A 57,671-nucleotide genomic window follows, 5' to 3' on the forward strand; every position below is an offset into this window, starting at 1 on the left:
ATTTCAGTGATGTAAGAATAGGATGATTTTGTTTAATCAACGTGGAGATAAAGCTTCGGATGGTCGCAAAGAAGCCCGGGGTCGTTTCCGAACGAAAACAGCCGGATATTTTCCGCTTAACGGCAATCATGCGAAGATCACGTTCGGCTTGGTTATTATCAAAGGGAATATTGGCATCTCGAAGATACCCCAAGATACTTTCCTTGTGGTCACGGAATCGTGCCCAAAGATTTGCGGCCTTACTCTTACGCGGTTTTCCCCTGCGCCCTGATTGGAGCAGGGGCTCCTTTTCGAGCTCGACCTTTCCCATCTCTAGAATCATCTCATACCGTCGTTCGTAGTTGCCGATGGCTGTTTCGGTAAGTGGCCTACCTAATTTTCTGGTCTTGCGGGTGATGGACCAGCTTGTATGCAGCAGTGTGAGCATAGCGCTGGCCCATCGATGCCCGTCATATTCCTCAATCCCTTTGCACTCCCGAGATAAATGGGCATTGCATAAGGCATGTTTGAAGGTAAAGTCTTTATCCTGTTTAAAATACGGCCCATAAAAGTCGTGGATCACTGTACCCGTATAGGAAGGCAGTACGTTTAGCGACTTCATCCCCGCGGTTCCGCGGCTAGAATGGACACCAAGCAAGGTCCAGTTCTTCGTACTGTTCACATGAACCCAGTGTCCCTCTTTGTCTACATGCACGCCCGTTTCATCGGCATGGATTACGGGACTGGCAAGGAGATTATGACGAATGACCTCTTCGTAGGGAAGTAAGCTTTCAGCCATTTTACGGATACTTGAAAGAAGTGTTGCCTGACTTGGCCGACACCCCGTCAACACATGAAGAAGATCGGTTGTGCGAGCAAGCGGGAGCATTTGGTGCGTATGCAAATAAGCGGCTACAGCAGTGAACCGCTCACCGTATTGGGCACGTGCATGGACGCCTTTAGGGAAGATGCCTTTCTGCAAGGTGTGGCAACATGGGCACTTTTTCTTCTCGGCTCGGTGCTCCGTCACCTCCATGACAGGAACAGGGATGTCAAAAACCTGTCGACGCTCATACCCTAGACATGCGACGTCCTCAAGTGAGACCGCACAGTTCTCACAGACTAAAACCGGATGAATAATGGTTGTAGTGGGATCGTCTATGCAAGAAAGGGTATGCCCTTTATGGCCGACAGGTCCTCCCTTTTTTCCGCCGGACTTCCGGTGATTCTTAGGTTCACGCTTCAGGTCACTAGACGGCGGCCAGTTGCTGTTTTGCGAGTTTTGGCCAAGTTGCCGCTTAAGCTCCTTATTTTCGTTTTCGAGGTGCTCAACCTTGGCAACCAGAGACAGGATGAGTGACTTAATGGATGCCAAGTCACTGAGCATAATCCGATCAATTTCTTCTATATTCATGATGCCTCTCACCTCGTTCACTCTAAAGTATTGGTTACTATCTATTAAACCAAATTTTAGAATTTGAATAAGGTGCTGAGTAGTAACCGAAAATGCAGGCTTTTTCGATCAAATCGTCTGAAAACAATGAAAGCCTGCGATTATGCAGGCTTTTTTGATTTTTTCATCCTGAAATCGCAAAAAGTTCTCTAAAAACTGCATAATCGCAGGCTTTTTGCGTTTTTTCCAGTTCCCAAGACCAAAAGGATGCATAATCGCAGGAATTATGCCAATTGCGAAATATACGGACCAAAGGTAATCGAGTCGAGGTGTCCCAAGAACTCTGCCTCGCAGCTTACCCCAAATAAGTCAAGAGAAAGGGGCTTTCCCTTGCCCAAGAGTACTTCGAGACAGCCTCTATTAATTCTGGAAAATACAATTACAGTCTATCGCTATATTGACAATTATCCAATTATACCCTTCACATAACAGACACAGGGACATAAGAATTAGCGCCATTATCATTGATAATCATTATCATCAAGTGTATGATAATGATTATCAATCGCAAAGAGGTGTTCACATGTCATTCGTAAAAGTAAAAGATCGTGGAGAGGTTTTAACTTTACAGTTCTCCGAACTTCGTAATTATCATGGAAAATTAGCTTTGATGGCTATCGGTGTTGGTTTTCGTGCAGTTCAGGCGGCATTAGCCGAATTATATGGAGATGAAGCTCCGGAACGAAGCACTTTATCAGTCATTTCAGGTCATGCTGGCCCTGGTTTTCGTGATGCATTCGAATATACGACTCGGGCAGTGTCACGAGGAGCTTACACGGTGGATGTTCATTATCCTGTAGCCCAATATGATCCGCACCGTCCTCAATCTTATGCCTATGTTATTTCGGATTCACAAGGGGCGTCAGTGGAGATTGCTTTGAAAGCAGATTTCTTGCCTGCTGTGTTTTATGATTATTTGAAAAAAGGTCGAGAAGGAACGATGACGGCAGAAGATACAGCGGCAAATGAACAACTCAAAGCTGCTTTGTGTGAGAAGGCATTGTCACTTCCGCAATCTGAGCTATTGGAGGTTAAAAGACTTTCATGAGCAGGATTGCCGCAGCTGACTTCCTATTGTTGGATTCAGGAGCTATTTTTAGCGAGCAAACTGTTCCTGATGGCCAAAGTGATCCCAATATGAAGGTGCTTGATCAATATGACTTTGCTTCGTATGATTTGCTCGAAGCAGGGCATAAGTTTCTAATTATGGATGAGTTTATTGACCAGGAATTAATGTTCGATCAGAAAGATCGCATTAAGGCATTTTTGGATCAAGGCAATATCTTGTTTTTTGGCGGACAATTGTTTCGTCATTGGATTCCGGGCGCATCGTTATTTATGCCAAAAACGATTCATAGTTATCTCGATTATCAAGTTACCGTGCTTGATCATCCGATTTTTGATGGCGTGCTGTCAGATGATATTACGTTCAACAAAGGGGTAGCCGGTTTCTTCAGCCGTGGACATCACCCGCTTCCAGAAGGTGCTGAAGTGCTGCTGAGGCTGGCAGGGGAAGAACCCATTACTTATATCGATCGTCAAAGCAGCCAAGGCACGATTGTTGTGCATGCTGGGCGCAATTTACTGAATTATCGTCATTCATCAAATAGTGCAGGACGGATCGGAGCGCAGTTTCATAGATTTCTTTATGAAGAATATCAATCGCTGCAGCGTAGGAGGGCACAAGTATGAGAAAGATAGCGGTTCTTTATTCAGGCAGCTCCCATCAGCACCGTTCTTTTACAGAACCCAAATACAAACCTTATATTGCTGAATTGCTGTATTTGCCAAAGCTTGCACAAACGGATTTGAATCAGTTTGATGTGCTAATCGTCCCTTCGCAAATACACCAAGAGCAGGTTACACGCCATATGGAGCAAATTCATGCTTTTCTGAACAGTGGGAAAACGGTCGTTGCTTTAGGCGCTCAGCATCATAGTTGGTTTCCGAATCATCGCTGGGAATCTCGTCCTACTAATTTCTGGTGGTGGCTTGAACCTGGCGCCCAAAGCGGGTTAGTACTGACAATGCCCGAACATGATTTATTCCGGTACATAACGCTTGAAGACGCAACATGGCATTATCATGGCGTATTTTTTCCTGAGCATGAAGCCCAATCGCTTATTGAGATTAAGAACGACGGTTCAATTCTGTATGTAGACAAGCAAAGCACGCAGGGGACACTTATTTTAACGACGCTTGATCCTGAATATCATTATGGTTCTTATTTTATGCCGGCTACTGAACGATTCTTGGACGGGTTTCTGCCATGGCTGGCAAATGGGCGGATATAGCGTGCAAATTCATCTAATATTGAGAATGATTTTCATAAGGGGAGACAAGAAGAAATGTTTAAGAAGACATATAAGCCATTCGCTTTATTAACGTTGAGTTTTACTTTACTGCTTGCAGGATGTAGTGGGGGAAATAACGCTAACAGCACGAATGAGTCCCAGCCTAAAAGCACACAAACTGCGGCTTCTGTGGCAACTACGGTTCCAACCGTAGATATGTTGAAAATTGCCGGCAGCAATAACGGTTATCCATCTCCATTTGCTTTTAGCTCGTCGGGTCCTTTTGGGTATTTGAGAAATTCGTTTATTTTTGACACGTTGACTTGGAAAGACGATAAAGGTGTCATTCCGTGGCTTGCTAAATCCTGGGAAACAAGCAAAGACGGACTGACGTATACGTTTAAGCTCGAAGAGAATGTAAAGTGGCACGACGGTCAGGCCTTTACGGCGGACGATGTTGTATTCAGCTACAATTATTACAAAACGTATCCATATAACTGGAATGGGGACATCAGTCAAATTAAAAGTGTTGAGAAAGTGAACGATTTGACCGTAGCGTTTCATCTGAATAATGCCTATGAGCCATTCCTTAGTGATTTGGTGGGGATTGTACCGATCATTCCTAAGCATGTATGGGAAAAAGTCACCAAACCTGTAGAGTTCCGCGATGCTGCTGCTTTAGTCGGAACAGGTCCTTATAAGCTGAAAAAGTATGATTCGGCTTCTGGACAATATTTATATGAAGCTAACGACAACTTCTTTAAAGGCCAAGTGCTGGTCAAAGAAATTGCCTATATGTCAGCGGCGAATAAGCTGCTTGCTTTGCAAAACGGCGAAATCGATCAAGCGTATACGACAAGTTATGCTGACGTACAATCGGCTGAAAAAGCAGGCCTTAAAACGATTAAAAGCGATCCAACAGGTAGTGTTGTACGTATTTCCTTCAATATGGATCATCCCAAATTAGGGGATAAAAAGTTGCGTCAAGCCATTGCGTATGCGTTGAATCGTGAAGAGATTTCAGCGAAAGTAACAGGTGGCACACCAATGGTCGGCAATGCCGGGGTGGTACCTACGAATTCGCCTTGGTATAACAAGAACGTGAAGCAATACGCTTATGACCCTGCTCAAGCGGAAAAAATATTGGATGAGCTTGGCTATAAGAAAAATGCGAATGGTGTTCGCGAAGATTTAAAATTAAACCTGATGACATCCTCGGCCATGCCGGATGCAACCATGATGAAGGAAATGCTCAAAAAGGTGGGCATCGAATTAAATCTGGTACAACTCGATTCGGCTGCTTTCACGGTTGCCTTAGGTGAGAATAAATATGATATTGCCTTGACCGGTCACATTGGAGCAAGCGGCGATCCCGATTATTTGCGATTGTGGTTCTCCGGAAAAGCGGCAAATACGTACTCCTCACGAGGCAAGAGCCTAAAGTTGGACGAGTTCCATAAGCTTGCTGATAAACAAATGCAAGAAGTTAATGATGCGAAACGTCATGAAATCGTAAACCAGATGCAAGATATTCTTGCTGAAGAGCTGCCTACGCTGGTGCTGTATCACCGCCCATTTTATGAAATTCATAAAGCTGCAACGTTTGATCGCTGGAAGAACACATACGGTGGGATAGCGGATGGTATGCCGCTATGGGAAAACAAGGTGTTCCTAGTCAATGTTAAAAAATAATAAATACGTATCCTACCTGCTCGTGCTGGTATTCGTATTGCTGCTCAACTTCTGGCTTCCTCGGCTTTTGCCGGGGGGGCCCGTTGAATATATTACGGGTGGCGGCGAAGAGGGCGTTGTATTTCTAACCGAAGCACAGAAGGTGGCAATGCTGGAGTACTATCATTTGGATCAATCTGTGGGCGTACAATTTATAGAATATTTAAAAGGAATTTTTACCTTTGATTTCGGTTTGTCGATTAATTATAAAGCACCTGTCTACTCGATAATTATCGAACGTTTGCCATGGACGATATGTATTGTTGGAATCTCAAGCATTTTATCAATTATCATAGGTTTGCTTGCAGGGCTATACTCAGCGTGGCGATATCCAGGTAAAACGGACCGCAGCTTGTTTCTGTCCATGCTTAGCTTGAGTACGATTCCTGAGTTTCTAATCGGGATGATCCTTTTAATTTCCATGTCAGTAAAGCTGAAATGGTTTCCGCTGAGCGGTGCTCAAACAGCATTTCTACGCTCTGATTTATGGATCGATCATGCGCTAGACATCGCTCGCCATGCCGTACTTCCAGCTCTTACGCTTACAATAGGAAGTCTTGCAGGGATCTATTTGCTAATGCGTAATGAAGCAATCCGTGTACGCAATGAACCGTATATTGAATTTGCATCAGCAAAAGGGATTGGCTCACGCGGAATCATCTTCCAGCATATTGCCCGCAACGCTGCATTACCGCTTGTAACGATGATTATTATTCGCATGGGAGCGCTGATGGCCGGTTCCATTCTTGTAGAAACGGTGTTTGCTTATCCAGGTGTGGGCAAGCTGCTTCAAGAGGCGATTCTTGCTCGGGATTATCCGTTATTGCACGGTCTATTTCTCATGATGACCTTGTTTGTGCTTTTTCTTAATTTGATTGCCGATATCCTTTATCCGTATCTGGATCCACGGATTCGGACCGCAGTGAAGAGAGGTGAGCTGGGATGAAGCTAACTTGGTCTCAGCGTGTTGGTATTTTGTTATTCGGTATGTACATATTGGTTGCCATATTTGGGCCTATGGTCAGCATGACATCACCTTATACGATAGATGGAGACCGCTTAATGCCCCCTTCCAAACTATATTGGCTGGGTACGAACGCCATTGGACAGGACATTTATAGTCAGCTTGTATATGGGGCCAGAACGAATCTTTATATTGGGATTATGGTTGCCTTCATCAGTACGATTTTGAGTGCGAACTTGGGTTTGCTTGCGGGCTATTCCAAAAGATTGGATCCGCTGTTGAATGGTTTCGCCAATATGCTGTTAGTTCTTCCTTCTTTGCTGCTTATCCTAATTGTTGCTTCTTTTACAGGAGGCAGCACGTGGCAGCTGATAGTAACGCTTGGTTTGCTAACTTGGCCTGGTTATATGAAGCTGATTCGAGCATCTGTGCTTTCGCTGAAGGAAAGAGAGTTTGTCAGAGCAGCCCAGCTGTATAACGGGAAAACAAGGTATATCTTGCTTCGCCATCTGCTGCCCTTTATTTGGCCGCTTGTGCGGACAAAGTTTATTCTTTCTTTTCGCACGGCAGTTGCGATGGAAGCAAGCTTGTCATTTCTGGGCGTGGGTAATCCAAGTACCGTATCATGGGGGAAAATGCTTCAGGATGCGTTCTCGCGAACACAAACATTTATGTCGGATGCATGGCAGTGGATGATCGTTCCTCCCGCAGTTGCCATACTTTTCGTCACCATTGCACTAGCGCTGATTGGAGAGAGCAAGGTTACAGGAAATCTGTTTGCAGCTAAGCTGAATCGTAGAGAGAGCCGTGTTGTAGAGTTGAAAGACAAGGAACAGCTAACAGATGCTGCCGATGAACAACCACCTGCTATTGTCGTACGAGATTTAAAGGTCATGTATGGTGATAAACATATTGTTTATCCCATTTCATTTGAGGTGAAGCAGGGAAGCATAACATCCCTGGTTGGTGAATCAGGTTCAGGTAAAACGACAATGGCACGCACCATCTATGGTCTTGTGCCGCATGATTCGGTGCAAGGCACCGTGATGATTGGCGGTCAACCTATTTATAGGGATGGAGAGCTGTGTACGATGCAGCGATGGATTGATGCCGCCTATATTTTTCAGGATCCAAGGAACAGCTTTAATCCAATTATGACGATCGGCAGGCAGTTTTATGAAACGATGAAGCTGCAAACAAACATGGAAGAGAAACATGCGGCTGCAATTGCCGCACTGGCAGAGGTACAGCTTAAAGCCGAAGTCATGTCTTTATATCCTCATCAACTAAGCGGAGGAATGCTCAGCAGAGCCTTAATAGCACTCGCACTTGTGAATAAACCCAAGGTGCTGATTGCCGATGAACCTACTGGGGCATTAGATCCGATTGTGAAAAGAGAAGTGTTCGATTTGCTAGTCAAAAAAGTGAAAGAGCATCGAATGACGCTTCTCTTAATCACACACGATATTCCTGCAGCGCTGCATATTTCTGATAGCATTATCGTGCTTCAGGATGGCGCGCAAGTGGAGGGCGAACCGAAGCAGCTGTATTTAAGAAAAGGCAAGCAGCTTTACCATCATTTTGTATAATGAGAAGCTAAGCTGGGAGTGAACGCGTTGTTACGTGTAGAAAAGGTGTCCAAGCATTATGCAAATAGCGTAAAAGGGCAAATAACTAAAGCTGTAGATGACGTATCTCTAACGTTGCGGCAAAATGAAATATTTGCGCTAATCGGTGAGAGCGGTTCAGGAAAATCAACATTAGCCGAGTTGATCGTAGGTTTGCAGCAGCCAACAAGCGGCTCAATTACGTGGGCAGAACACCTTCAAGTACCAATAACGGATAGGCCAGCTTCGTTCATTCAGCTTGTTTTCCAGAACCCTGACCGTTCAATGAATCCTTATTGGCGAGTGAAAGACATTATTTCAGAGCCGCTTCGCTTAAGTAAATATCCTAAGAAAAAAGCGTATAGTAAAGCGGAGGAGCTGCTGGAAAAGGTGATGCTGTCCGCCGATTTCATGGATCGTTATCCTGCGGAATGCTCGGGTGGACAGAAGCAGAGGATTGCGGTGGCCAGAGCGTTATCCATGTCGCCGTCCTTGCTCGTTGCCGATGAAATTACGTCGGCCCTCGATCCGACGATAGAGAATGAGATGCTTCAGCTCCTGTTATCCTTAAAACGGTCTGAGGGAATGTCCATTCTGTATATCACACATCGACTGGATACGATCTCAGGATTTGCTGATCATGTTGCCGTAATGAAAAATGGAGTTATCCAAGAGGCGGGCGACACGAAAACAATGCTTTCTGACCCGAAATCGGATTATACGAAAGCCTTGTTAAGATCGCTCTATTATACATAGTTCGATTTGACCAGAGACCCGTTTGTCATCATGCAAATGGGTTTTTGTTTTGTAGATTAGGAGACAGAAATACACGGATCTAGACGAAATCAGATAATAATGTCATGATTGATCTAGAAGAATCATAAAACAATTTGTTCCATAATGGCACATAGGGAGGACATATCGATGACAATAACGAGAATGAACTGGGAGACAGGAACATGGTTGAATTCACCTCTTTCTGCCAAGATAGAAGGAAGTTTCCTTAAGGTTTCTCCTGAAATAGGAAAAGACTTCTGGAAAAAGACATTATATGGTTTCGAGCACGAGGACGGGCCCGCTTTACTAACAGATTGGAATAACAACACAGCGGTAGAGGTATCGTTTCAACTCGGCTCATTTACAGAACTTTATGATCAGGCAGGCATTCTGCTGTACCATAGTTCCGGGCAATGGATTAAAACGGGGATTGAAATCAATGACGGCATTCCACAACTTTCTGTAGTTGTAACCGATGGCTATTCTGACTGGTCACTCGCGCCTGTACCGGATTGGGCAGGCGAAGAAGTCACACTGCGCGCTTCGATTATGAAGGATGCTGTGATAATTAGGGCACGGACAGAACACCACGGATGGCGCACGGTTCGGGTAGCACGTTTCCCTTACGTAAGCGGGAATCAGGCAGGTCCTTATACTTGCTCGCCAACGCGCGCAGGATTTGAGGTTATCTTCACTCGCTGGAGCTTCACAGAACCAGACCAAGATCTTCATGTCGATCCTCCCATAGAAAAGTGAAGGACGAATGATGATTATGAAGCATCTGAAAATTAAGCATAAGCTTTTTATCTTTATTCTGGCAGGTGTACTTGCCTCAAGCGGGCTGGCCTGGGTATTTGTGAAGCAGTCGCATAAGCTGTATGAGCAAATTATTTATCGGGAGGCTTCCGACAAATTTTATTTGTATTCCGAGCGGATGGAGGAGAAATTGAGGGAAATCGACAAACTGTCGCTAACCATTTTCTCCGATCCGGAAGTGCAAGCAGATCTGGAGACGATGAAGACGTTACCGTCGTCTTACGAGGTCTTTGATGCCGCCAATAAGCTGAAGCGAAAGCTGCTGACTTACCATCAATCGGATTTCTCTGTCTCGTCGATCACAATTCTCGATTCAAGCGGCAACCTTCTTAGCGCTGGGGTGAACGCTGCCAGCATTAACGAAGGCAACAAGGAGCGTTATCGCCGCATTGCCAATGAACGAATCGGGGCTAGTGTCTGGGTCGGCGGGGAAGAGCGGGAGGAAACGTTTTACAGCGTGAGAGACATTCGCGAAATTGCTGATTTGAGTCTGGAGCGGCTCGGCACACTGATGATCGGTGTCGAAGCGCCCAAGGTGGTGTACGCCTCAAGCAAGAAACATGGGGATTACGATTCCGAGTTGATGATTGCATCCGGGGATCGCCTGTTGTTCACAAGCAATCGCGACTTGCCTCTGCCAGTTGTACACAAAGGTGACTCCAACGTCGTTACACTAAATGGAAAAAGCTATCTGGCGGCGCAATTTACACTTGCGTATACCGGGTGGACCTTTGTTAATTTTATTTCCTATGAATCTGTCTTCAGTCACGTGAACACGATGAAAAACGTACTGCTCAGCTTATATGTGCTGCTGGCTGTCGCTCTGTTCTGGGTTGGCATGCGCTTTTCGCTAAGTATGACCCGACCGCTTGAGGCGCTAACCCAGCGCATTTCTTTGGTGGAGAAGGGGAATTTTGAAATTGGCGAACCCATATACCCAGTATACAGGGATGAATTTAATATTTTGAATCGTAATTTTGATAAAATGACGGCAAGGCTTGACGCACTAATTAAAGAGAACTATGTGAAACAAATTCAACTCAAGGAAGCGGAGTATGAAGCCTTAAAGGCCAAGGTGAATCCGCATTTTCTATACAATACACTCGATTCGATTCACTGGATGGCCAAAGGCTACGGGCACAGTGATCTGGCACGTATGGTCAAGGCGCTTGGCGATATGCTGCGCAGTACAATCAGGCAGAAGGAATTCGTGACCTTGCGCGAGGAGCTGGCACAACTCCAGAATTATATCACGATTCAGCAGTTTCGCTTTGAAGAACGGCTGATTTATGCTGCGGACATACCGGAAGAGCTTCTTAATCTTCATCTGCCTTGGTTGATTTTGCAGCCAGTAGTGGAGAATTGCATGAAATATGGCGTTGATGCACAAACAGGGCAATGCGAGATATCCTTGAAAGCGGAGACGATAGCTGACCGTTTGGTAATCCTTGTACAGGACAAAGGACCAGGTATTCCTGCAACACTTGAGCAAGATGAATCGTCGATTGATTCACTATCGGGCAGCACAGGAATAGGATTATCCAATATCCACGATCGGATTCAATTATGGTTTGGCGATGCTTACGGAATCCGGATTGAGCAAGGAGCTCAACAGGGAGCGGTCATCCGTATCGAAGTGCCGCTATTGCTGAATCCGCCGGGAACGAAAGCCGAGGGAAGAAGGAGAAGCAGCCATGCACATCTATAATATTTTACTGGTCGACGACGAAAGGATCATTCGTGAGGCTATTGCCAGAACGGTTGATTGGGAAGGGCTTGGACTAGCGTTGATTGGAACAGCGGCAGATGGGCTTCAGGCATGGGAACAAATCGAAGCGCTGCGCCCGGACATTATTCTAACCGATATCAAAATGCCGCGAATGAGCGGTCTGGAACTTATTCGCCGGACAAAAGAACAATGGCCTGAAACGCGTTTCGCGGTGTTGTCCGGTTACGACGAATTCGATCTCGCCGTTGGGGCTATGAATCACGGCGTCAAACATTATTTGCTCAAGCCCTGCGATGAGCAGGAGATTGAAGGAGCGCTGCGTGAGATTATCCGCGAGCTCGACGAGCTGCGCCGCCGCAACGAATTGCTCGCAGCAGCTCGCCAGGCCAGCGACGGCTGGCTAACGGAGCGCGAGCCGCTGCTAGCGCTGCTGCTGGAGGAGCCCTTGGCGCCGAATAAGGCAGAGCTTCTGCGGCCTGTCAGGCAGCTTGAGTCGAAGCTGCGGCTTATCTTCGTGCAGTGGGAGACGGCCACGGCTTGCCAAGAACTGCGCGTCCGCGAAGTCGCCGCCGCGCAGAGCGGGGCGGGCCGTCCGCTCGGACAAAGCGCCGTAGCCGGGAACCGGCTGCTTGCTTCCGTCGCGGACGCGGGTCTTGCGCCGTCAGTGGCCGCCGCGGAGCGGCTGCGCGATGAGCTGCTGAGCCGCTGCCCAGGCCTGCGGCTCACGCTGGCGGTCAGCGATGCGGGACCGCCGGATGCGCTCGCGCGCTTATATAAGGACGCGCTGGCGTATGCCGCGCGCGCCTTCTATCTCGGAGCGGGCCGCATCGCGACAAGCGAGCTGGCGGAGCCGGCGCTCGCCGCTGCCGCTGCGCCCGAGGCGGCTCGCGGCGAGTTGATCGCCGCCGCCCTCCGCACCGGCGACATCGAGGGAGCGCGGTACGAATTAGCCGCGTTCTTCAGGGCGCTCGCCGCCGCTCGCTGCGACCGACCCACCTCGCTAAGCCTGATCTTGCAGTTGATGACGGCGATGCTCAAAGAAACGCCTCCGGAGGAACTGCTGCGCAAGACAGCCCAGCTGCTTAGTCTGCCGACGCTCGGTGACATCGAATCGTATATCGCTGCGGAGTTGGAAAGCGAGGGACGGCGATTCGAGGCATCCACCATGCATAAAGGTACAGCGGTGGTCCTGCGGATGAAACGGTTGATCGCTTATTATTTGACGCATGAAGAATTATCGCTGCAATGGCTCGGCCAGCACCATCTGTTCATGAACGCGGAATATTTGGGACGCTTGTTTCGCAAAGAGACGAACGAAAAGTTCTCGCTGTATTTGACGCGCTTGCGCATCGAACGGGCGAAGGAATTAATTGCTATAGAGACCGAAAGCAAAATATATGAGATCGCTGAACGCTCCGGTTTTGGCGGAGATCAGCAATATTTTGGCAATGTGTTCAAGAAGTATACCGGTTATTCGCCACTCGAATACAGGAAAAGCCTTGCCGGACAACAGCGCTGAGGGCCTGCGGGCTCTCTCGGATTTTCACAAAAAACGTATCGGTTTTTTCTATGTCGGTTTGGATGAATCCGGTATATACTCGATTTAATTCCTAGTATTCACATGTGTTTATAAGTGGAGGGCAGTAAGAGATGACTAAGAACGTTGGGTTTGACTTGTTTATTCGTAACGAGCGAGAGGCTGAGATTGCTGAACGCTCGGACCGCTTGGCTGCTCGCTTCGCTGAGCGTTCCGCACAACATGATACAGAGGGAAGCTTCCCGTTCGACAATTTCGCTGATCTTCGTGAAGCCGGTTACTTGCTGTTGACGGTGCCGCGCGCTTACGGGGGAGAAGAAGCGTCGCTGTACGAAATGGTGCTTGCCCAAGAACGTCTTGCACGAGGCGATGGCTCTACGGCACTTGCTGTGGGCTGGCATGTTGGCCTGCTGCATCAGCTGCGCTATACGAATGCTTGGCCGGCTTCGTTGTACGAACGATTCTGCCAGGAATCAGTGGAAACGGGGGCGCTCGTTAATCATTTGGCATCTGAGCGGGCAACCGGCAGCCCAAGTCGGGGAGGAAGACCGGAAACGAAGGCTGTTGCTGCAGAGGGGGGCTGGCTGCTGAGCGGACGCAAAACCTACAGCACGCTGAGTCCGATCCTCACTTGCTTTACCGTTTCGGCGGCGATTGAAGGCACAGAGGAGACTGGGGAGTTTTTCGTTCGTGTCGGAACTGGAGTTCGTGTGGAAGAAACGTGGAATACCCTTGGCATGCGAGCGACGGGGAGCCATGACGTAGTGCTTGAGAATGTGTTCGTACCGGATGACCAGGTGGTTCATCTCTCAGGGGCACCTCGCCAGGAACGAACACCTGACGACGGGGGTTGGCTATTGCATATTCCCGCTTGTTACATCGGGATTGCGTATGCGGCCAGGAGCTTTGCAATTCAATTTGCGTCGCAGTATCGACCGAACAGCTTGACCACGCCGATCGCTGAACTGCCGAATATTCGTCGACAAATTGGAGAAATGGACATCGCGCTTGCAACGGCGCGTACGGTGCTCTACTCGGTAGCTGACCGATGGGATCGAGAGCCGGAGCGGCGCGCGGCGCTGAAGCCAGAGCTGGGGCTCGCTAAGCATGTGGCCACGAATCATGCAATCTCGATTGTGGATACGGCGATGCGCATTGTCGGTGCTGCGAGCTTGTCGAGGAGCCTGCCGCTAGAGCGGATGTACCGCGACGTACGCGCAGGTCTGCACAATCCACCGATGGATGACGTAGTGGTCAACGGATTCGCGCAAAGAGCTTTGGATGAAGTCAAACAGATCATGAAATAGAAAAAGGGGATGGGAAATCACAATGGCGAAAACGAAAATAACAGGTTTAACAGTAGCTTTGAGCGCTGTCATGGCATTGGCAGGGTGCTCTAGCGGTACTTCCAGTACACCGGTTGAAACAAGCGCGGCCACGGCTTCGGCCACAACAGCTCCTGTATCCAAAGATCCAGTTACACTGCGGATGACTTACTGGGCTGGCTCGCAGTTGACTGTAGACAGGAATAATGCTGTCGTGCAGTTGTTTCAGAAAGCCTATCCGAACATTAAGGTAGAGGCCGAATATTACGCTGGCGACGCCTACTGGGATAAAATGAGCGTGCTTGCCGCTTCGAGCAATTTGCCGGATGTCATTCGGATGGATTACTCCAAAATCACCAATTTCGTAGGCAAAAATTTGCTTCTTCCACTTGATGATTATATGAAGGACAAAACGATTAATCTCGAAGGCGTCAATCCGATTCATAATGCCGGCGGCCGCTTCAATGACAAGCAATACGGCATCAACATCGGCAACAATGCACTGGTCATGTTCTATAATCCGGAGCTGCTTGAGAAAGCCGGTGTCAAAGCGCCAGCAGACAATTATACATGGGAGCAGTATGAGAAGGATTTGCGAACGATCAAAGATAAGCTCGGCATCTTCGGTGACACCCACCTTGCGCAATCCCATTTCAGCGTCTGGCTTCGCCAGCATGACAAGTCTCTGTTCAACAAAGGGCAGGATGCACTGGGGTATGAGGACGATCAGCTCTTCGTCGACTTCTTTAAACAACAGCTTCGTTGGCAAAAGGATGGTCTCGTGACACCGCTGGGTACTGAGCTTGAAGTGAAAAGCCTGGAGGATGGGCCCTTTACGAAGGGACAAACGGCTTTCGGCGGATTCTCCTACTGGAGCAATCACGTGGATATCATGGAAAAACAGCTGAAAAAGAATGTTGGCCTAGCCATGTATCCTGGAGACGGCAAAGGGATGTACATTAAGCCATCCTTCTTCCATTCGATTGCCAAATCGTCGAAGCATCCGAAGGAAGCTGCACTCTTTATTGATTTCTACACGAACAATATTGAAGCGGCTAAATCACTTAATGCTTACTTTGGCATGCCTTATAACCCTAAAGTCATTCAAGGTATTCAAGATACATTTACTGAAACACAGAAACGTGTAGTTGCTTATTTAACGAATGTAGAGAAGTATGCGTCTGCGATCGATGCACCGGAACCAGCGGCAGGAGCGGAAGTTGCCAAGGTGTACAAAAATATCAGCGATGAGGTCTTATTCGAGAAAATAACGCCGGAAGACGGGGCAAAGCGATTCCGCAAGGAAGCAAGCGCCATTCTGGCCAAAGGGAAATAATAGCTGCGGAACACTGTGCGGGAGGTAGTTGACTTCTTCCCTGCAGTTCGCTGAAGGAAAGAGAGGAACTTGGCATGGCGCAACCAACGCGAGCAAAGAAGCTGCGAGATTATCGCAATGCGGCGGGCTATGCGTTCATTTCGCCTTGGCTCATCGGATTTATACTGTTCTCCGTAATACCGATGATCGTATCGCTTGCGCTCGCATTTACGAAATACGATATTTTATCCTCGCCGGAATGGGTCGGAATCGATAATTTCAAGACGATGTTCACGGGCGATCCGCGCTATTGGAAGTCAGTGACTGCAACGCTCCTTTTTGTATTTATTGCCGTTCCACTGCGGCTCTTGTTCGCACTGGGCGTGGCGATTCTATTGAATACGCGTTTGAAACTGGCGGGCTTGTTTCGCTCTGCTTTCTATTTGCCCACATTAATCGGCGGCAGCGTCGCAGTGGCTGTGATGTGGCGCCAGTTGTTCGGTGCGCAAGGCGCGGTTAATTCACTGCTGACAGCGGTGACAGGACAAACCTTTCAGACCTCATGGATCACGCATCCATCGACGGCTATTTTATCGCTTGTCCTACTTGCCGTATGGCAGTTCGGTTCAGGGATGCTGATCTTTCTTGCTGGCTTGAAACAGGTGCCGAAGGAGCTGTACGAGGCGGTAACTGTAGATGGTGCAGGAGCTTGGCAAAGATTGCGTTGGATCACACTGCCGCTTCTTACACCCGTCATCTTTTTTAATTTAGTTATGGGAATTATTAATGGTTTTAAGGTATTTACCGAAGGCATGCTTGTAACAGGGGGCGGACCTTTCGATAAAACATTATTTTACGCCTTGTATTTGTATGAGAAATCATTCCGCTATTATGAAATGGGCTATGGCTCTGCTATGGCTTGGGTGCTGCTTGCGGTGATTGCCTGTTTTACAGCCGCGCTGTTCGCGACTTCCCGCAATTGGGTGCACTATGAATCGAGGGGGGAATAGGCAGCATGATGACCAAACAACGACAAACCTTGCAAGCGATTCTGCTGCATGCCTTTACCATAGGATTTGCACTGGTTATGATGTATCCACTGCTCTGGATGGTGTCAAGCTCGCTGAAAGATACGAGTGAAATCTTCGTCCATGCGCACCAGTTACTTCCATCCACGCTCAAATTGGATAATTATACGAACGGATTTAAAGGATTTGCCGGAATCTCGTTTGCCGTTTTTTTCAAAAATTCGTTTATCGTGACGATTTTGTCTGTTTTCGGAACGATTATTTCATCGATCTTAACGGCTTACGGCTTTGCGCGCATTCGGTTTCGCGGGGCGGCCATTTGGTTTGCCTGCATGATGACGACGATGATGCTGCCCAGTGAAGTACTGACGATTCCGCAATATATTTTATTCCAGAAGCTAGGTTGGATCAACACATTCAAGCCGTTAATCATACCTTCCTTTTTTGGCGGAGCATTCTTTATTTTCCTGCTGATTCAATTTTTACGAGGAATTCCGAAGGAACTAGATGAGTCGGCCAAAATTGACGGCTGCGGATTATTTGCCATTTTGGCGCGTATTCTTCTTCCGCTGCTCATTTCCCCAATCATCACCGTAGCGATTTTCAAATTTTACTGGACATGGGACGATTTTTTCAGTCCATTGTTGTATCTCAATTCGCCCAAGTTGGCTACCGTCGCCCTTGCGCTCAAAAATTTCTCGGATCCGACGATGCAAACCGATTGGGGCGCTTTATTCGCCATGTCGGTCTTATCGCTTGTACCTGTTGTGCTCGTTTTTGCTGGATTTCAGAAATATCTGGTCGATGGGATCAGCACAACAGGGCTCAAAGGATAAGCAGGTATCAATGACGTATAACAGCTGCAGTTAAGGGGTTATTTATCAAGCCCTTGACTGCGGCTGTTTGTCTGCTCTTGCAATTCACCTGACTCCCGGCGCTTCCAACTCATGAGTACCAAGGATAAGGCAATGATCGTGAGGATAATTCCAAGTTCTCGAAATCCCCTGAAGCTGAACGAACCTCCCATTACGATACTTATGAGTAATGAAGAGAGAATGGCTCCCAGGTTTCGTGAGGTACTGAATAAGCCGGATGCTACACCGATTATTTCTTTTGGAGAACTTTTGAACAAGGCTGCTTGCATACCGACACTGTTCAACCCATTGCTGATACCGAAGGCAGCTAATGCCAAACATACGCTGATAACCGGTGAAGTTTGGTTCAATGTTACGATCCACACGGACCCGAGTGTCATCAGAATTGCGGATACCAGCAATACCGATCTTGGTCCTGATTTGTCGATCCATCGTCCTGCTAGCGGAGAAGCAATGAGCGAGCACAACCCTAAGCTTAACATGAGAATGCCTGTATGGAACTCACTGACATGACGTACGGTTTGCAAGTAGGACGGAATTCCAAAAAAGAGTGCGTAAAAGAGTATGTTCACGACCATGAATTGGACATTAACCCAAGTTAAAGCTGGATATTTGGCGAATGTGCGCAAAGGAATGAAGGGTGACTTTGCTTGCAGCTCATGACGCACGAAAGCCCCCAAGGCAATAAGGCCTATTAGACCGACAATGACATTCATGAAGGAGACATGCCCAGATGATTTAACCGACAACAATCCAACAAGCAGGGCAATTAGTCCCACTGTGAAGAGAAGGATCCCTGACGCATCAATCAGATCCAACCATTTGCGAAAGGACATGCCGCGCACAAAGGATGATGGCTTTTCATCCTTAGGAATAGTCTTCCAACAGAATAGAAAGCTTACGACCACGAACGGTATATTGACGAAAAAGATAGCGGGCCAGTCCCACCAATGAATCAAAATCCCGCCAATAAAGGGGCCAATGGCTGCCGCACCGGATTGGAAGATGGTCAGAACAGACAGTGCAGTCGCTTGTTTCTCCGTAATATGAATTCGAATAATGGCCATTCCAACTGAAATCATCATGCTGGTTCCGATGGATTGCACAATGCGAAACACAATGAGCCAACCAAAGTTTGGTGATAGGGGAGCTAATAATGATGAAACGAAAGCTACTACAAGCCCGATAAGAAAGATTTTCTTGCGTCCGAATAAATCGCTGGCTTTTCCCACGACAGGATTAGAGATAGCACTTGCGATATAGAAGGAAAAGATAATCCAAGAAACAACTGTAAAGTCAAGCTGGAACGCATTTTGCAGTCTTGGAATAGCAACAGAAACCATCGAAGAATTTAGCGGGTTCAAGAGCATCCCCAGTCCAACAGAAATCATCAACCACCTATTGCGAGTATTCATTTATGCTTTCCTCCTAAGTGTATTAATGATATCGTAATTGAAATCGGATATTTACTCCAACGCATTTTATGTTATGATCTCATTGACTTGAGGGAATGAAAGGAGGGGACGAATTGGAGCTTCTTCAATTGCAATATTTTCTCGCGGTAGCCCGATTGGAGCATGTGACCGAAGCGGCTCGAAGCCTGCACGTTACTCAATCGTCGCTTAGTAAAACGATTCAACGCCTAGAGGAAGATTTAGGGGTCCCACTTTTCGATCGAACAGGGAGGAAGCTGAGATTGAATGAGTTCGGAAGCAGATTCCTCCATCGAGCAGAAAGGGCTTTGTTTGAATTGGAACAGGGAAAGCAGGAGCTTAGCGATTTGTCCAGCCCTGAACATGGCACAATTGAATTGGCAGTAACCAACGCAAGTACGCTGCCCAATATCCTTCGAGAATTTCAGAAAAAACATCCCCAAATCCAGTTTCATGTGCAAATGCTGACCACCCAGGAAATGGTGACGCTTCTTCACCGGGGAGGGGTCGATTACTGCTTGTCCTCACCTGCCATCCAAGGGGATGATATTGAATGTCAAACAGTATTCATCGACCCGATCCTTGTAGCTGTTCCATTGGGGCATCGGCTGGCAGACCAAAGCAGCGTATCTTTAACAGAACTTAAGGACGAAAGATTTGTCGGTGTAAAAAGAGGCTACAATACTCGCGATTTAGTGGACTCTGTATGCCACACAGCTGGATTTGAACCTAACTATGTGTATGAGGGGAATGAGCCAACCAGGCTAAGTGCTCTCGTGGAAGCCGGAATTGGCATTGCTTTCATACCTAGCACGGCAATGAATTCACGGGAACAGATCCATTATCTCCAAGTTGAGGAACAAGAATTGGTAAGAGAGATTGCTTTATTGCGGCACAAAAGCCGGTACATTTCGCGGGCTGCTCAGGAATTCCGCGAGGTCGTTTTGGAATATTTTGAGGCGATCTCGGAACAAACAAGTTAATTGGACAATAAACAAGCTGACACCGTTAGAGTCACGGCGCCAGCTTGTTTATTGAACTTTTTAAGACACTGGTTTCTTGATTTTATTAGGAGATTTCAAATAAATACTATTAAGTATAGTAATTTCTACGGTAATGTCATTCTCCAAATTCAAATACCAATGTTGTTTCCAATTTTTAATCTGTTCTTCGTTCATCTTTCTTCGAAAGAGTTGACCGATGCCAAGGGCATCTGCCCGATCCTTTTTAAGCTGAGTTATTAATTTATTGGCTCTTTTTTCAATGGTTTGTTTGAGCTTCGATGCAATCTGCTCTTCGGATTCTTCATTTTTATTCTCTAAAATTTCCACTTTCATCAGAATACGACTCTTTAATTGAGGTCCTGATGCAGTCCATTTAACGGAATGTTTAATACTTGCTTTTTTAATCTTAACACTGCTTTGGTCGGCAACCTCAATGGTGCCTCCGGTATACTTTTCCTGGAAGACATTGTAAATCAATACTTCATCAGATGAAATTTCACCAACCATGTTATCTACACGCATGATGGAAGATCCTTCAAATCTATACAGGGTGTCCGTTCCTTTTGTGAGAATCGGAATCGACATATCTTGCGTATAAGACTTGATATCCCGGTAGGCTTCCCATAAGCGTGTTATCGTACTTTCGGGTGTCCAGCCAGCCTGCTCACTGAAAAAATCATAAGAAGAAAGCTCTGGATTCGCATTGATTTGATGATGGATAACTTCATCGAAGTTCCCTCTAACAATCGCCAGCAACCCTTTAATGGAGATATCGTTTGCCTGTACCGCGTAATCGATAATATCGCCAATACCTTCCTTTGCCGTTTTCTCACAGACGAGAAACAGTCGGATATGCAGAAGGTCGATTCCTTTTTCTGAATTTGTCCGAATGTTATCAATCGCATTGGTGATTGTCGCGGAGCTGCTCTCCATATATTGCGAGCCTTGCTTTTGAGGACTAGGAATTTGCAAGATAATTCGGTATTCCTGATTTTTCTCCTTGCATATTCCCATAACAACAGGCATGAGTCGCTTATTAATATCTTTCGTGTCCCAACAACCTGTAAGGAGCGCGCTTAAAGTGCTTAGCAGAAGTATAACCGGTAGGAATGAGCGACGGATCAAGCAGGTTTCCTCCTATACCTCAAACTCATGAGAATGACGGCAAGCGGTATACCAATAATGCTGTAGAAGCAGAGGCAGGTACTCACGATAGTAAATTTCTCCAACGTATCAATATTATCCAAATAACAACTGAAGATATAAGATAATACGCCAACGATGAGGACAGCTATCCCCCTTTTCTTTTTCAAAAACAGCTTTTCGATCAGCGTTGCCATCATCCAGAAAGTCACTGCCGTTTCTATCATGGCGATCGCAATCATCGCAATAACAAAAAAAGTAGGCAGCCAATCAAATACAACCCATTCACTGTCAACCGTATCTGATGTCAACACATTCGGGTAGCGAAAATAGATAATCGATTCCTGCCCAAAAATGAGCATAGGCAAATAAACAGAGGATAAAGCAAAAATAAAAAGTATGCCTAAAATAGTTATGACATAGCGCAAAGGCAGCTTGTGCCTCAGCTTAACCATACCTAAGAATAAGAAACCGGCTTGTGCAAAAAAGGCAGAATAAAACATCGGCCTCTTGAAGAAATTCAACCGAGTATCATAGAGGGGAAAGATGTTATTGAAATCGAAATTACTCATCGCGCTTATCAATGAGAATATAACCAAAGGAAGCACACAGATGAATAACAAGATCCCGCCCCTTGATATTGCTTCATAGCCTTTCCAGGCAATATAAAGGGGAATAACATAGAGCAATACAATGAAATACGTTGGGGTATTAGGCAGCAAAAGGATACTGACCGATTCCATCTCATAGCTATGGGTAATGTTGGAATTCAAAAATAAAAAGGCCAGCAAAGGAATAAGCAGAAGGCGAGCCATCCAATTCCCTGCTACCATTTTACATATATCCACAATATCCTTACCGGGAAAAGCAGAGAGCCCCTTTATATATACCCATACACAACACAATTCTATAAGAAAACCAACAATAATAGGCTCCCAATGCCCTGTGGACGTTGCTTCAATCATTTTGACAGGATAGATATAAAAGTATAACGAGAGGTGAATGACGACAAACATCGTTAATAGGGCTTTATTGCTCATTTGGATTTCTCTCTTTTGGTGGAGAGGCTCAAATAAGGCACCTCAAACGTTGTAATCGTACCCAGGTAAAAACAAAACAAGGCGATGGACGACATAAGACCGAGTATGCCATACAAAGCACAAAACACGATTACGACATACTTGTACAACCGAATGGAGACAGTGTTCATATACGTGCCCATCGTAAAATGTGCGATCGTCGAGCCGGCTACGACAATAATTAGAAAGTAACTGACTAATCTGGCCGAAACGACAGCTTGTCCCAGAATAATACCGCCGACCATCGTAATGGTAGGCCCAATACTTTTGGGAAGACGAATACTCGCTTCGATGACCATTTCAATGATGAACAGCATCATTAACAATTCAACAAGGACAGGATAGGGAACGCCCTCCCTGGAATTTGTGATCGAGACAGCCAACTGGATACGCAAAAGTTCAGGATTGACAGAATTGAGCACCACATATAACCCTGGCATCGTAATGGCGATGATTAAACTCGTGATGCGAACAATCCTGTATAAATACATATACAAGGTAGGTTGATCTTTGTCCGTTTTTACATCCCAGAAGTCCGATATAATCGAGGGGAATGAAAGTGAGAATGGAAAATGATCCAAGAAGATGACCACGCGGCCGTCCATCAAATTGTGCTTGGTTGTGGAAGGAAGCTCAGAAGTTAGATACGTAGGAACAATACTGTAACTAGGCTGTTTAAGAGCTTTCATCAGTCCTTGCACATCAGAAATATCCATGCTGGCGTTTTCATTCAAACAGTTATGGATGAGTTGAATGACATTCGGGTCGGCTTGCCCTTCCACATAGAGAACAGCCACTTCACGAGGGAGCTCCGCCCCAAGGGTGTAAGTCTGGACGTGCAAATCCTTGATCCTCATTTTTCTGCGAATGAGACTTATATTGGCATACATGTCTTCCGTAAAGGCATCTAATGATGTCTGAATCGGATTCTCCGTTTGGGCTTCCACAATACTTCGACTACTGTTGATTGAAGAGGGCTCAAGCACGATGTTTTCGTAACCTTCTAGGGGGAAAATAATCAACATACCTTGTAAGATGGAATTCACGATCTCGGTTAAGGGGACATTCACCCTTGTGGAAGGGGATAAGGCGATCTGATCGATCGGGTTATCCTTGACATGCAGATACGACAACCTGGCTACCAGTGTGTCATAAGTATCTTCATAATGAACGAGTGTCCCCAAATAGCATACTTGGATCTGGGTCTGATAAATATAGGTTTCTTTCGTAATAAAATCAGAATTAAGCTCAAAAACTTGATCAATATAGGCTAGTTTTGCTTCCCTTGTCGAGGTGTTCATTCTCTCATCTCGCCTTTTACATGTAATTTCCTCTGGACTTAATATCCTCCATTTGTGTGTCATTTACTCCAAAATCATAAAAAATTTCAAAAAAGTACGAATGAACCAGATGTCACCGTCATGGAAGATAAAGTACAAGATCATTTTTTAACATGTATGTACACATCTGTTTAAGAATAGAAGCAGGAAGTGAAAGAAATTAAAAATGTCCCTAAACAAGTTAAAAGAGACCGTATACAATAATTTTCCAGTTAAGTAAAGTTTAAGTGTAACCGCTTACGATAATTAATTTAGGAAGGGAGATGGAATCACAAGTATAGAACATGCTTCGAATGATTTTAAATATTTTATTTGCATTTGAAGGGAGAAATCATGCTATGAAACAAAAGCTTGGTCGTTTATGCTCTTCATTTCTTGTTCTATCTCTGTTGGTAGCTAGCGGGTTCACTCTAATTTCAGGAAAGCAAATAGCTTATGCGGCAACACTTACTATCGAGCAAAACACAATCGGCAACATTTTCTATGAAAATGACACCAAGAGCTTCAAAATCTATACGGATGGGGACTCGGTTAATTGGGTTTATTCCGATTATTGGGATAACACCGTACAGTCCGGAAGCCAAGCGGTAAGCGGTGGATCCGTCCTAATAACCGTTAATCCCGGTAAAAAAGGATGGTTCAAATTGGTTATTACAGCGAAGCAGAACGGGAGCGTTATTGCCTCTCAAGAAACCTCGTTCGCCGTCGTATCGAATTTCGATCTGAATCAGGTGGTCGATTCGCCTTTTTCCGTACAAACGCATGCCGCTCGAACCGATCTAATTGCCCAAGACCCGGCAGCGCTGCTCCCGATTGCTAAGAAAATGGGAGTTAAGTATGTCAGGGATGCCTTGAGGTGGGAGTACATCGAGGATACGACGAAGGGGGTTTATAACTTTACAAATAAACCCTTCCTTGATAATTTCATGTCGGGTTTGAAGTCAAATGCTCTCATGCCCTACATCACTCTTGCTTTATATAATGATTTATACGATGGGGGTAATGCACCAACTAGTCCAGAGGCAAGAATGGCTTTTGCTAATTATGGCAAGCAAGTATTGGCCCGATATCCCCAGATCGGTCAGGTGGAAATTTGGAACGAACCAGACATTCCAACGTTTGGGAAGGGACTTACTACAGAGGCGGAGAAAGCGGATTTTTATTTCAATTTGTTAAAAACATCGTACGAACAAATTCATCCGGATTATCCCAATGTAAAAATTACCGGATTCGTGTTCGGCGATCAAGGTTCGGATTCCTTCTTAGAATCGCTTTATCAAAAAGGCGCACTGAATTATTTGAGTGAATATTCATTTCATGCGTACCCGAAAAATCCAGAGGATATCGTTACTGATATCAACAGGCACAGAAATATAATGAAAAAATATAACAACAATCAAACCATCCCGATGAATCTTTCGGAGACTGGATTTACTAACTATAACACCGAGCATGTTCAAGCCAACTATGTGGCTAGAAGAATTGTCACGGCATTGGCGGCTGGCATCCACAAAATCAATATCTATAATTTACAGAATAAATCCACCGATCCTAAAGATTTTGAGGGAACATATGGATTGATTCGGAATCCCGGCGATGTTAAAGGAGCCTATGTACCCAAGCCGGCATATGTCGCTTACGCAGCTATGACCCGGGAATTAACGGGAGCGAATTTCCAAACCACGGAGAATGTAGCGTCCGGAATTTATATTCATAAGTTTCAAAAAGGTATGGAAGATATTCGGGTTATGTATTCTCCTGCAGGAGCCGAAGTCAAATTATTTACTCATGGGAGCCTTAATGTCACGGACATTATGGGGAATACGCAAACGTATTCGCCGACGAATGGTTATGTGCGGCTGCGATTGGATGAGAATCCGCTTTATGTCAAGGGTGGGTTGGAGGCTCCCTATATCGAAGAGATACCAGCGGCCATTACCTATCCGATCACCTTATATTATGGTTACAACAAGGGAGGCTATACGGAAGTCAACGGAACTAGTGGAGAGGCTACAAATAAATGGGTGGCATCCTCCGTACTCAAAAGTTATGACGGGGGCATATCGAGAGCTATTACGAATCCGACTGGCGCATCCGCCAAATGGACGCCAACTATCGTCCAGCCTGGACGTTATCGAATAACAGCGTATCTTCCTGGAACACCCGCCACTCCGGTGAATACCACAAATGCGGCTGAGTATACGATCTATATCAACGGAGAGGAACAGCAGCCGCATGTTGTTATAGATCAAACCAAGCTGCAAGGATCTTGGCAGGTATTGGGTACCTACGAGTTTCCAAAGGGAACAGGCAGTTCTATCCTACTCAAAGACGCGAATCCTGCTCATAATCATCCACTTCGGGCGGATGTCATGAAGCTGGAGTCCATCCTTCCGACAGGAATTTCTCTGGATACCGCTACATTGAACTTGAGGGTAGGAGATACGCATGCATTCACGGCTGTGTTTACTCCTGCTGAGGCAACCGAGCAGACGCTGATTTGGAGCAGTTCAAACAGTCAAGTTGTGACTGTCGATACTGAGGGTCATGTGAATGCGACTGGAGAAGGAGAAGCGGTAATTCGTGCCACGAATCTACTGAGTTCCCTTTATGCTGAAGCTAAAGTAAAAGTGACTCAGGTTGATACAACAGCACCAACGACAACAGACGATGCACCAAAGAACTGGGTGAATAAAGACGTAACAATAACCCTAAAATCAACTGACAGTGGTTCAGGTGTAGATGCAACTTTCTATAAAGTTGATAGTGTCGCTCAACAGAAGGGAAATTCAGTAAATATAACTGATGAAGGAGAACATACTCTGATTTATTGGAGCATAGATAATGCAGGTAATATTGAAGCCCAACACACGGCAACCGTTAAGATCGACAAGACAGTGCCCGTAAGCATTACATCAGTAAGTCCGGCTGCGCCAAACGGCAGCAACGGATGGTATACGTCGGATGTAACGGTAGGCTTAGCTGTATATGACAATTTATCCGGCGTGGCGTCAACCGAATACCAAGTGAATGACGGGGCTTGGACTGCCTATGCGGGTTCCATTCCTGCCTTCGGTGAAGGGGTTCATAAGGTCAATTATCGCAGCACGGATCAAGCAGGCAATGTAGAAAAGACCCAAACCATCGAATTTAAGGTTGACAAAACGGCGCCAATATTAAACGTTCAATTGGATAAGATGTCTCTCTGGCCGCCGAATCATAAAATGGTGACCGTTCATGCCCAACTAAATTCGAGTGATGCTGGATCAGGCGTTGCGTCTATGGAATTAACCTCGATTACGAGCAATGAACCCGATAGCGGTCAAGGCGACATTGGGGCTAATTTCGGTACTGCTGCCACATCATTTAATTTACGCGCTGATAGATCAGGTAGCGGAACGGGGGGACGTATATACACGATTACGTATACGATAGCCGACAATGCAGGCAACAAATGGATTACTTCCAAAACCGTCACAGTGCCTCATGATCAATCGGGATATAACAATCAGTCAGGAAATTATTAAGATATGTAATCCTCTATAGCAATTCGGGTGTTTCTGGAGGAAGGCATTTCCTGCCCTCCTCCGTTTTTCTAATCAATTAAGGATTAAAGTGAATATTTTGCCATCAGAAGTAGATATATGATAGTAGATGTAAAGAGATGAAAGTATCTAACGAAATCCCCTATTTCTTATAATAAATACATGCAAAGAGATTTGCATAAATAACAATCGGGGGTAATGAAATGAAGAAAAGAAATTCAAAATCTTTGGTTCTGATATCCAGCGCAAGCTTCACGTTATTGGCGTCTGCTTGCAGCACAATCAGTACTACAGAGCCAAGTAAAACATCAATGGCTCCAACGGAGTCAGCAACAACGATTAAAAAAGTTGATCCATTCGGCAAGTATGATCCACCGATTGAGGTGACTGCGGTTCGAAGTGTTGGCGCTTCGGTGAAATATAATCCAGGTGAAGATCTTGATAATAACGTTTGGACGAAGGAATTTCTGAATACTCTGGGTATCAAAATAAAATATACTTGGACTGCTCCTGATGCACAATATCAGCAGAAATTGAACCTTTCGATTGCCTCAGGTGAAATAGCGGATATTACTGCCGTCAACACGACACAGTTGAAACAAATGGAGGAATCCGGTCAATTAGAAGATTTAACTGGGCTGTATGAGCAATATGCAGCTCCATTCACAAAGGAAATTATTAATCAAGATGGCGGGCTAGCGCTTAAATCCGCAACATTCAAGGGTAAGCTGCTGGCACTTCCCTATACAGCTGGGAGTTTGGGAGATGTCTTGTGGATTCGTATGGATTGGCTGAAAAAACTAAATCTACCTGAACCCAAAACAATGGATGACGTACTTAAGATTTCTGAAGCGTTTTTTGCCAAAGATCCGGATGGGAATGGTAAGAATGATACACTTGGAATTGCAGCAAATAAACAAATATTTGAAGACATGGGCAGTCTGAGAGGTTTCTTTAATGGTTATCATGCCTATCCTGGAGCTTGGATTAAAGATGCTTCTGGTAAAGTGGTATCTGGCAGTATCCAACCCGAAATAAAACCCGTTTTAGCAAAATTGCGTGACTTGTACAAAGCAGGGCAAATCGACAAAGAGTTTCCCGTTAAAGATGGCGGTAAAGCTGTTGAATCTGTTATTGCAGGTAAATATGGCATTATGTTTGGTTCAGATTGGTTTCCCTATTATCCTTTTGTGGATGGAAAAACTAAGGACCCGAATATGGAGTGGAAGGCATTCGCAATCCCGTCCATAGATGATAAACCTGCTAAAGTTACGGTGGCATTTCCTGTTTCTAAATATTTTGTTGTGAAGAAAGGTTCGAAGCATCCAGAAGCAGCGATTAAATTACTTAATCTCTTCTGTGAAAAAGAATGGGGCAAAACCGCAGATATAGAGAAGTACTCCGTAGCAAAAGATGGAATAGAGCTATTCAAGTATCCACTTGTTCAAACATGGCCAGCTCTTAAAGATATTCCCGATACCTATTTGGCTCTAAAAGACGCATTAGAAACGAAAGATCCAAAGAAGCTTAACGCGGAACAAAAGGCTGGTTATGATAAAATTCTTGGTTTCATGAGTGGTGATTCTGGAATAAATCTGATTAATTGGGCTACTATGCGACAAAAAGCACCAACGGATTCATCGTACGCAGTAGAATACAATTACAAAAAAGAAAATCTACTCATGGTTAATGCTTTCTATGGTGCACCTACGCCAACTATGAAAGAAAAGTCTTCTACGCTTGATAAGATGACGCTCGAGGAATTCACTAAAATAATTATGGGAGTCGTACCTGTGGACGATTTTGATAATTTCGTTACCCAATGGAAGAAACTGGGCGGAGATGACATAACCAACGAAGTAAACGTTTGGGCGGAAACTCAGAAATAGAATGGCATAGAATTCAAGAGGAAAGGATCGGGATTATGCCATCACGTATGCTTCGTGAATTGCCACTGCATCTAATGCTTTTTCCAGGTTTGATATTAGTTTTGATTTTCAGTTATTTTCCGATGGTCGGAATTGTGATTGCTTTCCAAAATTTTAATTCAGCTAACGGATTATTTGGTTCAAAATGGATCGGTTTTGCTAATTTCTCATATATTTTAAACCTGCCAGATTTCTTTGAGGTGCTTTGGAACACAGTTTTTATTGCAGTAATGAAAATTATTGCGGGACTGATTGTGCCAATTACAGTTGCACTTTTATTGAATGAGGTGAATAGGGGATTTATTAAAAAGGGCGTTCAAACGCTGATATACTTGCCTCATTTTTTATCATGGATTATTCTCAGTGGAATTTTGATCGATATTCTCTCCCCGTCATCGGGTATCGTCAATCAATTTTTAAAACAATTCGGATTTGATCCTATATTTTTTCTAGGAAGCATCAAATGGTTTCCATTCATTATGGTTATTTCTGATGTTTGGAAGGAGTTCGGATTCAGCACCATCGTCTATTTAGCAGCATTAGCCGGCATAAATCCTTCGCTTTATGAAGCGGCGTTTATAGATGGTGCGAATCGTTGGAAGCAGACGCTTCATATCACATTGCCGGGAATTAGTCCGATCATTATTTTATTAACCACGTTAAGTTTAGGAAATGTATTGAATGCCGGATTTGATCAAGTGTTCAACTTGTATAGTCCGGCAGTCTATCAGAGCGGGGATATTATTGACACATTCGTGTATCGGATGGGGATGATTGATGCCCATTATGGGACTGCGACAGCAATTGGTTTATTTAAATCTGCGGTCTCTTTTATATTGATCTCGGTTTCCTATTGGTTGGCTTCGCGGTTTGCCAACTACCGGATCTTCTAAGAAAGAAGGTAATTTGTTATGCAAACCGTTTCTTTAGGACGGAAAGCGTTTCTTGCAGTTACATATACTTTTTTATGTTTACTGGCTGTATTGTGTTTGTTCCCACTCATTCATGTACTTGCGATTTCGTTCAGTTCATCCAGTGAAGCTTCAGCTGGTTCTGTTAAGTTTTGGCCTGTAGATTTCACAATTCAATCGTATACATATATTTTGCGTAAACCGGAATTTCTTCGATCTTTTGTAGTGACGATTGAACGAGTGATTATCGGAACATCGGTTAGTATGATACTAACTGTTTTAATGGCTTATCCTTTATCAAAAGAACCCAAAGTATTTAAACTTCGAACTTATTACGTTTGGTATTTTGTTTTCACGATCTTGTTCAGCGGTGGATTGATTCCTTGGTACATGACGATCAAATTTACGGGGCTGCTTAATACAATTTGGGCTTTGGTTCTGCCAGGTGGTGTCGCTGTTTTCCATATCATTCTATTGTTGAATTTTTTTCGCGGATTGCCTAAGGAACTTGAAGAAGCTGTTTTCATAGATGGTTCAGGACATTGGGGTGCTTTATGGAAGATTTATGTTCCGCTTTCTATGCCTGCTCTAGCCACGATCGCTCTATTTACGATTGTGCATCATTGGAATTCATGGTTTGATGGTTTGCTTCTCATGAATTCACCGGAGAAATATCCGTTATCCAGCTATTTGCAAACGATAATTATTGATAATAATCTCGCCAATGTACGGGATGAGGATGTATCGTCTTTGGTGGCGGTATCAGATCGAACGGCCAAAGCAGCTCAAATATTTCTGGGTGCTCTACCGATTCTCTTGATTTACCCTTTCTTGCAAAGATTTTTTGTTAAAGGGATCATTTTAGGGAGTGTAAAAGAGTAGAAAATGTAGTCATATGGAGGAATTACGATGCCAATAACTAACACATCGATCATCAGGGGAGCTGTGGTCGGATACAGTAAAGCGTTTAATATGGGACAACTGCATGGCGAACAGATGAATCAAGCAGGGTTAGAGTTTGCTGCTGTTTGTGAGATTGACGAAGCTTGCCTGAGTCAGGCAAAAATCGATTTTCCGAATATCCAAACATTTCAAACGATAGAGGAACTGCTGGCACAACCGGATATCCAACTTATTACGATCATAACACCGCATCATACACATGCAGAACTTGCAATGAAAGTGCTGGAAAGCGGTAAACACTGCATATTGGAAAAACCGATGTGCATTGATACGGAAGATGCAGAAGCACTTGTGCGAAAAGCGAAAGAACATGGTGTCATGCTATCCGTTTATCATAATCGTCGTTGGGATGGATGGTATCTGACTTTGCAGGATTTGATCCAAAAAGATTTGCTCGGCGAGATATTTTCAGTAGAAATGTTCATCGGTGGTCACGGACACCCTGGATATTGGTGGCGATCCGACAAAGTAGTCTCGGGAGGCGCTTTCTACGATTGGGGCGCCCATTATATCGATTGGCTGCTGGGTATTGTGCCTGGAAAAGTGAAGTCGATTCGCGGTTTTGTACAAAAACGGCTATGGCATGATGTGACCAATGAAGATCATATGGAAAGCATTATTGTGTTTGAAGGCGGGGCGGTCGCCAACGTGCAAGTATCTTCCATCGCCCGCGCTGGCAAAGCGAACCGACGCATATTGGGCACAAAAGGCGCGGTCATAAGCAATCATAACGAGAATTATTTGAAGCTATATACGGATTTAAACGGTGTCAAGATCGAGAGCAAAGTTCCTCTTATGAAGGATACATGGGATAACTATTACCAGAACATTGCGGATCACCTGTTAAACGGCGCGGAGCTGATTGTGAAACCCGAAGAGGCTCGACGTATTATCGCTGTGCTAGACACGACGGCCAAGTCGGCAGCAGTAGATCGGGAACTGCCAGTGCCATATGAATAATAATTCATTTTGAATGATTAGCTAGGGAGATGTGTGAAAATGACTAAAATTTCAGTAGGCCTGCAACTGTATACATTACGTGAAGAAACGAAGGAGGATTTTTTGGGAACGTTGCATGAAGTTGCCGCGATGGGCTATAAAGTGGTGGAATTTGCCGGATATGGCGACGTTCCAGCCAAAGAAATGAAGAAGGTACTGGATGACCTTGATTTAACGGCTTCTTCTAGCCATACCATAGGGCTGAAATTTGATATGGAGATGAAGGAGATATTTGCGCTGCTTGATAAGCAAATGGAATATAATCTGACGATCGGAAGCCGTTACTTGATTTCCTCGTGGTCAAAGCTAGCAATGATGAATTCAAAGGAAGAGATCGTCGCTTTTGCGGCGAAGCTGCGGGCCATTGGCGAACGCTGCAAGCAAAATGGGCTGCAGTATTGTTACCACAACCACGATTTTGAATTTGTCAAAGTAGATGACCAGTATAAGCTGGATGTCTTATATAACGCTGTCGAAGCTGACCTGTTGCAAGCTGAGTTGGATTTATACTGGGTGCAAAAAGGCGGTCTCGATCCGAAAACGTACCTACAGTCCTACAAAGGCCGCTGTCCGCTTGTTCACGTGAAGGATATGGCCAATGATGCAGAGCAATCGTTTGCCGAAGTTGGCCGTGGAATGATCGATTATCCGTCGATTTTCGCGGTTGCTGCGGAGGTGGGAGTGAAGTATTACATCGTCGAACAGGATATTTGCAAGAGACCAGCGCTTCAAAGTGTCAAAATGAGCTTCGACTATTTGAAATCGCTAGGCATTGCTTAGAACTTGCGGATTAAAGGAATGAAGTCTCATAAATTAACGCCAAGGAAGTGAATAAGATGGTTCGATCCATGTATGAATACGATGTAATTGTCGCAGGCGGCGGACCGAGCGGAATTGCAGCGGCGGTGGCTGCCGCACGAGAAGGAGCGAAAACGCTCCTGATTGAGCGGTACGGATTCCTCGGCGGAGCTGGTACGGCTATGATGGTCAACCCGTGGATGTCTTATTGGGCCGGAGACAACAAACAAGTGCAAATCATTTTCGGTGTTTTGCAAGAACTGATTGATGGCATGACAAGAATGGGAAAGTACGGACATCCGATGCAGAAGACTGCGTTTGATCCGGAAGCGCTGAAGGTGGTAGCGGAACGACTTTGTCTAGATGCCGGGGTAACGCTGTTGTATCATACATTTCTTGGTGACGCTCGAATGGATGGGAGCGGGTCAGTCATCCAGAGCATCACAGTTGCAAACAAGGCGGGCCTCGTTGACCTCAAGGCGCGTATTTATGTAGACGCGACGGGAGATGCTGATCTGGCGGCGTTCGCCGGTGCACAAGTAGAAAAAGGCCGAGAAGTCGACAGCTTGAGCCAGCCTATGACACTTAGCTTCCGCATGGCCAACATCGATGTTAGCCGTATGCCGGAGAGAAGCGAAATCACGCGGCGATACCGCGAAGCCAAAGCTCGCGGTGAAATCGATTGTCCCCGTGAAGATGTGTTGTGGTTTTACGCCAATCAGACCGGTGTTATCCATTTCAACTCAACCCGTGTCATTCTGAAGGATGCCACGAATCCTTGGGAGCTTACAGAGGCTGAAACCGAGGGCCGCCGGCAGGTTCAGGAATTTGTCCGGTTCTTGACCACAACGATCGAAGGATTTGAACATGCGTATCTCCAAACAACAGCTCCTCAAATTGGCGTAAGGGAATCACGCAGAGTTGTTGGCGAATATATGTTGACGGCCGAAGAACTTCTTCAGGGCTGCAAATTTGACGATGTTATCGCACGTGGTGCTTATCCTGTCGATATTCACAATCCGAATGGGGAAGGTACTGTCATCAAGGAGCTGAATCCCGGTGAGTGGTATGAAATTCCGTTCCGCTGTCTCCTGCCCAAGAAAATAGAAAATTTGTTGATTGGGGGAAGGCCGATCTCTGCCACACACGAGGCACATTCGGCTATCCGCGTCCAACCGATCGCAATAGCCATCGGACAAGCGGCCGGAGCCGCAGCTGCATTGTGCGTACGCGATAATAGGAGACCGCGGGAACTGGATGCAGGGAAAGTACAGGAAGTATTGACACGACAAGGAGCGAAACTCGGAGTTGAAGTGAGCTGAAAATGAGCTGACAAACGCTACGTATCCATTCATATGAAAGAAACAACAGGGTGTAATCCGAACCTGTTGTTTCTTTTCGTGCCACGATAGATTTGACGGGGACGAAGGGAGGGCAACCATGAAAATCGAGTGGCGCATTCGACAATTTTCCATATTCCCGAAAATTATTATTGCATTTCTATTGATTATTTTACCTATTTACGTACTTAGCTTGGTAATGAACATTTCTGGTGAGGCAAGTGTAAGAGAAGAGATCTCTATGTCGATGAAGTCACGAGTTCATTTCTATCTTAATTCTTTTGAGTCGGAAATGAACCGTCTAATAAAATTAAATAGAGAGTATTCTTTTGATGAGGATTTAAGAAACTTGAGTACTATAGCACCAGGGATGAATGAATTTGATCGTGTGAAAGCGATCCTTAGTTTGCAAAATAAATTATTGCTCATGAAAAACTCCAGCCTTTATGTGGCAGACGTAAAAGTTTATATTCCGTTGCTAGAGAGGACAATACACGCGAATTATTATGGTGATGAATTGCCTTTAGAAGAACTACAAGTACTCGAGAATTTTCCCGACAATCACACGTACCCGTTCATATATTGGCAAAACCGCTTGCTGATAAGTGAGCTGTACCCCAAGCCTATTACTCCAAATAAAATGCCGTTTTTTGCTAGCGAGGTGGAATTATCAGAAAATGAAATTAAGCAATCACTTCTGCAAGCCTCCCATACAAGTCAAGGTGGAGCTGTTTTAATGGATCCAAGTCAAAGCTGGTTCATTGCAAATGATCAAGATTTGAGAATGGTTCCCAAATTGAAAGAATTCCTGATGCGAAAGCCGTTTCAAGAGGAACGTATTGGACAAGGCTATCTTGAAATGGAGCGGAAAAACTATTTAATAACCTATGAACGTTCACAATCGCTGAATACGATTTTTATGGTATATGTACCGGAATCTCAGATTCTTGGACCATTGAATACCTATCGCCATTGGTTTTTGACTTTATCCATTTCGTCTGTTTTATTTATAATTTTATTCTCAGCTTGGATTTATCGGCAAATCCACCAACCTTTGCGCAACATGGTGATTGCATTCCGAAAGGTAGAAGCTGGAAACCTTGGAATCACGATAAAACATAAACATAACGATGAATTCGATTATTTATATAAACAGTTTAATGAAATGGTGAACAGGCTTCAAATGATGATCCATGAGGTATATGAAGAGAAAATCAGGTCGCAACGTGCAGAGTTAAAGCAGCTGCAGTCGCAAATCAATCCGCATTTCCTATACAATAGTTATTTTGTCCTCTATCGGATGGCAAAGAGCCATGATATTGACAATGTGATTCGGTTTACGAAACATTTGGGCGACTATTTTCAATTCATTACGCGTAACGCTCCCGATGAAGTATCTTTGGAGCTGGAAATAAAGCTTGCCAACGCATATGTTGAAATTCAAATGATTCGTTTTTCCAACCGTATGGAAACCAAATGGCACGATCTATCTAACGATTGTAAGGACTTAAAGCTTCCGCGCTTGATCCTGCAACCGATTATTGAAAATGCGTATAACCATGGTCTGGAACACAAATTGAAAGGCGGTAAAGTGGAAATTAAGCTAATGCAGCATGCCGGCAATCTTTGTATCAGCATTGAAGATAATGGGGAAGGACTCAGTGACGAAGCATTGGAAAAAATACACGTGAGTTTACTGTCTTCCTATAACATTGGAGAAACGACCGGCTTGCAAAACGTTCATGCACGACTTCAATTGAGGTTCGGATCTGACTCCGGTCTGTCTGTTTCAAGAGGACAAATGGGCGGATTACGGGTTGAAATGAAATTTCCAATCAAAAAGGGTGAACATGATGTACCGATTATTGATAGTTGACGATGAACCTGTTATTGTGAACGGCCTAGTGGAGCTTTTTAGTGAACCAAATCATTTGGATTTAGAGATTTATTGGGCATATTCGTCACTCGAGGCCGTAGAGCGATTAACCAAAACAAAGATGGATATCGTATTATCGGATATCCGTATGCCACTTAAAAGCGGACTTGAATTACAAAAGGAAATTATGTTGCAGTGGCCTCGTTGCAAGGTCATTTTTCTTACCGGTTATAATGATTTTGCACATGTTCAAGAAGCGATGCGTAATGGCAGCGTTGATTATGTGCTCAAGACCGAAGGGGATGAAAAACTGCTGGAAACTGTTGAAAGGGCAATCGCAAGCTTGAAGAAAGAGGTCGAAATCGATCATTTGATACAGGAAGCCAAAAGACATATTCTTAGGGCACTGCCTTCTTTGCAGCAGGAATTTCTTTGGGATTTGCTGCAAGGGGATCCTTATTCGTTACAGACCATGCTTAAGCAATTTAGTGATTTGCAGATTAGACTCGATGCCGATGCTTCCGTTTTATTAGTGCTCGGACGAGTCGATAACTGGAAGCAGGACATCAGTCCTTCCGATCGGTTGCGATTGTTATATGCGATTCAAAACATTGCTGAAGAGTACATGTCCGTATCATCGTCCGTGTTTTCTATTGTATACGATCGAAGTAAATTGGTTTGGTTGATCCAACCACAAGTTCAAGGCAATTCAAGTGAGAACTATATCGAAGAAGCGTGGAAACGTACCATTCTGTTTATTCATGGCATGTTGGAACTGCTTCAATCTACTTGCAAAGATTTGCTTAATTTGCCTATCTCTTTTGTTGCGGCCAGTGAACCTGTTGCTTGGAGAGGCACTGCTGAGAAATTTGAAGCTTTAAAATCCGTATTTAGCCAAGGCTTTGGGATGAGTACAGAACTGTTGTTGATTGAAAATGACTTATATCATCACGATCCACTAAATACGATCGTATCCAACGGGCAAGTACGTCTTCATCTAAAAAAACTTGAGTTCTTGAAGAGTTATTTGGAAAACGGTCGTAAGATTGAATTCTTTGAGCTATATTTGGACTTCATGAACATAATAACTGTTTACCCTTCACATGCAGACAGCTTGAAAATGGAAATCTATTACTCGCTGTTTTCCATGTTTCTCTCTCAATTAAATCGTCATGGCCTGCAAAATGAAATGCACAATAAAGTAGACATCAATAAACCTGATCAGTTAGAACATAATTCGTGGGATGAGGTCATTGCTTATTTTTCGAATTTAGCAGAATTTCTTTTTGAACATCAAGTAAATGAACTGAGGGTTAAAGGAAATGAATATATCACGAAAGTGGAAGGGTACATCAAACAGAATGTGTCTGGGGACCTATCGTTGGCATGTATCGGAGAGGCGGTTGGTTTGAATCCATCTTACCTTTCTCGGCTTTATAAACAGGTTACGGGCCAAGGGCTATCTAGTTTAATTACTGAAGTTCGAATGATGAAAGCCAAAGCCATGTTACAAGACAAAAAATATAAAATTCATGAAATTTCGAAGCATGTAGGCTTTGTTTCCGATCATCATTTTTATCGATTTTTCAAAAAAGCAATGAATATGACCCCTCAGGAATACCGCGAATCTGTAAATTGATTTATTGAGTTGGTTGTTCATAATAAGCCAGCGCGCCGATTGAGCATCGGCACACTGGCTGCATAGCTTTATACATCTCTTAGAAGTTTGGAGCCAATCTAATCAGTTTATCCGGAGTGCCGTCACCGTTTTTATCGCCATTGTTGCTGGTAACGAAATAAAGCGAACCGTCCGGCGCTTCGACAATATCACGGATGCGGCCGTATTTGTTTACATACAAATAATTGAGATTATTGTTATCGATTGTTGGCTTGCCGTTCTGCTGTCCGATCACCATACGAATGATCTGTTTGCCTTTTAAATTGGCGACAAGCAGATTCCCGGCCCAAGGTCCTTTGGTTACAAAAGTGATGCCAGAGGGTGCCCAGGTTGTGCCATTAGCATAAATAAGCGGAGGCGTAATGCCTGGGTGATTCTGATCATCGCCCTCATATTTGGGCCAACCGTAATTGTTGCCAGGTTCAATGAAGTTAATCTCGTCATGGGAGGCCTCGCCATGCTCCGACTCAAATAGGCGGTTCGTTCCGGGCTGCCAGGCGAATCCTTGAGGATTCCGGTGTCCTCTGCTATAGATCGGAGATGAGGCACCAAACGGATTGTCGCTTGGAATCGTACCATCCAAATTTAGGCGGAACGTTTTTCCTCCAAGGAAAGTCAGTGTATCGTCTTTGTTCCCGTAGTTGCCGTCACTGAAATACAGTTTCTTGTCTGGACCAATTTTCAAACGGCCGCCGTTGTGGTAGACCGCACCTGGAAGATCAGTAATAAGAACCTTGTCAAGGGTAGCTGTGTTGTTATTTTCTATAAGGCGAACGACCCGATTTGCTACTTTATTGTCGGAGGTTTTGTAGGAATGGTAGATATACATGTAATGATTAGTAGCAAAATCGGGATCGAGCGCTAGCCCCAATAATCCGCCTTCACTCTTAGGCATGTAGTAAAAAGGCGAGCCTAGAGTAATAACCGGCGTTGATTTCAATTGCCCGTTCACAACGACACGAATTCTGCCGCTGTTGCGTTCCGTGAAGAAAATTCGTCCATCTGGTGCAAAAGCGATAGCCCATGGCGTTTCCAGATTGCTTGCGACAACTTCTGGCGTATAAGGATCGGAAGAGGCAGGGTTAGTTTTGACAGACAACGCTTTGCTTGCCGCGGAAATATTTCCTGCTAAATCCCTTGCTTTTACAGTGAAAGTATATGTGGTATTAGCCGTAAGACCTGTCACATTGAAGGATGTAGCAGGCGTGCTGCCGGCTAATACGCCATTGGTATAGATGTCGTACTCATAAACGCTTACATTGTCTGTTGATGCCGTCCAGGTCAAATTAACTGACGATGAGGTTTTGCTTGAGCTTGCAAGATCTGTCGGGGCAGTTGGGCTCTCTGTATCGGATTGATTGGTCGTTTTCACCGTTAGAGGCTTGCTGGCATTGGAAATATTCCCCGCCGCATCTTTGGCTTTCACAGTAATCGAATAGGTGGTATCTGGCGTCAAGCCGGTAAAGGTATAGGAGGTGTTCGTTACATTCGCTTGCGTCAATACATTGTCTTTGTACAAGTCATAGCCCTTCACGCCAACATCGTCCAGCGATGCGGTCCAGGATATGTTAGCCGTTGTATTTGTTACACTGTTTGCCTGCAAGTTTGTTGGTTCGGTTGGGGGGAATACATCACCAGTAGCATTTACTTTCACTTTGTCAAAAGTGGCTGTGCTTAACTTAGAGGCATCATGGCTGGTGACCGCCAATCCTACATACAACGAGGCACTCATGTTTAAAGTCAAATTGCCCAAATCGCCCCAGTTCAACCCGTTGTTGGATACATATCCTTTGATGACGCTACCTTTGCGTTCCAACTTTACCCAGGCTGGGCTCGTCGAAGCAATCTTCACGCTTTGGGAAGTTCCGCCTGTTTCCGTCCGGTACTGAAAGGTGAATCCGTTGGTAGGAGTCAATAGTAAATCGACATGTTTGGAATCAGCTTTGAGCGTTTCCCTTATCATGATGCCTGCCTTGGCGAAATCGTTCGAGTTTGTTTGAGAAGAGACAAGTGCAATAATGGCGCCGTCTCCCGTCCAAGGCTGATACACATAATTGAACTGATCTGATTTCCCCCAAATGTCTGTGCCTGCGCCGCTTACGGAAAATTGGTCCGTGCCCGGATCGTAAGAAGCCGTGCCTGTCATTGCTGGCGAACCAATATTTTGCTGCTTCCACGGATTCGGTACAGCTCCTGCCGCAGTTACTGCCTCAACCCCTGCCTGGGCGAAGCCTGATATAGGCAATAGAGTGAGTAGCAAACAAATGCTGAGACTTAAAGCCATAATTTTGCTTCGTGTAATCATAAATACACTTCCTTTTTAGTTTTTGGAATGACAGTAGGGGATGGTTTTGACAAAAAACGAAATCCTCCTTCCTTAAAATTAAACCGCTTATACTTTCAATTTCCACTTTACCACATTTGGTAAAAAAAGGGGCGTAATTCCGAAAATAAAATTAAAAATTTTATGCACATAAATCAGCTTAGGCAATTTCACCGCATCCGACTGGCATACGATCGCCAAAAAATAACGCCATATAACGTCACTTCCTGTAAAAAGGAGGCGACGTTATATGGCGTCATCTTTAGGTCTTAATCAGCTCTTTGGCATGCTGCTTACCAGCTGCAAGAAAACTGTCGCTGAGTTTACTATCATTCACTGACCGGGCCAGCACTAAAGTTCCGACCATCGTACTCAGCAGTGCGCTGCCTATGGCTGTGTCTACTTTCGCCACCTTGGAAATAAAGTCAATCATTCGCTCCAACTCATGAGTGAACACCTGCCGAACTTCATCGGAGGAGCGGGCAATTTCACTGGAAAGGGCAGGGAGGATGCAGCCCATCTCTGTTTTATCGCGATGATAAGAGCTTAAGTAATAATCAATGACGGCATTGATTTTGGGAGCGGCATTCTCCTGATCAGCGACCTCCTGTAAAAATGAAATTGTATCGTTAATCGCATAGCGACAGGCTTCGGCGACCAACTGCTCTTTGTTGTCAAAGTGCGCGTAGAACCCTCCATGAGTCAGCCCAGCTCCTTTCATAATGAAAGGGACGCTTATGTCGCGAATCCCATTCGTACGAAAAGCTTGAGCGGCACTTTCAATGATCTTGCCTCTAACTTTTAACTTATGGCCTTCAGGATAAGGCATCGCAATCACTCCGTTACTTATAAATCCATCTTAAAATATTATAGTCATCATAATAAAAGGTGTCAATTGTTCTTGAAGCTATTGACGGGTTTAAAATATGATGATTATAATATATTACGAACATCATATTTTGAAAAAGCATTCAGGGAGAGGGAGAGATTGAACAATGAAACTTAAAGCAGGTTTATTTATTGGAATTGCCGTCGTAGTTATTGCAGGAGGTGTCCTTCTTGCTGCTAAAGGCAAAGATGCCGTTAGTCAGGCGGAGAGCAGAAAACAAGGCGTGCTTGAGGCGGAGCAAAAAATGGTCGTGTACGATAAAAGTAAAGGGACAATTGTTAAAATCAACGCAGCCGCAGGCGATTCCGTCAAACAGGGAGACATTCTATTCCATGTGAAATCAGCCGATGGCGCAGAGTCGGACATACTTTCGCCGGAAAATGGGGTGATTAGCAGAATCATGGCAAAGCCAGATGATCAGCTTGCGCCAGGTATGCCGGTTGCCGTTGTCCAAAAGACCGGCTATTATGCGGAACTGTATGTGCAGGAAGAGGAAATTCACAAGCTTGATGTCAATAAAAGTGTTCACGTTCGTTTCCCATATCTGAAGCGATCTGCTCAAGTGGATGGCGTTGTCGCTTCGATCTCAGCCGCTCCTCAATTTGCCAATTTGCGCATGACGAGAGAGAGGGGGCAAGCTGATTTAAGCATGTTTCTTGTCAGAATTGCCGTCAATTCAAACACTGATCTTCTTCCAGGTATGACAGCGGAGGTGGACCTTGATGAAATCGCTGATTGAGGAGTGGAAGTACGTAGTAAGCAGCAAATTTCTTCTTACAATCTTTATCGGTCCGCTGATTGCCGCTTTGTTTTTTGGGTTGATGTTTTCGAAAAACCAAATCAGCAAATCGCCGGTTGTTGTGATTGATGAGGACCACAGTGCTTATTCGCGGCAGCTGATTTCGAAAATGAACGCGTCCCAATATATGAAAGTTACGAATGTATTCGCGGGCCGCATGGACCCCGATACCTTGTTGGCCAACGAGCAGGCTGTAGCGGTCATTGTGCTTCCTGAACAACTGGAGTTGCGTAAGCTGCAAGGCAAGTCTTCGAATATTGGGATTCTAATGGATAACACGATGCCCTCAGGGCTAATGGGTATCCGCACCGCCATTCAAGAGATCATCACAACAGAAAATACGACTCTTTCCATGACACGACTGGGGCAAAATGGGATGGATGCGGAAACTGCCAAAGGGCTTATATCTCCGTTATCACTTCAGCAGCGAATGCTGTTTAATCCGACGACAAGTTATGTAAGTTTTATGGTTCTTGGATTTGTGAATATAATCGTGCTAATGATGACAACCAGCGCAGCAGGATCGATTGCGCCGCGTCTTCGCAAAGAAGGGAAGCTGCTTGCAAACGGCGTATCGCCTTTCCATCTATGGGTTCGCAGCGTTCCTTACGCTGTTCTGAGTACATTCTCTTTAATCCTAAGCTATGGGCTATTAAAGCAAGTAGGCAATATGCGGTTTGAGGCAGAGCCTTATGTATTTATAATCCCATTGCTGGTTTATTCTTTTGCCTTGTCTCTTATGGGGCTATTGATTGGTTATACGGCCAAAGATGCGGCCAAGGTGGGTTTGCGAACAAGTCTTGTGTTGTACCCATCGTTTTTGGCTACAGGGATTCAGTTGACACCGCTTGCGTTTCCCATGTTTTTTCAGGTCATCGCATGGGCGCTGCCAATGAATTGGCTTAACCGCTTAATACGCGGAATGGCATTTCGGCATGGATCGCTGACAGCCTACAGTCTGGAGATAGGTGCATTATTAATCATTATTGGCGTTGCGTCCTTGTTAATCGGATTGTTGATGCTTCGTGAAGTGCGTAAAGCGAATTCTCCCCTTGAGCAGCGTGCAGATTCAGGAGTTTTATCCGTTAGCAGCTAAAACGGAAGTGCCAATGACTTGCTGATAAGAGACAAGAAAACGACTGATATAACCCTCAGCCTACTGCTGTGGGTCTTTTTTTATCGTGAAGAGGTTGACAATAACTAAACTAACGTAATAATATAATTTTACGTAAAAATAATTTTTTATGGAGGTTTAACCGTATGGAAGTATCTAAAGGAGTAGAAATGCTTCATCTTGATTTTCAAGGGCATATCATTCACCCAACTCTTTTGTGGGATCAAGAAATGGCCGTTTTAATAGACACCGGATTTCCAGGACAAATTGAAGATTTACGCGCAGCCATGGAAAAGGCAGGCGTGCCATTCGACAAACTAAAAGTTGTGATTTTGACACATCAGGACGTGGACCATATAGGCAGTCTTCCTGAAATATTGAAGGAGCGTGGCATTGATATTAAAGTATATGCACACGAATTGGATAAGCCGTATATTCAGGGAGAGATGCCTCTCATCAAAGACGGGCACCTTGAGAATCCCCCAAAGGGCAAAGTGGATGAAACCTTGATCGACGGTCAGGAACTGCCGTTTTGCGGCACAATTCGCGTCATCCATACTCCTGGGCATACTCCCGGTCATATTAGTCTTTACCTAGAGCATAGCAAGACTCTCATTGCCGGGGATTCGATGTACAGTGTAGACGGGATTCTCGGAGGAGTTCATGTTCCGACCACACTGGATCTGAATGCAGCTCGTCTTTCTTTGGAAAAATATATAGACCTTGATATTGCATCCGTGGTTTGTTATCACGGGGGATTGTGTCATGTTAATATAAAAGATCAGATATTAGCACTTAGCCAAGGAATATGATTTATTTGCACGGTCTAAGCGAGCATCAGAAGTAATCAGCAAAATATGGTATCCTGCGCTCTATCAGCTTCTCCAACAGCTCGATAGTCGCCCGTTGTGCTTGAAAGCGGCCTACCTGGGCCAAATATGCCGGACGTTTATAACCCATCAGCATCGTCGTCAGCGTCTGTATATCGAAGGCCGCCTCCGGATTGCCGCCACCCTCCACTAATTGTCCGCGACCTTGTTCATCCACTTTCAGCGTGAATTTACCCTGATTCCACTCCAACATCGGATCGTGCAGGGTAAAAGTCAGCTGGCATTCCGTGGTCTGGGGCAGAAACGGATACTGCTTCACGAAGCGGTGAATATCGACAATCCGCGCCATATAGTAGGGCGAGATCGTCTCCTTAATATCGCTGTCTTCCAATAGGAAAGCGAGTGGCTCTGTGGTGTATATATGGCCTTTGACCCGCGTTATCATCGAGAAATGGGCGCTGATGAAATTCCACAGCGCCGCTCGCGCCTCTCCATGCATATACACCATGACCTTCAAATGAAAGACTTCTTCGGCAATCCAATAGAGCAGGTAGCCTTGCGGCTGCTGATCTTCGTCATAATAGACCGCTACGGTCAGATCATCCAGATCCCAACGCAAATGTTCTTCCCATGCCAACTCGCTCCGCAGCATCGCACCATGATGATTCAGCGCGAAACGGCGGTACACTTCGCGAATATCCGGATGATCGATCGAGAGCCGTTCCACATTGCCAGCCACAGTCTTCAGCTTCGGCAGCTGCGTATCCTTTACCTCGAATGAGATCTTATCGGAAATGATCTCCCAGCCTTTGCGGCGGTAGAACGGAATCGAATAGGGATACAGATAAGATATCGATTGCTGCCGTTCACGCATATTGGCAAGTGCTGTGCGCATCAATTGGCTCATCAATCCAAGATTCGCATATTCCGGGTAAGTTCCAACACCGGTTAAACCGCCCATATCATAGATCTCCCCAAAAATATTTACCTGGAACGGATACACCGCCAACTGGGAAATCAGCTTATCGCCATCGAACCAACCTAGTACGTCGGCCTGCTTCAGTACAGGAAGCTTCGCCTGAGCAATCTCGCGGTTTTCCCAGCCGAACGTATGCAGATCATGATTCGTCACCTGAAATACATAGCGAAGCAGATCGTTGAATTGCTCTCCATGTTTTGGCTCAACCTTCTTCATCTTCAGTCTGTCTTGAAGTTTCTGCCGACTCATAGCTTTCTCCTTCACATCTTGTCATTACCGTTATTATGTAGTAAATCAAAGCCATTTTATGAATGGAAAATTGGGAATGGAGAAAGCTCCATAATTTACCTTGAAAAAGTAATTATCATAAAAAAGTTTCTTGTTGCGCATATTAATTATGTGCTTTTCTCCAGTACAAATAACTATTTAAAAGGAGTCATAAATGGCAACTCAACAATCCAATCAAGCAAACAATCAAGCTACTAACGCAGTATCACAGTCTCAATTAGCTAGTAATCAAGCAGCCACATCAGCTAATAATGAAGCAGCTACCTCAGCTAATAATGAAGCAGCACAAGCCCAAACTACTAGTTCTAGTTCTTTGAATATTTCTGAGCAAGAGCAAGAACAAGAAGAAGAATAGGATTATGAAAGCAAAAAAGCCACCAGCGTTTAATTGGTGGCTATCGGATGAATAGCACATTGTCCGTATCAAGTCCGCGTAAATCGCGGGCTTTTTTAGTTTTAGGTTGCTTGGAACGATAGCACCTCAATAAACGAGGCTGCCGAAACACACGGCAGCCTCATGAAGTTAACGAGAGATAAGTTAAGATTTCTTTATGGTGTAAAATCCGAATTGTTCAATTTCATCAATAGCCTTACGTCCAAATGATTCAATTAGCTCATCGGCTCTGATTTTGCTTCCACCTAGTGTTAACCCGTCCCAGCGTACAATTCTACCGTCCTTAACCAAATAATAATCATCCATATTATAACCTCCTAAATTAAAGTTTTTGGAAATCTCTGTGCGCTAGCATACGCAGAGTATTAATCTGCCTACCCGTATTTTAGCACAATCTTCAAAGGAAACATAAGGAGTCTTCACGCTTGCAGCAACACTTTTATTAAAGCAGCATCTACATATAAACATGAAACATCCTGGTTTCCTTCCAAAAGAAGGAATTTTTATCTCTTTTGTTGAAAATTGATTGAGATAATTAAGAAAAACGAGAGGTGTTCCTTTTGCAGTCGCAACCGGCAAGTCATACTGATAAGCGTCTACAAACAACCCAAGGTCCTGTAGTTCAAGCGAAGGAGGCTAGCAAGTCTAAGATAGGTTCCGGTAATCCTATGTCGCCTTTATCGCCGTCTCATATCCTGCAGCTCCAAAGAACGATCGGCAACCGCGCCGTCGCCCAGCTAATGAAGTCAGACAAACCTGCGCCTTCCCCGTCACAAACAGCTATCCAGCGTTATGTCACTGTCGACGAAGCGGGAGAAGATCACGTAAGTATGCAGGATGCGATGAGCAACGTTACCAATCTGAATGGGAAGGAAAAGTCGAAACTGGCCTTATGGGTCAAAGATACGGAGGATAAAGGCAGATATGCTACTTGGGGTGAACTGGAAACGGCAATTAAAGTGAAAGAAGCCCAAATAGATCCGAAGACGCTGCCAGACCCCAAATTTACAGAGATGAAAAAGGTGCTTTTCATGCATGCAAGCAGGCATGCTGAAAACCTTGAGAATACCGAAACCATGTACAGAGCTATGTGCAAAGCCGAGCTAGAGCAATTCGTTGAAAATGGTGGACTTACTTCAAGACTGAACAATAAGGGAAATGAAACCGGGCAACAATTCGTTTCCGATAATTTGGAGTATTCGAAGAAATTAGCATTCGCTGATTGGAAAGAGGGATTCGCCAAGAAGGACGCCCAAATGATGGACAGTTATAAGTATATGGTAGAGCTGCATTATGTTCGAGGAACCATGGGAGAGCTGATCGGTTCCGATGATGTGCGTGTCGGCAGCGGCGACAACAAATCGCAGGAATTATATCCCGATGTGAAACATCAAGCTAAGGATGAACACGGGGTAGCAATCGTGAAGTCGGAACCACTTAAGGGTGGGGGGCGAGCAACCAACATCGGATTCCAACCACGCACGAGAGATAAAGATACAAGGAGCGCTACGAACAGTAAACTGGTTTATGCGGTTCTTGTTGGGCAAATTGACGGCGCTCAATAAGAAGATCGAATTGCTTGAAGGAAATGGAAGGGGCTATCATTGATATAAATTCGCTTGATAACTTCACTGACAGCTGCTGTCAGTGAAGTTGCTTATAATAAAAATATAGAACACCTTTCTTAAAGGAGGAATACCAATGTCTGCATTCAAAATGGAGCATAAAAACCCGGAGGGTTTATTCTCATCCCCAGCATTTAGTCAAGCGATTACCGTAAGTGGAAAGGCAAAAACAATCTATATAGGCGGACAAAATGCCATTAATTCAACAGGAGAGCTAGTTGGAGTTGGTGATTTGGAATTGCAAACAAAGCAGGCGCTTAATAATATCGCAACTATTCTAGCTTCTGAAAATGCAAGCTTCGCCAATCTGGTTAAACTCAATATCTATTTAGTTAGTGGAAGCGACCCGCGAATTGGTTACAAAGCATTCCAAGAGGTGGCTGGTTTATTAGTTAATCCACCTTTGGTCACCGTTCTATTTGTTTCGGAATTTGCGCGTCCATTTTGCCTTCTTGAAATAGATGGAATTGCTGTCATTGAAGATAAAGACTAAAGCAATAAAACTTGGATAACACTGCAAAATGTGATCTTTAACTCCAGTATTTCTCTATGATCGCATCACGTCCAGAATATATTCGTGATTCTTTATAATACTTTGGATTCTTCCGATGGTAGTTCTGGTGGTATTCTTCAGCTGGATAAAATACAGAAGATCTTCTATCCCGGTGACAATAGGCTTATCGAACCTGCCGCTTTTTCCTAGTTCTTCTTTAGATTTTACGGCTAGCATACGTTGTTCTTCATTATGAAATAAGATAGCAGCTCGATATTGGCTTTTACGATCGTTACCTTGTCCAGAAGCATCAGTGGGATCAATTTGCTGCCAATACAGCTCTAGTAATCTTCCCTTATGAAAAACTGCTTGAGCTGTATTGGCCGCAGATAGATCCTACTGATGATGAAGGACAGTACATTGACCGTGGTAGCCAGTATCGTACTGCCATTTTTTATCACAATGAAGAGCAGCATAAGCTTGCCCTCAAGTCGAAAGAAGAGCTTGGGAATAGCGGACGTTTTGATAAGTCGATTGTAACGGAGATTAAACCGGCAATGGTATTTTTTCCTGCTGAGGAATACCACCAGAATTACCACATCAAGAACCCCAAGGCGTATAAGGAAGAACGGAGTACCTCTGGACGTGATGTTTTTGCTGCTCAATATTGGAAGAAATAAAAGAAATGCCATCTGTCCTATAATGGGATGGATGGCATTAGCAAATTTCGATGAACTGAATCAAATGACCAACGAAAGATGTTTAGATATCGAGTTTTCGGTTACCGAGCCATTTCACCATTTCAGGATCGCGATGTGAAAAGAACAGGCTCTCTTTCGTATCTAATGTAGTAATCGACGCCATATCCTCTTGACTTAATTCAAAATCAAAGATATTGAAGTTTTCGATAATTCTTTCTTTACGAACAGACTTTGGAATCACAACGACTTCTCTTTGTGTCAACCAACGCAAAACCACTTGAGCAACGGATTTATTAACCTTTTCAGCTATGGATACCAATACCTCATTCTGGAACAAGTTATTTCTTCCTTCCGCAAAAGGCGCCCAGGACTCAATCTGAACATTGTTTTCTTTCATGAATTTTGCACTTTCGATCTGCTGATTGAAAGGGTGCGTTTCAACTTGGTTTACGGCAGGAACTACTTCATTATGAATCATCAAATCGATTAGACGATCCATATGGAAGTTACTAACGCCAATTGCTCGGACCTTTCCTTCACGATACAATTCCTCCATAGCGCGCCAAGAGCCGAACACATCGCCATATGGCTGATGAATTAAATACAAATCCAAATAGTCGAGTTGCAATCTTTGCAGTGATTTATGAAATGCTTTTTTGGTACGCTCATAACCAGTATCCTGAACCCAAAGTTTCGTAGTGATAAATAATTCCTCTCTTGCCACACCACTCCGTTTGATTGCTCTGCCAACTGCTTCTTCATTGAGATAAGAGGCAGCTGTATCAATTAGCCGATAACCTGCGATAATAGCCTCATAAACGCTTTGTTCACACTCATTTTGCTCTGCAATCTGGTAAACGCCAAAACCGAGAACAGGCATCTCAACACCATTGTTCAACATTACTTTTTGCATATAAAATCCTCCAGTTTTTTTAATTATCTGTAAATCGGTATGATTTTATCCATTGTGTCATGTGTGTCCTTCGAATCACGATTGCCAGACAGACCCAATCAACATGACGAACCCATGCAAACTGGGTAATGAAACAGCCGCCCGAATTTCCGTCTACTGTTACTTATATTAAATCGCACCTACTACAGGGTGGGGAACGTACAGCTCTTCCAATGACGCAATTTCTTCAGGTGTTAGCGTAATCGATAGAGCACCTACGGCTTCTTCAAGCTGAGACACTTTCGTAGCACCGATAATGGGAGCTGAGACAGGCTCTTTCTGAAGCAACCAAGCAAGTGTGATATGAATACGGGGAACGCCATGTTTTTCTGCGATTGCTGCAACACGCTCCACGACCAATCGATCCATATGTGCTGTCGCATCGTATTTCATTTTTTGCATATGATCGGTTTGGGATCGCAGTGTTGTTTCCGACCAATCACGAGCCAGTCTTCCAGATGCAAGTGGGCTATAGGGAATCACACCGATTTTTTCTGCCTTGCAGAGCGGCAGCATTTCTCTTTCCTCTTCACGGTAGATGAGGTTCAAATGATTTTGCATCGACACAAACCTAGTCCAACCATTATTCTCGGCTACATGTAACGCCTTAAGAAACTGCCATGCGTACATGGCAGAAGCACCAATATATCTTGCCTTACCAGCCTTCACAACATCATGCAATGCTTCCATTGTTTCTTCAATGGGCGTATTGTAATCCCAGCGGTGGATTTGATAAAGGTCAACATAATCAGTTCCCAGTCTTTTAAGACTCTTATCAATCTCACTCATGATTGCTTTGCGGGAGAGTCCTGCACCATTTGGACCTTGATGCATACGTCCATACACTTTGGTCGCGAGGACAATTTCATCCCGATTGGCATAATCCTTTAGAGCCCGTCCAATTATTTCCTCACTGGTTCCGTCTGCATACACATTCGCCGTATCGAAAAAATTGATTCCTAAATCAAGGGCTTTTTTGATAATAGGACGACTGCGCTCCTCATCAAGTATCCACGGATGATGCCACCGCTCTGCTGCGCCAAAGCTCATACAGCCAAGACTAAGACGGGATACATCCAAGCCGGTATTTCCAAGTTTCACATATTCCATTTGTTGATACGCTCCTTTATTTCCTTGTTTTAATGGGGGATAATCTTATTATGCAACAGATAAAAAAGCGACCGTTATCTCATTCGTGCCAAATGATTGCCTAATCCTCTCACTACATTTATGTAACTGACGCAAATGGCATATAATCGAAGATAAGGAATAATGGAACAAGGAGGACTTATGTCTGAAATAATAACGAAACAGCAGAATGAACTTGCCAACCTAATTGAACGGTATTCAGTCCAGGAAGGTGTCAACGCAACAGCCATTCCGACTTTATTTTTCATACGCCGCTCTGAATTGACCGGACCCAATTACGGAGTTTACAAACCTTCTTTATGTATTGTGGTTCAAGGGGCGAAGGAGGTATGGCTGGCACAAGAGCGCTTCAAGTACGATCCTGCAAATTACCTTATTGCATCAGTTGATTTACCGGTTACTGCCCAAGTCACTGCAGCTTCTTCCGACATTCCTTATTTGGGTTTTAGACTTGAGTTTACGGCGAGTGAAATCTTAGAGGTTATAAGTGATTCTGAAATTCAAATCAACCCAAAAGGAAATGCTGAGCGAGCTATGTTTGTCGGTCAGATGGAGTTGCCCATCATGGATTCCGTATTCCGATTAGCTTGTTTGCTAGACAATCCCAAAGATATTCCGTTCCTTGCTCCTATTTACACAAAGGAAATTCTATACAGGCTTCTGCATGGGCAGTATGGAGTTGCGCTGGCACAAATCGCAATGGAAGGGAGCGGCAGCTACGGCATCAGGGAAGCTATCGAGCAAATTACCAACAACTATGGTAAGCCTTTGCGCATTGAAGAACTTGCAGAAATAGCCAGTATGAGTATTTCTTCGTTTCACAGACACTTCAAAGAGGCAACTGCTATGAGCCCTATACAGTTTCAAAAACAACTGCGATTGCAGGAAGCACGTCGTCTATTATTAATCGAATCAGCAGATGCGGCTGATGTGGCATTCCGGGTAGGCTATGAAAGTCCTTCGCAATTCAGCCGCGAATACTCTCGCATGTTTGGCTTTCCACCTAGACAAGATATAAAGCGACTAAGAGTATAAATAGAAGGCAGCCGTCGGATTGAAACGGCTGCCTTCTATTTTCCCGATTTGACGTAGAGAGGGATAAATGTCCTTAACACTTTGTTTGAAAATTTGCTTTTCCTTCCAAGACGGCATGCAAGAATTTTTTCGACTTGCACAATCGTTTCTGGACATCTTCAATTTCTTTGATTTTTTGTTCAACAATTTTTTGCTTTACCTCGTATGATAAATTAAGTTGTTGATTTACTAGCAAACTTAACTCTTCTATAGAAAAGTCTACGGATAAAAGTACCTTCACATCATTGAGAAATTCCACAATCTCTTCCGAGTAAATACGATAATTATTTGCATCTCTTTTAACAAATGTGTCCGGAATTAGGTTTTTACGTTCATAGAATCTTAATGTTGATATGGGCAGACCCGTTAATTTGGAAACATCATTTATTTTCATAATAGGACCTCTTTATTTATTGCTATAAACCTAGGTTTATAGTTCATAATACGAATATGATAACGAATGACATACACAATGTCAAAAAAATCGAATGTTATCAAAAGGAGAGTTTCTATGTTTAACAATATTCGAAACAACGATTTCACCAGTATAGTCAAGGGAAGACGTTCTGTGCGTAATTATGATGAGAACATTAAAATATCGAAAGAAGAGATAAGCGAAATTATATCGGAAGCCAGTTTAGCCCCATCCTCTGCCAATATGCAGCCTTGGCGTGTAATGGTGGTCGATACTCCAGAAGGAAAAGAAAAACTAAGACCTCTTATGCGTTTTAATACCTTGCAAAATGATACTTCATCAGCCATGTTATTAATTTTTGGTGATACAGAAAGCTATTTATATGCTGAAGAAATTTACAATACAGCTGTGGAACAAGGTAAAATGCCAGCTGATGTACGAGATCGCCAACTCGAAACCATTCTATCGATGTTTCCGACTCTACCAAAAGAACTGAAAGTTGAAGTTGCAAAAATAGATAGCAGCCTCTTTGCCATGCAGTTAATGTTAGTAGCTCATGCACATGGGTATGATACGAATCCAATGGCAGGCTTTGAAATTGATCAGGTAGCAAAAGCATTTGATTTAGATGAAGAGCGCTATGCGCCAGTAATGATTATTTCAATAGGAAAAGCCAAGGAAGAAGGGCATGAGTCAGTTCGATTAAGTTCTGACAAGATTACATTTTGGAAGTAATCATTCAATACAACCAGCGGCAGTCAAGGACTTTGCTTTCTCGTCCATGGCTGCCGCTAGTCATGTACAATAGAGCACTCGACGAAAGCTGGGATGTGTGCACATGCTCGCCAAACGGCAGCTCGATCCGCTGCACATCCATGATTTTCAGCGATACATGGTTCCAAAGTATAAGGTGATTTTCCACAATCATAGATTGATGTCAACTCCTAGGAGGGTCTGTCGATTTGTGCATAGTAGTTTAATTCTTTGCATTTCATTCTATCACCGTCCATTTTCGTTTTCCAGCTTACCGCACTACAGGCTTCTTATTTGGCACAGAGCTAGTCAAAATTATTCTTCTCGGTGAACCTGGTCGTGATATTCCGCTGCATGACGTTGATCGCGAAACCGTAATTGGTATTTTTCATGGTGGTTGAAATTAACAAAAAAGTATGTTCAAATAGTACGCTCTAATTTCACCGAGTTAACTCAATTGCGTGTAGCTCCTGCGCTTCTATTCAGGCAGGATAATTTAACCATTTAACGAATACTTTCTTGTTTAATCACAGGGAGGGTGAGGAAATTGGAACCATGTTTTTTGTTAACCGGGAAACCCCGGGTAGGAAAATCAACGTCGATAAAACGAATTATTCAACAAATTGGTCCTGAATATTTTGGTGGTTTTTACACCGAAGAAATACGCAACTCTACAAATCGTACTGGATTTAATTGCATAACACTTCAGGGTGAAACTGTATGCATTGCAAGTGTTGATAGTGAAAGTTCAGTTCGAGTAGGGAGATACGGGGTTGATATCGTTGCTTTTGAAAATATTGCGTTAAAGGCAGTGACCCTATCGTTAAATACAAAGAAGATTACAGTTATTGATGAGATCGGTTTCATGCAAATACTATCCGCTCCGTTTGAAACAGTGATCCATGAAGTAATTTCGAGTTCTAAACATCTTATTTTGGGGACAATTTGTGTGGACAGCCATCCGAGCATTGACAAAATAAAGGAGCTGTCTGGGATAAGACTTTATCATCTGAGTGAGGAGAATCGTGAGGTGATTACAGAACGAATAACAAATGATATTCTTAAATTTTTGTAAAATGGTGCTTAGATATACAAAAGTAGAATTATTCACAATCGAAACTGCTTTAAAGGGCAGCATAGTAAGAATGATATCGGAAAAAGAGAAAGATTCATATTTACATAGGAGGTTGTCTCACCAGTCAAAAATGACTGCGAGGCAGCCTCTTCTGTTTTAGAGACTCTCAACTGGTACCGATCTAGCTGCAACCGCATCTGCAACTGCCTATTCAACCCCATTCCCAACCCTGGTGCCAAATTCCACTGGAATAACTCCAGTCTATTCGGATTTGGGAAGGTGGAAATGCTACTTTGATTGGAATTTATCCAGTGAAATGCGAGACGGTGCCATCCTAGTGGCCATTATTTCAAATCCCACTGGACTAAATCCAGTGTTATCAGGTTTGGGAGGGGGAAACTCTACTCTGACTGGAATTTATCCAGGGAAATGAATAATTCGCCATCCTCGAGGCTTCACAGAGAGAAAATATACCTATATTTTCTAAATTTCATTCGTATTTCACTTAAATTAATAATGACTAGATAAACATATTGTGTTACTATTTTATCAAATCGTGTCACTGCACACGTGAACATTGAAGGATGTGGATGATTTGAGGCATCGTTTATTCATTTTTTTAGTTTTAATGACAGTCCTGATTAGTGTAACTGGTTGCAAGGCAGAGAAGCCACAGCCAGCAGCTGAATCCGGGAAAAAAGAGATTGTTCTGGCAATCGGTGGTGAGCCCGATACAGGATTTGATCCGACAACCGGGTGGGGACGTTATGGTTCACCGTTATTTCAAAGTACGCTGCTCAAACGAGACAAGGATTTGAATGTTGTTAATGATTTAGCCACCGGATATGAGGTAAGTCAGGATGGTATGGTTTGGACAGTGAAGCTGCGCAAGGACGTCAAATTCAGTGATGGCAAGTTTTTAACGGCCGCAGATGTGCAATATACCTATCAAACCGCTTCAGCAAGCGGCTCCTCGATCGATCTGAGCAACGTGAAAAGTGTAGAAGTCCCCGATGACACAACGGTAAAGTTTACATTAAAAGAACCGCAATCTACGTTTACACAGATGCTTGTATCAACGGGTATTGTTCCAAAGCATGCCCATAACAAAGATTATGCCCTTAAACCGATTGGTTCTGGTCCGTTTAAATTAGTTCAATGGGATAAAGGTCAGCAATTGATTGTTGAAGCCAATCCAGATTATTACGGTAATAAACCATTTTTCCAAAAGATTACCTTCCTGTTCCTAGGTGAAGATGCTGCTTTTGCGGCAGCTAAGGCGGGGACAATCGATATGGCAGCTATCCCAGCCGCATTTAGCAAACAAGCTGTGAATGGGATGGAGCTGATTGCAGCCAAAACTGTCGATAATCGGGGCATCATGTTTCCATATGTGAAATCTGGAGGTAAAACAAAGGAAGGTTATCCGATTGGGAATGATGTGACAGCTGATACATCCATGCGTAAGGCGATTAATCTGGCGCTAGACAGGAAGGCTTTGGTACAAGGTGTTCTTGAAGGTCATGGCACGCCTGCCTATACGTTGAATGACGGTCTTCCTTGGTTCAATCAAGAAGCCGTTTTCGCAGATGCAGACATGCATGCAGCGAAAAAGCTGCTTGCTGAGAACGGGTGGAAAGACACGGATAACGATGGCATCGTAGAAAAAGGATCATTAAAAGCAGAAATTAATTTGCTTTATCCCGCTAGTGATGTCACTCGTCAATCGCTTGCTATTGCTGCAGCGGATATGCTCAAACCTTTAGGTATTCAGGTCAAAGCGGAGGGGAAGAGTTGGGACGACATTGTCAAGCAAATGCACGCTAATCCAGTTCTATTGGGATGGGGAAGTCATGATCCTCTCGAGATGTACAATGTTTACAGCAATAAATTTGGCGGAGTAGAATACTATAACCCTGGTTTTTACAATAACCCGAAGGTTGAAGATTACATGACGCAAGCTTTGCGGGCAACAAATGAAAAAGAAGCCTGGGCATTCTGGAAAAAGTCTCAATGGGATGGGGAAACAGGATTAAGTGCAAAAGGTGATGCACCTTGGGCGTGGCTGGTCAATCTTGATCATCTTTATCTGGTTAAATCCGGTCTCTATATCGGCAATCAAAAGATTCATCCACATGGACACGGTTGGCCGGTAACCGATAACATTGAGGAATGGCAATGGAAATCATAAAACAGGACTCAACATTTTTAACAATCCGGCTTCGAGGTCTCTTGTTTTTCTTGATTCGCAAAGGACTAGGTCTGATTCTTCTTCTAATTGCAGTGAGCGCGATTTCTTTTATGCTCGTTCATTTCTCGCCGACTGATCCCATTCAAGCTTATGTTGGTGCCGATATGATGCGGGTTAGTGCGGAACAACGCGAAGCGATCGTGCAATACTGGGGTTTGAACGATCCGCCATTGATGCGCTATTGGCATTGGTTGAGCGCTCTGGCGAGCGGTGATTTGGGAACTTCTATGATTTATCGCCGCCCTGTGCTGGAAGTCATCAGTGAGCGCTTTGCATCTTCACTAGCGCTTATGGGGGCCGCGTGGCTGCTGTCTGGGCTGATCGGATTCGTTTCAGGCGTGCTCGCGGCGATGAATCGGAATACGTGGATCGATAAATTAGTCCGTTGGTATTGCTATACCCTTTCCTCGACACCGACTTTTTGGGTCGGCTTGCTGTTTATGCTTGTTTTTGCGGTATGGCTTGGACTCTTGCCAGTTGGTCTTGCTGTTCCTGCCGGTATTACTTCCGATCAAGTTCAATGGACGGATCGAGTCAGGCATCTGCTGCTGCCTACTCTGACACTTAGTGTTACAGGAATTGCAGCAATTGCGCTGCATACAAGAGAAAAGCTTATTGATGTGAAGGACAAGGACTATTGGTTGTTCGCAAGAGCCCGAGGCGAGCGAGGGTTCACCATCTTTTGGAGACATGGGCTTCGCAATGTGGCCTTGCCTGCACTTACGCTGCAGTTTGCCTCATTCAGCGAGCTGTTCGGGGGAGCTGTACTGGCGGAGCAAGTATTCTCGTATCCGGGATTGGGACAGGCGGCAATAGAAGCCGGCCTCCGCGGAGACATCCCGCTGCTAATGGGAGTTGTGTTGTTTAGTACTATATTTGTTTATTCAGGAAATGCAATGGCTGATATAAGCTACCGTCTTATTGATCCAAGAATGAAAGGAGGGAGGCAATCATAAAAAGTCTTTTGCGTGATGGAATGCTGATGCCTAAAGTTCATAATCGACATCGGTTATGGATATCCTCCTTAGTCGCATTGTTCATATTAGTAGCTATTTATTTTATGTCTGTTTGGCTGGATGCTTCCGGTCTTTCCACAAACTTGGAACAGCGCAATTTAGGGCCTTCCAGCCAGCATCTTTTTGGTACAGACTGGCTTGGAAGAGATATGCTTACGCGCACGATCAAAGGACTTGCTCTCAGTCTTCAAGTAGGTTTAGTCGCAGGCGTTTCAAGCGTCATCATTGCAAGTATTATGGGACTTGCGGCAGCGATTATGGGGGAAATGGTGAATCGCATCGTAGGTTGGTTGACTGATTTATTTCTAAGTGTGCCTCATTTAGTGACGCTTCTATTAATTGCATTTGTTCTTGGGGGAGGGGCCAAAGGCATTATCATAGGTGTTGCTTTGACACATTGGCCAAGCTTATCGCGGGTTATACGCGCGGAAGTTAGGCAGATTCAAACAGCACCTTACATTGCGATTTCTCGTAATTTCGGCAAATCCAGTTGGTGGATCGCGACTAGGCACATTATTCCTCATTTAATTCCCCAACTTTTGGTTGGATTCATACTTATCGTCCCGCATGCTATCTTGCATGAAGCTTCTATTACATTTATAGGTATGGGGCTATCCCCACACGAGCCGGCAATTGGCATTCTTTTATCGGAATCGATGCGCTATTTATCTTCAGGAATTTGGTGGTTGGCCTTGTTTCCAGGTTTATGCCTGTTATTATTGGTGCGGGCTTTTGCCATGTTAGGAGAAAACTTGAAACAATGGGTGGATCCACGACATGCTCACGACAATTAAGATATGAAATTTGGGAGAAAGGGGCTCGCTTATGCTAGAAGTAAGTAAGCTTTCTATCCGTTTTACTCGGTTTGATCGCCGCCTCCGGCAGGTACATACAGAAATGATTCATAACCTTCATCTTTCAATTTCGTCAGGAGAAATTTTGGCGGTTGTTGGCTCAAGTGGTTCAGGTAAAAGTCTGCTTGCCCATGCCATACTCGGTATTCTCCCTAGTAATGCTCAGGTCTCAGGCGATATTTACTTTAAAGGCGAAGCCTTGACACCAGCCAGCCAAAGAAGGTTGCGTG

At 44.4% G+C, this 57,671-nt stretch carries 51 protein-coding genes and 1 pseudogene (1 of these 52 running past the window's edge); 38 read left to right on the forward strand and 14 right to left on the reverse strand.

Annotation, left to right across the window (positions count from 1 at the left end; all coding sequences use genetic code 11):
- Positions 1-1,393, reverse strand: a 1,393-nt coding sequence (gene tnpC, locus BC351_RS16505; protein WP_079413845.1) for an IS66 family transposase, incomplete at its 3' end; no start/stop codon positions are given.
- 562 nt (positions 1,394-1,955) lie between these two features.
- On the opposite strand from tnpC, the gene BC351_RS16510 reads away from it, so the two are divergent.
- From BC351_RS16510 to BC351_RS16575, 14 genes are all read left to right on the forward strand, one after another.
- Positions 1,956-2,480: a hypothetical protein gene (locus BC351_RS16510; protein ID WP_079413846.1), complete on the forward strand. Its 525-nt coding sequence runs from the start codon at positions 1,956-1,958 to the stop codon at positions 2,478-2,480.
- The gene (locus BC351_RS16515; RefSeq protein ID WP_079413847.1) at positions 2,477-3,124 is read left to right on the forward strand and encodes a hypothetical protein; all 648 of its coding nucleotides are present in this window, start codon (positions 2,477-2,479) and stop codon (positions 3,122-3,124) included. Before BC351_RS16510 ends, BC351_RS16515 begins: the two co-directional genes overlap by 4 nt.
- A complete protein-coding gene (locus tag BC351_RS16520; protein WP_079413848.1) occupies positions 3,121-3,726 on the forward strand; it encodes a hypothetical protein in 606 nt (201 codons plus the stop codon). The genes BC351_RS16515 and BC351_RS16520 overlap by 4 nt, the downstream gene beginning before the upstream one ends.
- 54 nt (positions 3,727-3,780) lie before the next feature.
- Complete coding sequence (locus tag BC351_RS16525; protein WP_079413849.1) at positions 3,781-5,418, forward strand: ABC transporter substrate-binding protein; 1,638 nt, start codon at positions 3,781-3,783, stop codon at positions 5,416-5,418.
- Positions 5,405-6,403: an ABC transporter permease gene (locus tag BC351_RS16530; RefSeq protein WP_079413850.1), complete on the forward strand. Its 999-nt coding sequence runs from the start codon at positions 5,405-5,407 to the stop codon at positions 6,401-6,403. The genes BC351_RS16525 and BC351_RS16530 overlap by 14 nt, the downstream gene beginning before the upstream one ends.
- Positions 6,400-8,010, forward strand: a complete 1,611-nt coding sequence (locus BC351_RS16535) for an ATP-binding cassette domain-containing protein (RefSeq protein WP_079413851.1) — start codon at positions 6,400-6,402, stop codon at positions 8,008-8,010. Before BC351_RS16530 ends, BC351_RS16535 begins: the two co-directional genes overlap by 4 nt.
- A 27-nt stretch (positions 8,011-8,037) precedes the next feature.
- Positions 8,038-8,784, forward strand: a complete 747-nt coding sequence (locus BC351_RS16540; protein ID WP_079413852.1) for an ABC transporter ATP-binding protein — start codon at positions 8,038-8,040, stop codon at positions 8,782-8,784.
- A gap of 168 nt (positions 8,785-8,952) precedes the next feature.
- Positions 8,953-9,561, forward strand: coding sequence for a DUF1349 domain-containing protein (locus BC351_RS16545; protein ID WP_079413853.1), 609 nt, complete (start codon positions 8,953-8,955; stop codon positions 9,559-9,561).
- 16 nt (positions 9,562-9,577) lie between these two features.
- Positions 9,578-11,329, forward strand: a complete 1,752-nt coding sequence (locus BC351_RS16550; RefSeq protein WP_158082109.1) for a sensor histidine kinase — start codon at positions 9,578-9,580, stop codon at positions 11,327-11,329.
- A complete protein-coding gene (locus BC351_RS16555) occupies positions 11,316-12,869 on the forward strand; it encodes a response regulator transcription factor (protein WP_079413855.1) in 1,554 nt (517 codons plus the stop codon). The genes BC351_RS16550 and BC351_RS16555 overlap by 14 nt, the downstream gene beginning before the upstream one ends.
- 131 nt (positions 12,870-13,000) lie before the next feature.
- Positions 13,001-14,194 (forward strand): acyl-CoA dehydrogenase family protein, encoded by a 1,194-nt coding sequence (locus BC351_RS16560; RefSeq protein ID WP_079413856.1) that lies wholly within the window; start codon positions 13,001-13,003, stop codon positions 14,192-14,194.
- Between the two features lie 22 nt (positions 14,195-14,216).
- Positions 14,217-15,548, forward strand: coding sequence for an ABC transporter substrate-binding protein (locus BC351_RS16565; protein WP_079413857.1), 1,332 nt, complete (start codon positions 14,217-14,219; stop codon positions 15,546-15,548).
- A gap of 74 nt (positions 15,549-15,622) precedes the next feature.
- The gene (locus BC351_RS16570) at positions 15,623-16,537 is read left to right on the forward strand and encodes a carbohydrate ABC transporter permease (protein WP_079413858.1); all 915 of its coding nucleotides are present in this window, start codon (positions 15,623-15,625) and stop codon (positions 16,535-16,537) included.
- 5 nt (positions 16,538-16,542) lie between these two features.
- Positions 16,543-17,391 (forward strand): carbohydrate ABC transporter permease, encoded by an 849-nt coding sequence (locus BC351_RS16575; protein WP_341866000.1) that lies wholly within the window; start codon positions 16,543-16,545, stop codon positions 17,389-17,391.
- 38 nt (positions 17,392-17,429) lie between these two features.
- On the opposite strand, the gene BC351_RS16580 is transcribed toward BC351_RS16575, so the two are convergent.
- Positions 17,430-18,845, reverse strand: coding sequence for an MFS transporter (locus BC351_RS16580; RefSeq protein WP_079413859.1), 1,416 nt, complete (start codon positions 18,843-18,845; stop codon positions 17,430-17,432).
- Positions 18,846-18,958: 113 nt separating this feature from the next.
- On the opposite strand from BC351_RS16580, the gene BC351_RS16585 reads away from it, so the two are divergent.
- Positions 18,959-19,846: a LysR family transcriptional regulator gene (locus BC351_RS16585; RefSeq protein WP_079413860.1), complete on the forward strand. Its 888-nt coding sequence runs from the start codon at positions 18,959-18,961 to the stop codon at positions 19,844-19,846.
- 60 nt (positions 19,847-19,906) lie between these two features.
- On the opposite strand, the gene BC351_RS16590 is transcribed toward BC351_RS16585, so the two are convergent.
- Genes BC351_RS16590 through BC351_RS16600 form a run of 3 tightly spaced genes read right to left on the reverse strand, consistent with a single transcriptional unit; the run spans position 19,907 to position 23,390 of the window.
- Positions 19,907-20,992, reverse strand: coding sequence for a Ger(x)C family spore germination protein (locus BC351_RS16590; protein ID WP_079413861.1), 1,086 nt, complete (start codon positions 20,990-20,992; stop codon positions 19,907-19,909).
- Complete coding sequence (locus BC351_RS16595; RefSeq protein WP_079413862.1) at positions 20,989-22,050, reverse strand: GerAB/ArcD/ProY family transporter; 1,062 nt, start codon at positions 22,048-22,050, stop codon at positions 20,989-20,991. Before BC351_RS16595 ends, BC351_RS16590 begins: the two co-directional genes overlap by 4 nt.
- Entirely contained in the window at positions 22,047-23,390 is a 1,344-nt protein-coding gene (locus BC351_RS16600) for a spore germination protein (RefSeq protein ID WP_158082110.1), read from the reverse strand. The genes BC351_RS16595 and BC351_RS16600 overlap by 4 nt, the downstream gene beginning before the upstream one ends.
- Before the next feature lie 377 nt (positions 23,391-23,767).
- On the opposite strand from BC351_RS16600, the gene BC351_RS16605 reads away from it, so the two are divergent.
- The 9 genes from BC351_RS16605 (at position 23,768) to BC351_RS16645 (ending at position 37,428) form a co-directional block, all read left to right on the forward strand.
- The gene (locus tag BC351_RS16605) at positions 23,768-26,956 is read left to right on the forward strand and encodes an OmpL47-type beta-barrel domain-containing protein (RefSeq protein WP_158082111.1); all 3,189 of its coding nucleotides are present in this window, start codon (positions 23,768-23,770) and stop codon (positions 26,954-26,956) included.
- A gap of 221 nt (positions 26,957-27,177) precedes the next feature.
- Positions 27,178-28,863: an extracellular solute-binding protein gene (locus tag BC351_RS16610; protein ID WP_079413865.1), complete on the forward strand. Its 1,686-nt coding sequence runs from the start codon at positions 27,178-27,180 to the stop codon at positions 28,861-28,863.
- 35 nt (positions 28,864-28,898) lie between these two features.
- On the forward strand, positions 28,899-29,795 hold the full coding sequence (locus tag BC351_RS16615; RefSeq protein WP_079413866.1) for an ABC transporter permease: 897 nt from the start codon (positions 28,899-28,901) through the stop codon (positions 29,793-29,795).
- An 18-nt stretch (positions 29,796-29,813) separates the two neighbouring features.
- Entirely contained in the window at positions 29,814-30,695 is an 882-nt protein-coding gene (locus BC351_RS16620; RefSeq protein ID WP_079413867.1) for a carbohydrate ABC transporter permease, read from the forward strand.
- A 27-nt stretch (positions 30,696-30,722) separates the two neighbouring features.
- Positions 30,723-31,736 (forward strand): Gfo/Idh/MocA family protein, encoded by a 1,014-nt coding sequence (locus BC351_RS16625; protein WP_079413868.1) that lies wholly within the window; start codon positions 30,723-30,725, stop codon positions 31,734-31,736.
- A gap of 39 nt (positions 31,737-31,775) precedes the next feature.
- Positions 31,776-32,555, forward strand: coding sequence for a sugar phosphate isomerase/epimerase family protein (locus BC351_RS16630; protein WP_079413869.1), 780 nt, complete (start codon positions 31,776-31,778; stop codon positions 32,553-32,555).
- A gap of 56 nt (positions 32,556-32,611) precedes the next feature.
- Entirely contained in the window at positions 32,612-33,895 is a 1,284-nt protein-coding gene (locus tag BC351_RS16635; RefSeq protein ID WP_208629745.1) for an FAD-dependent oxidoreductase, read from the forward strand.
- A 118-nt stretch (positions 33,896-34,013) separates the two neighbouring features.
- Positions 34,014-35,789 carry a sensor histidine kinase gene (locus BC351_RS16640; RefSeq protein ID WP_079413870.1) on the forward strand — a complete coding sequence of 592 codons (1,776 nt, stop codon included), beginning with the start codon at positions 34,014-34,016 and terminating at the stop codon, positions 35,787-35,789.
- The gene (locus tag BC351_RS16645) at positions 35,767-37,428 is read left to right on the forward strand and encodes a response regulator transcription factor (RefSeq protein WP_244209064.1); all 1,662 of its coding nucleotides are present in this window, start codon (positions 35,767-35,769) and stop codon (positions 37,426-37,428) included. Before BC351_RS16640 ends, BC351_RS16645 begins: the two co-directional genes overlap by 23 nt.
- 79 nt (positions 37,429-37,507) lie before the next feature.
- Here BC351_RS16645 and BC351_RS16650 read toward each other — a convergent pair whose 3' ends face one another.
- Positions 37,508-39,772 carry a PQQ-dependent sugar dehydrogenase gene (locus BC351_RS16650; RefSeq protein WP_079413872.1) on the reverse strand — a complete coding sequence of 755 codons (2,265 nt, stop codon included), beginning with the start codon at positions 39,770-39,772 and terminating at the stop codon, positions 37,508-37,510.
- Between the two features lie 280 nt (positions 39,773-40,052).
- Positions 40,053-40,619 carry a TetR/AcrR family transcriptional regulator gene (locus BC351_RS16655; RefSeq protein ID WP_079413873.1) on the reverse strand — a complete coding sequence of 189 codons (567 nt, stop codon included), beginning with the start codon at positions 40,617-40,619 and terminating at the stop codon, positions 40,053-40,055.
- Positions 40,620-40,785: 166 nt separating this feature from the next.
- Between BC351_RS16655 and BC351_RS16660 the strand changes: the two genes are divergently transcribed.
- From BC351_RS16660 to BC351_RS16670, 3 genes are all read left to right on the forward strand, one after another.
- On the forward strand, positions 40,786-41,418 hold the full coding sequence (locus tag BC351_RS16660) for a biotin/lipoyl-containing protein (protein ID WP_079413874.1): 633 nt from the start codon (positions 40,786-40,788) through the stop codon (positions 41,416-41,418).
- Positions 41,402-42,574: an ABC transporter permease gene (locus BC351_RS16665; RefSeq protein ID WP_079413875.1), complete on the forward strand. Its 1,173-nt coding sequence runs from the start codon at positions 41,402-41,404 to the stop codon at positions 42,572-42,574. The genes BC351_RS16660 and BC351_RS16665 overlap by 17 nt, the downstream gene beginning before the upstream one ends.
- Positions 42,575-42,738: 164 nt before the next feature.
- On the forward strand, positions 42,739-43,404 hold the full coding sequence (locus tag BC351_RS16670) for an MBL fold metallo-hydrolase (RefSeq protein WP_079413876.1): 666 nt from the start codon (positions 42,739-42,741) through the stop codon (positions 43,402-43,404).
- Positions 43,405-43,429: 25 nt separating this feature from the next.
- Here BC351_RS16670 and BC351_RS16675 read toward each other — a convergent pair whose 3' ends face one another.
- Entirely contained in the window at positions 43,430-44,650 is a 1,221-nt protein-coding gene (locus BC351_RS16675; protein ID WP_079413877.1) for a GNAT family N-acetyltransferase, read from the reverse strand.
- Positions 44,651-44,843: 193 nt separating this feature from the next.
- Between BC351_RS16675 and BC351_RS16680 the strand changes: the two genes are divergently transcribed.
- On the forward strand, positions 44,844-45,044 hold the full coding sequence (locus tag BC351_RS16680; RefSeq protein WP_079413878.1) for a hypothetical protein: 201 nt from the start codon (positions 44,844-44,846) through the stop codon (positions 45,042-45,044).
- A gap of 183 nt (positions 45,045-45,227) precedes the next feature.
- Here BC351_RS16680 and BC351_RS42265 read toward each other — a convergent pair whose 3' ends face one another.
- Positions 45,228-45,389, reverse strand: a complete 162-nt coding sequence (locus BC351_RS42265) for a hypothetical protein (protein ID WP_158082112.1) — start codon at positions 45,387-45,389, stop codon at positions 45,228-45,230.
- Positions 45,390-45,643: 254 nt separating this feature from the next.
- Between BC351_RS42265 and BC351_RS16685 the strand changes: the two genes are divergently transcribed.
- Both BC351_RS16685 and BC351_RS16690 read left to right on the forward strand, forming a co-directional pair.
- Positions 45,644-46,648, forward strand: coding sequence for a hypothetical protein (locus BC351_RS16685; RefSeq protein ID WP_144028425.1), 1,005 nt, complete (start codon positions 45,644-45,646; stop codon positions 46,646-46,648).
- 136 nt (positions 46,649-46,784) lie between these two features.
- Complete coding sequence (locus BC351_RS16690; RefSeq protein WP_079413880.1) at positions 46,785-47,201, forward strand: RidA family protein; 417 nt, start codon at positions 46,785-46,787, stop codon at positions 47,199-47,201.
- 54 nt (positions 47,202-47,255) lie between these two features.
- Here the strand turns inward: BC351_RS16690 and BC351_RS16695 are convergent, their stop codons facing one another.
- Positions 47,256-47,540, reverse strand: a complete 285-nt coding sequence (locus BC351_RS16695) for a peptide-methionine (S)-S-oxide reductase (RefSeq protein ID WP_425270930.1) — start codon at positions 47,538-47,540, stop codon at positions 47,256-47,258.
- 8 nt (positions 47,541-47,548) lie between these two features.
- Between BC351_RS16695 and BC351_RS16700 the strand changes: the two are divergent.
- A pseudogene (locus BC351_RS16700) lies at positions 47,549-47,881 on the forward strand (peptide-methionine (S)-S-oxide reductase MsrA); the annotation flags it as partial.
- A gap of 82 nt (positions 47,882-47,963) precedes the next feature.
- Here BC351_RS16700 and BC351_RS16705 read toward each other — a convergent pair.
- Together BC351_RS16705 and BC351_RS16710 are read right to left on the reverse strand one after the other, a co-directional pair.
- The gene (locus tag BC351_RS16705) at positions 47,964-48,815 is read right to left on the reverse strand and encodes an aldo/keto reductase (protein ID WP_079413882.1); all 852 of its coding nucleotides are present in this window, start codon (positions 48,813-48,815) and stop codon (positions 47,964-47,966) included.
- Between the two features lie 168 nt (positions 48,816-48,983).
- Positions 48,984-49,964: an aldo/keto reductase gene (locus BC351_RS16710; RefSeq protein WP_079413883.1), complete on the reverse strand. Its 981-nt coding sequence runs from the start codon at positions 49,962-49,964 to the stop codon at positions 48,984-48,986.
- Positions 49,965-50,144: 180 nt separating this feature from the next.
- Between BC351_RS16710 and BC351_RS16715 the strand changes: the two genes are divergently transcribed.
- Entirely contained in the window at positions 50,145-51,038 is an 894-nt protein-coding gene (locus BC351_RS16715; RefSeq protein ID WP_079413884.1) for an AraC family transcriptional regulator, read from the forward strand.
- 73 nt (positions 51,039-51,111) lie between these two features.
- Here BC351_RS16715 and BC351_RS16720 read toward each other — a convergent pair whose 3' ends face one another.
- Entirely contained in the window at positions 51,112-51,471 is a 360-nt protein-coding gene (locus BC351_RS16720) for a MerR family transcriptional regulator (RefSeq protein ID WP_079413885.1), read from the reverse strand.
- A 117-nt stretch (positions 51,472-51,588) separates the two neighbouring features.
- Between BC351_RS16720 and BC351_RS16725 the strand changes: the two genes are divergently transcribed.
- On the forward strand, positions 51,589-52,227 hold the full coding sequence (locus BC351_RS16725) for a nitroreductase family protein (protein WP_079413886.1): 639 nt from the start codon (positions 51,589-51,591) through the stop codon (positions 52,225-52,227).
- A gap of 4 nt (positions 52,228-52,231) precedes the next feature.
- Here the strand turns inward: BC351_RS16725 and BC351_RS16730 are convergent, their stop codons facing one another.
- Positions 52,232-52,420, reverse strand: a complete 189-nt coding sequence (locus BC351_RS16730) for a hypothetical protein (RefSeq protein WP_079413887.1) — start codon at positions 52,418-52,420, stop codon at positions 52,232-52,234.
- Between the two features lie 372 nt (positions 52,421-52,792).
- Between BC351_RS16730 and BC351_RS16735 the strand changes: the two genes are divergently transcribed.
- The 5 genes from BC351_RS16735 to BC351_RS16755 form a co-directional block, all read left to right on the forward strand.
- Entirely contained in the window at positions 52,793-53,320 is a 528-nt protein-coding gene (locus tag BC351_RS16735; protein ID WP_158082113.1) for a nucleoside-triphosphatase, read from the forward strand.
- 628 nt (positions 53,321-53,948) lie between these two features.
- A complete protein-coding gene (locus BC351_RS16740; RefSeq protein WP_079413997.1) occupies positions 53,949-55,511 on the forward strand; it encodes an ABC transporter substrate-binding protein in 1,563 nt (520 codons plus the stop codon).
- The gene (locus BC351_RS16745) at positions 55,499-56,527 is read left to right on the forward strand and encodes an ABC transporter permease (protein WP_079413889.1); all 1,029 of its coding nucleotides are present in this window, start codon (positions 55,499-55,501) and stop codon (positions 56,525-56,527) included. Before BC351_RS16740 ends, BC351_RS16745 begins: the two co-directional genes overlap by 13 nt.
- A gap of 26 nt (positions 56,528-56,553) precedes the next feature.
- Positions 56,554-57,381, forward strand: coding sequence for an ABC transporter permease (locus BC351_RS16750; protein WP_244209042.1), 828 nt, complete (start codon positions 56,554-56,556; stop codon positions 57,379-57,381).
- A gap of 31 nt (positions 57,382-57,412) precedes the next feature.
- On the forward strand, positions 57,413-57,671 hold the 5' portion of the coding sequence (locus tag BC351_RS16755; RefSeq protein WP_079413891.1) for an ABC transporter ATP-binding protein. 659 nt of this gene lie beyond the right edge of the window; 259 of the gene's 918 nt are visible here — the first part of the coding sequence; its start codon is at positions 57,413-57,415; its stop codon lies beyond the right edge, outside the window.

Source organism: Paenibacillus ferrarius (assembly GCF_002027705.1).
Lineage (GTDB): Bacteria > Bacillota > Bacilli > Paenibacillales > NBRC-103111 > Paenibacillus_E > Paenibacillus_E ferrarius.

Bases quoted from the DNA above. Each gene is read 5' to 3' on its own strand.
- BC351_RS16640 (WP_079413870.1), top strand. From the start codon at position 34,014: ATGAAAATCGAGTGGCGCATTCGACAATTTTCCATATTCCCGAAAATT.
- BC351_RS16705 (WP_079413882.1), bottom strand. From the start codon at position 48,815: ATGCAAAAAGTAATGTTGAACAATGGTGTTGAGATGCCTGTTCTCGGT.
- BC351_RS16750 (WP_244209042.1), top strand. From the start codon at position 56,554: ATGCCTAAAGTTCATAATCGACATCGGTTATGGATATCCTCCTTAGTC.
- BC351_RS42265 (WP_158082112.1), bottom strand. From the start codon at position 45,389: ATGGATGATTATTATTTGGTTAAGGACGGTAGAATTGTACGCTGGGAC.
- BC351_RS16520 (WP_079413848.1), top strand. From the start codon at position 3,121: ATGAGAAAGATAGCGGTTCTTTATTCAGGCAGCTCCCATCAGCACCGT.
- BC351_RS16510 (WP_079413846.1), top strand. From the start codon at position 1,956: ATGTCATTCGTAAAAGTAAAAGATCGTGGAGAGGTTTTAACTTTACAG.
- BC351_RS16635 (WP_208629745.1), top strand. From the start codon at position 32,612: ATGGTTCGATCCATGTATGAATACGATGTAATTGTCGCAGGCGGCGGA.
- BC351_RS16565 (WP_079413857.1), top strand. From the start codon at position 14,217: ATGGCGAAAACGAAAATAACAGGTTTAACAGTAGCTTTGAGCGCTGTC.
- BC351_RS16600 (WP_158082110.1), bottom strand. From the start codon at position 23,390: ATGAACACCTCGACAAGGGAAGCAAAACTAGCCTATATTGATCAAGTT.
- BC351_RS16525 (WP_079413849.1), top strand. From the start codon at position 3,781: ATGTTTAAGAAGACATATAAGCCATTCGCTTTATTAACGTTGAGTTTT.
- BC351_RS16545 (WP_079413853.1), top strand. From the start codon at position 8,953: ATGACAATAACGAGAATGAACTGGGAGACAGGAACATGGTTGAATTCA.
- BC351_RS16740 (WP_079413997.1), top strand. From the start codon at position 53,949: ATGACAGTCCTGATTAGTGTAACTGGTTGCAAGGCAGAGAAGCCACAG.
- BC351_RS16580 (WP_079413859.1), bottom strand. From the start codon at position 18,845: ATGAATACTCGCAATAGGTGGTTGATGATTTCTGTTGGACTGGGGATG.
- BC351_RS16515 (WP_079413847.1), top strand. From the start codon at position 2,477: ATGAGCAGGATTGCCGCAGCTGACTTCCTATTGTTGGATTCAGGAGCT.
- BC351_RS16675 (WP_079413877.1), bottom strand. From the start codon at position 44,650: ATGAGTCGGCAGAAACTTCAAGACAGACTGAAGATGAAGAAGGTTGAG.
- BC351_RS16730 (WP_079413887.1), bottom strand. From the start codon at position 52,420: ATGATTGTGGAAAATCACCTTATACTTTGGAACCATGTATCGCTGAAA.
- BC351_RS16595 (WP_079413862.1), bottom strand. From the start codon at position 22,050: ATGAGCAATAAAGCCCTATTAACGATGTTTGTCGTCATTCACCTCTCG.
- BC351_RS16660 (WP_079413874.1), top strand. From the start codon at position 40,786: ATGAAACTTAAAGCAGGTTTATTTATTGGAATTGCCGTCGTAGTTATT.
- BC351_RS16620 (WP_079413867.1), top strand. From the start codon at position 29,814: ATGCAAACCGTTTCTTTAGGACGGAAAGCGTTTCTTGCAGTTACATAT.
- BC351_RS16690 (WP_079413880.1), top strand. From the start codon at position 46,785: ATGTCTGCATTCAAAATGGAGCATAAAAACCCGGAGGGTTTATTCTCA.
- BC351_RS16680 (WP_079413878.1), top strand. From the start codon at position 44,844: ATGGCAACTCAACAATCCAATCAAGCAAACAATCAAGCTACTAACGCA.
- BC351_RS16665 (WP_079413875.1), top strand. From the start codon at position 41,402: ATGAAATCGCTGATTGAGGAGTGGAAGTACGTAGTAAGCAGCAAATTT.
- BC351_RS16550 (WP_158082109.1), top strand. From the start codon at position 9,578: ATGAAGCATCTGAAAATTAAGCATAAGCTTTTTATCTTTATTCTGGCA.
- BC351_RS16725 (WP_079413886.1), top strand. From the start codon at position 51,589: ATGTTTAACAATATTCGAAACAACGATTTCACCAGTATAGTCAAGGGA.
- BC351_RS16615 (WP_079413866.1), top strand. From the start codon at position 28,899: ATGCCATCACGTATGCTTCGTGAATTGCCACTGCATCTAATGCTTTTT.
- BC351_RS16745 (WP_079413889.1), top strand. From the start codon at position 55,499: ATGGAAATCATAAAACAGGACTCAACATTTTTAACAATCCGGCTTCGA.
- BC351_RS16570 (WP_079413858.1), top strand. From the start codon at position 15,623: ATGGCGCAACCAACGCGAGCAAAGAAGCTGCGAGATTATCGCAATGCG.
- BC351_RS16645 (WP_244209064.1), top strand. From the start codon at position 35,767: ATGTACCGATTATTGATAGTTGACGATGAACCTGTTATTGTGAACGGC.
- BC351_RS16610 (WP_079413865.1), top strand. From the start codon at position 27,178: ATGAAGAAAAGAAATTCAAAATCTTTGGTTCTGATATCCAGCGCAAGC.
- BC351_RS16630 (WP_079413869.1), top strand. From the start codon at position 31,776: ATGACTAAAATTTCAGTAGGCCTGCAACTGTATACATTACGTGAAGAA.
- BC351_RS16530 (WP_079413850.1), top strand. From the start codon at position 5,405: ATGTTAAAAAATAATAAATACGTATCCTACCTGCTCGTGCTGGTATTC.
- BC351_RS16720 (WP_079413885.1), bottom strand. From the start codon at position 51,471: ATGAAAATAAATGATGTTTCCAAATTAACGGGTCTGCCCATATCAACA.
- BC351_RS16555 (WP_079413855.1), top strand. From the start codon at position 11,316: ATGCACATCTATAATATTTTACTGGTCGACGACGAAAGGATCATTCGT.
- BC351_RS16710 (WP_079413883.1), bottom strand. From the start codon at position 49,964: ATGGAATATGTGAAACTTGGAAATACCGGCTTGGATGTATCCCGTCTT.
- BC351_RS16575 (WP_341866000.1), top strand. From the start codon at position 16,543: ATGATGACCAAACAACGACAAACCTTGCAAGCGATTCTGCTGCATGCC.
- BC351_RS16655 (WP_079413873.1), bottom strand. From the start codon at position 40,619: ATGCCTTATCCTGAAGGCCATAAGTTAAAAGTTAGAGGCAAGATCATT.
- BC351_RS16535 (WP_079413851.1), top strand. From the start codon at position 6,400: ATGAAGCTAACTTGGTCTCAGCGTGTTGGTATTTTGTTATTCGGTATG.
- BC351_RS16715 (WP_079413884.1), top strand. From the start codon at position 50,145: ATGTCTGAAATAATAACGAAACAGCAGAATGAACTTGCCAACCTAATT.
- BC351_RS16625 (WP_079413868.1), top strand. From the start codon at position 30,723: ATGCCAATAACTAACACATCGATCATCAGGGGAGCTGTGGTCGGATAC.
- BC351_RS16560 (WP_079413856.1), top strand. From the start codon at position 13,001: ATGACTAAGAACGTTGGGTTTGACTTGTTTATTCGTAACGAGCGAGAG.
- BC351_RS16650 (WP_079413872.1), bottom strand. From the start codon at position 39,772: ATGATTACACGAAGCAAAATTATGGCTTTAAGTCTCAGCATTTGTTTG.
- BC351_RS16605 (WP_158082111.1), top strand. From the start codon at position 23,768: ATGAAACAAAAGCTTGGTCGTTTATGCTCTTCATTTCTTGTTCTATCT.
- BC351_RS16670 (WP_079413876.1), top strand. From the start codon at position 42,739: ATGGAAGTATCTAAAGGAGTAGAAATGCTTCATCTTGATTTTCAAGGG.